Origin of the sequence: Klebsiella grimontii (genome assembly GCF_900200035.1) — a bacterium.
Classification (GTDB): Bacteria; Pseudomonadota; Gammaproteobacteria; order Enterobacterales; family Enterobacteriaceae; genus Klebsiella; species Klebsiella grimontii.
In genome coordinates this window covers 742,251-798,232 of the sequence record NZ_FZTC01000015.1, presented here as the reverse complement: position 1 = coordinate 798,232, position 55,982 = coordinate 742,251, and the positions used below count along the sequence as shown (strand labels likewise).

Annotated in this window: 57 protein-coding genes and 1 riboswitch (2 of these 58 cut by a window edge); of the genes, 29 read left to right on the top strand and 28 right to left on the bottom strand. The window is 57.3% G+C overall.

All coding sequences use genetic code 11. The features are described 5' to 3' along the window. Positions 1 to 617, top strand: the 3' portion of a protein-coding gene (locus KOSB73_RS11575; protein WP_004135232.1) for an ABC transporter permease. 517 nt of this gene lie to the left of the window's left edge; 617 of the gene's 1,134 nt are visible here — the last part of the coding sequence; its start codon lies off the left edge, out of view; it ends in the stop codon at positions 615 to 617. 121 nt (positions 618 to 738) lie between these two features. Beyond that, entirely contained in the window at positions 739 to 1,845 is a 1,107-nt protein-coding gene (locus KOSB73_RS11570) for an ABC transporter permease (RefSeq protein WP_004135234.1), read from the top strand. Here the strand turns inward: KOSB73_RS11570 and KOSB73_RS11565 are convergent. Continuing rightward, entirely contained in the window at positions 1,807 to 2,217 is a 411-nt protein-coding gene (locus KOSB73_RS11565) for a YbhQ family protein (RefSeq protein WP_004135236.1), read from the bottom strand. The two genes, KOSB73_RS11570 and KOSB73_RS11565, sit on opposite strands and share 39 nt — an antisense overlap. Positions 2,218 to 2,360: 143 nt before the next feature. Here KOSB73_RS11565 and KOSB73_RS11560 point away from each other — a divergent pair, with 143 nt between their 5' ends. Genes KOSB73_RS11560 through KOSB73_RS11550 form a run of 3 tightly spaced genes read left to right on the top strand, consistent with a single transcriptional unit; the run spans position 2,361 to position 5,319 of the window. Beyond that, positions 2,361 to 3,110, top strand: a complete 750-nt coding sequence (locus tag KOSB73_RS11560; RefSeq protein ID WP_004135238.1) for an endonuclease/exonuclease/phosphatase family protein — start codon at positions 2,361 to 2,363, stop codon at positions 3,108 to 3,110. Next, entirely contained in the window at positions 3,107 to 4,351 is a 1,245-nt protein-coding gene (gene clsB, locus KOSB73_RS11555) for a cardiolipin synthase ClsB (RefSeq protein ID WP_098140519.1), read from the top strand. Before KOSB73_RS11560 ends, clsB begins: the two co-directional genes overlap by 4 nt. After that, complete coding sequence (locus KOSB73_RS11550; RefSeq protein WP_004135242.1) at positions 4,351 to 5,319, top strand: lysylphosphatidylglycerol synthase transmembrane domain-containing protein; 969 nt, start codon at positions 4,351 to 4,353, stop codon at positions 5,317 to 5,319. Before clsB ends, KOSB73_RS11550 begins: the two co-directional genes overlap by 1 nt. Positions 5,320 to 5,507: 188 nt before the next feature. Here the strand turns inward: KOSB73_RS11550 and KOSB73_RS11545 are convergent, their stop codons facing one another. From KOSB73_RS11545 to moaA, 6 genes are all read right to left on the bottom strand, one after another. Further along, a complete protein-coding gene (locus KOSB73_RS11545; RefSeq protein ID WP_004135244.1) occupies positions 5,508 to 6,212 on the bottom strand; it encodes a Bax inhibitor-1/YccA family protein in 705 nt (234 codons plus the stop codon). A 44-nt stretch (positions 6,213 to 6,256) separates the two neighbouring features. After that, complete coding sequence (gene moaE, locus KOSB73_RS11540; protein ID WP_004135245.1) at positions 6,257 to 6,709, bottom strand: molybdopterin synthase catalytic subunit MoaE; 453 nt, start codon at positions 6,707 to 6,709, stop codon at positions 6,257 to 6,259. A gap of 1 nt (position 6,710) precedes the next feature. After that, positions 6,711 to 6,959 carry a molybdopterin synthase sulfur carrier subunit gene (gene moaD / locus KOSB73_RS11535; protein WP_004135247.1) on the bottom strand — a complete coding sequence of 83 codons (249 nt, stop codon included), beginning with the start codon at positions 6,957 to 6,959 and terminating at the stop codon, positions 6,711 to 6,713. After that, positions 6,952 to 7,440 carry a cyclic pyranopterin monophosphate synthase MoaC gene (gene moaC, locus KOSB73_RS11530; RefSeq protein WP_024360139.1) on the bottom strand — a complete coding sequence of 163 codons (489 nt, stop codon included), beginning with the start codon at positions 7,438 to 7,440 and terminating at the stop codon, positions 6,952 to 6,954. The genes moaD and moaC overlap by 8 nt, the downstream gene beginning before the upstream one ends. Positions 7,441 to 7,443: 3 nt before the next feature. After that, positions 7,444 to 7,956 carry a molybdenum cofactor biosynthesis protein B gene (gene moaB, locus KOSB73_RS11525; RefSeq protein ID WP_004135251.1) on the bottom strand — a complete coding sequence of 171 codons (513 nt, stop codon included), beginning with the start codon at positions 7,954 to 7,956 and terminating at the stop codon, positions 7,444 to 7,446. 21 nt (positions 7,957 to 7,977) lie between these two features. After that, positions 7,978 to 8,967: a GTP 3',8-cyclase MoaA gene (gene moaA, locus KOSB73_RS11520; protein WP_004135253.1), complete on the bottom strand. Its 990-nt coding sequence runs from the start codon at positions 8,965 to 8,967 to the stop codon at positions 7,978 to 7,980. After that, positions 8,955 to 9,093: riboswitch (molybdenum cofactor riboswitch) on the bottom strand. (Overlaps the previous gene by 13 nt.) A gap of 208 nt (positions 9,094 to 9,301) precedes the next feature. Here moaA and yvcK point away from each other — a divergent pair. The 4 genes from yvcK (at position 9,302) to pmrB (ending at position 13,732) form a co-directional block, all read left to right on the top strand. After that, positions 9,302 to 10,207, top strand: a complete 906-nt coding sequence (yvcK, locus tag KOSB73_RS11510; protein WP_004135255.1) for a uridine diphosphate-N-acetylglucosamine-binding protein YvcK — start codon at positions 9,302 to 9,304, stop codon at positions 10,205 to 10,207. Positions 10,208 to 10,318: 111 nt separating this feature from the next. Beyond that, complete coding sequence (gene eptA / locus KOSB73_RS11505; RefSeq protein ID WP_049130062.1) at positions 10,319 to 11,962, top strand: phosphoethanolamine transferase EptA; 1,644 nt, start codon at positions 10,319 to 10,321, stop codon at positions 11,960 to 11,962. Then, positions 11,959 to 12,630 carry a two-component system response regulator PmrA gene (gene pmrA / locus KOSB73_RS11500; protein WP_004135258.1) on the top strand — a complete coding sequence of 224 codons (672 nt, stop codon included), beginning with the start codon at positions 11,959 to 11,961 and terminating at the stop codon, positions 12,628 to 12,630. Before eptA ends, pmrA begins: the two co-directional genes overlap by 4 nt. A gap of 4 nt (positions 12,631 to 12,634) precedes the next feature. Beyond that, on the top strand, positions 12,635 to 13,732 hold the full coding sequence (gene pmrB / locus KOSB73_RS11495; RefSeq protein WP_098140518.1) for a two-component system sensor histidine kinase PmrB: 1,098 nt from the start codon (positions 12,635 to 12,637) through the stop codon (positions 13,730 to 13,732). A gap of 301 nt (positions 13,733 to 14,033) precedes the next feature. Here the strand turns inward: pmrB and uvrB are convergent, their stop codons facing one another. After that, positions 14,034 to 16,049, bottom strand: a complete 2,016-nt coding sequence (uvrB, locus tag KOSB73_RS11485) for an excinuclease ABC subunit UvrB (protein ID WP_098140517.1) — start codon at positions 16,047 to 16,049, stop codon at positions 14,034 to 14,036. A 701-nt stretch (positions 16,050 to 16,750) separates the two neighbouring features. Here uvrB and KOSB73_RS11480 point away from each other — a divergent pair. Next, positions 16,751 to 17,473, top strand: a complete 723-nt coding sequence (locus KOSB73_RS11480; protein WP_004135264.1) for an ABC transporter ATP-binding protein — start codon at positions 16,751 to 16,753, stop codon at positions 17,471 to 17,473. Here KOSB73_RS11480 and bioD read toward each other — a convergent pair. Genes bioD through bioB form a run of 4 tightly spaced genes read right to left on the bottom strand, consistent with a single transcriptional unit; the run spans position 17,415 to position 21,063 of the window. Further along, entirely contained in the window at positions 17,415 to 18,137 is a 723-nt protein-coding gene (gene bioD, locus KOSB73_RS11475) for a dethiobiotin synthase (RefSeq protein ID WP_004135266.1), read from the bottom strand. The two genes, KOSB73_RS11480 and bioD, sit on opposite strands and share 59 nt — an antisense overlap. After that, complete coding sequence (gene bioC / locus KOSB73_RS11470) at positions 18,130 to 18,885, bottom strand: malonyl-ACP O-methyltransferase BioC (protein ID WP_024360143.1); 756 nt, start codon at positions 18,883 to 18,885, stop codon at positions 18,130 to 18,132. Before bioC ends, bioD begins: the two co-directional genes overlap by 8 nt. Continuing rightward, positions 18,869 to 20,026 (bottom strand): 8-amino-7-oxononanoate synthase, encoded by a 1,158-nt coding sequence (gene bioF, locus KOSB73_RS11465; RefSeq protein WP_098140516.1) that lies wholly within the window; start codon positions 20,024 to 20,026, stop codon positions 18,869 to 18,871. Before bioF ends, bioC begins: the two co-directional genes overlap by 17 nt. Continuing rightward, entirely contained in the window at positions 20,023 to 21,063 is a 1,041-nt protein-coding gene (gene bioB / locus KOSB73_RS11460; protein ID WP_024360145.1) for a biotin synthase BioB, read from the bottom strand. The genes bioF and bioB overlap by 4 nt, the downstream gene beginning before the upstream one ends. 85 nt (positions 21,064 to 21,148) lie before the next feature. On the opposite strand from bioB, the gene bioA reads away from it, so the two are divergent. Continuing rightward, on the top strand, positions 21,149 to 22,438 hold the full coding sequence (gene bioA, locus KOSB73_RS11455; protein ID WP_049086706.1) for an adenosylmethionine--8-amino-7-oxononanoate transaminase: 1,290 nt from the start codon (positions 21,149 to 21,151) through the stop codon (positions 22,436 to 22,438). Between the two features lie 69 nt (positions 22,439 to 22,507). Beyond that, on the top strand, positions 22,508 to 22,984 hold the full coding sequence (locus tag KOSB73_RS11450) for a kinase inhibitor (protein WP_004132457.1): 477 nt from the start codon (positions 22,508 to 22,510) through the stop codon (positions 22,982 to 22,984). A gap of 104 nt (positions 22,985 to 23,088) precedes the next feature. On the opposite strand, the gene KOSB73_RS11445 is transcribed toward KOSB73_RS11450, so the two are convergent. From KOSB73_RS11445 to hutI, 6 genes are all read right to left on the bottom strand, one after another. Continuing rightward, positions 23,089 to 24,468: an amino acid permease gene (locus KOSB73_RS11445; protein ID WP_049086687.1), complete on the bottom strand. Its 1,380-nt coding sequence runs from the start codon at positions 24,466 to 24,468 to the stop codon at positions 23,089 to 23,091. A gap of 100 nt (positions 24,469 to 24,568) precedes the next feature. Beyond that, a complete protein-coding gene (gene hutH / locus KOSB73_RS11440) occupies positions 24,569 to 26,092 on the bottom strand; it encodes a histidine ammonia-lyase (protein WP_082237408.1) in 1,524 nt (507 codons plus the stop codon). Continuing rightward, positions 26,089 to 27,777 (bottom strand): urocanate hydratase, encoded by a 1,689-nt coding sequence (hutU, locus tag KOSB73_RS31145; protein ID WP_098140515.1) that lies wholly within the window; start codon positions 27,775 to 27,777, stop codon positions 26,089 to 26,091. Before hutU ends, hutH begins: the two co-directional genes overlap by 4 nt. Positions 27,778 to 27,920: 143 nt before the next feature. Beyond that, a complete protein-coding gene (locus KOSB73_RS11430; RefSeq protein WP_004134948.1) occupies positions 27,921 to 28,646 on the bottom strand; it encodes a histidine utilization repressor in 726 nt (241 codons plus the stop codon). A gap of 53 nt (positions 28,647 to 28,699) precedes the next feature. Beyond that, positions 28,700 to 29,656: a formimidoylglutamase gene (gene hutG, locus KOSB73_RS11425; RefSeq protein ID WP_064342373.1), complete on the bottom strand. Its 957-nt coding sequence runs from the start codon at positions 29,654 to 29,656 to the stop codon at positions 28,700 to 28,702. Continuing rightward, on the bottom strand, positions 29,653 to 30,870 hold the full coding sequence (hutI, locus tag KOSB73_RS11420) for an imidazolonepropionase (protein WP_004134958.1): 1,218 nt from the start codon (positions 30,868 to 30,870) through the stop codon (positions 29,653 to 29,655). Before hutI ends, hutG begins: the two co-directional genes overlap by 4 nt. Positions 30,871 to 31,100: 230 nt before the next feature. On the opposite strand from hutI, the gene KOSB73_RS11415 reads away from it, so the two are divergent. The 3 genes from KOSB73_RS11415 (at position 31,101) to KOSB73_RS11405 (ending at position 33,631) form a co-directional block, all read left to right on the top strand. Then, positions 31,101 to 32,384, top strand: coding sequence for a putative acyl-CoA thioester hydrolase (locus KOSB73_RS11415; RefSeq protein ID WP_004134959.1), 1,284 nt, complete (start codon positions 31,101 to 31,103; stop codon positions 32,382 to 32,384). Positions 32,385 to 32,799: 415 nt separating this feature from the next. After that, positions 32,800 to 33,018, top strand: a complete 219-nt coding sequence (locus KOSB73_RS11410) for a hypothetical protein (protein ID WP_004134960.1) — start codon at positions 32,800 to 32,802, stop codon at positions 33,016 to 33,018. Positions 33,019 to 33,076: 58 nt separating this feature from the next. Next, positions 33,077 to 33,631 carry a LuxR C-terminal-related transcriptional regulator gene (locus tag KOSB73_RS11405; RefSeq protein WP_004134961.1) on the top strand — a complete coding sequence of 185 codons (555 nt, stop codon included), beginning with the start codon at positions 33,077 to 33,079 and terminating at the stop codon, positions 33,629 to 33,631. A 94-nt stretch (positions 33,632 to 33,725) separates the two neighbouring features. Here the strand turns inward: KOSB73_RS11405 and KOSB73_RS11400 are convergent, their stop codons facing one another. Continuing rightward, positions 33,726 to 34,457 (bottom strand): MerR family transcriptional regulator, encoded by a 732-nt coding sequence (locus KOSB73_RS11400; RefSeq protein ID WP_004134962.1) that lies wholly within the window; start codon positions 34,455 to 34,457, stop codon positions 33,726 to 33,728. A gap of 186 nt (positions 34,458 to 34,643) precedes the next feature. Continuing rightward, positions 34,644 to 35,867: a diguanylate phosphodiesterase gene (locus KOSB73_RS11395; protein ID WP_024360154.1), complete on the bottom strand. Its 1,224-nt coding sequence runs from the start codon at positions 35,865 to 35,867 to the stop codon at positions 34,644 to 34,646. 343 nt (positions 35,868 to 36,210) lie between these two features. Between KOSB73_RS11395 and ycgZ the strand changes: the two genes are divergently transcribed. The 3 genes from ycgZ to KOSB73_RS11380 all read left to right on the top strand — a co-directional run bounded on the left by ycgZ (position 36,211) and on the right by KOSB73_RS11380 (position 37,219). Beyond that, on the top strand, positions 36,211 to 36,456 hold the full coding sequence (gene ycgZ, locus KOSB73_RS11390; protein WP_004134967.1) for a regulatory protein YcgZ: 246 nt from the start codon (positions 36,211 to 36,213) through the stop codon (positions 36,454 to 36,456). A 118-nt stretch (positions 36,457 to 36,574) separates the two neighbouring features. After that, a complete protein-coding gene (locus tag KOSB73_RS11385) occupies positions 36,575 to 36,898 on the top strand; it encodes a hypothetical protein (protein WP_029669930.1) in 324 nt (107 codons plus the stop codon). Between the two features lie 54 nt (positions 36,899 to 36,952). Then, complete coding sequence (locus tag KOSB73_RS11380; RefSeq protein ID WP_004134971.1) at positions 36,953 to 37,219, top strand: biofilm development regulator YmgB/AriR family protein; 267 nt, start codon at positions 36,953 to 36,955, stop codon at positions 37,217 to 37,219. 232 nt (positions 37,220 to 37,451) lie between these two features. Here the strand turns inward: KOSB73_RS11380 and pdxR are convergent, their stop codons facing one another. After that, positions 37,452 to 38,921 carry a MocR-like pyridoxine biosynthesis transcription factor PdxR gene (gene pdxR / locus KOSB73_RS11375; RefSeq protein ID WP_082237414.1) on the bottom strand — a complete coding sequence of 490 codons (1,470 nt, stop codon included), beginning with the start codon at positions 38,919 to 38,921 and terminating at the stop codon, positions 37,452 to 37,454. Between the two features lie 134 nt (positions 38,922 to 39,055). Between pdxR and KOSB73_RS11370 the strand changes: the two genes are divergently transcribed. Next, positions 39,056 to 39,532: a GNAT family N-acetyltransferase gene (locus tag KOSB73_RS11370; RefSeq protein WP_049130877.1), complete on the top strand. Its 477-nt coding sequence runs from the start codon at positions 39,056 to 39,058 to the stop codon at positions 39,530 to 39,532. 60 nt (positions 39,533 to 39,592) lie between these two features. Here KOSB73_RS11370 and pgl read toward each other — a convergent pair whose 3' ends face one another. Beyond that, positions 39,593 to 40,588: a 6-phosphogluconolactonase gene (pgl, locus tag KOSB73_RS11365; RefSeq protein ID WP_098140514.1), complete on the bottom strand. Its 996-nt coding sequence runs from the start codon at positions 40,586 to 40,588 to the stop codon at positions 39,593 to 39,595. 221 nt (positions 40,589 to 40,809) lie between these two features. Between pgl and KOSB73_RS11360 the strand changes: the two genes are divergently transcribed. Continuing rightward, entirely contained in the window at positions 40,810 to 41,628 is an 819-nt protein-coding gene (locus tag KOSB73_RS11360) for a pyridoxal phosphatase (protein WP_004134981.1), read from the top strand. Here the strand turns inward: KOSB73_RS11360 and modC are convergent, their stop codons facing one another. The 4 genes from modC to KOSB73_RS11340 form a co-directional block, all read right to left on the bottom strand. Beyond that, positions 41,629 to 42,687: a molybdenum ABC transporter ATP-binding protein ModC gene (modC, locus tag KOSB73_RS11355; protein WP_004134983.1), complete on the bottom strand. Its 1,059-nt coding sequence runs from the start codon at positions 42,685 to 42,687 to the stop codon at positions 41,629 to 41,631. It lies immediately after the preceding gene. A 2-nt stretch (positions 42,688 to 42,689) separates the two neighbouring features. Next, entirely contained in the window at positions 42,690 to 43,379 is a 690-nt protein-coding gene (gene modB, locus KOSB73_RS11350) for a molybdate ABC transporter permease subunit (protein WP_004134985.1), read from the bottom strand. Further along, a complete protein-coding gene (gene modA / locus KOSB73_RS11345; protein WP_024360159.1) occupies positions 43,379 to 44,152 on the bottom strand; it encodes a molybdate ABC transporter substrate-binding protein in 774 nt (257 codons plus the stop codon). Before modA ends, modB begins: the two co-directional genes overlap by 1 nt. Positions 44,153 to 44,294: 142 nt before the next feature. Continuing rightward, entirely contained in the window at positions 44,295 to 44,444 is a 150-nt protein-coding gene (locus KOSB73_RS11340; protein ID WP_004134988.1) for an AcrZ family multidrug efflux pump-associated protein, read from the bottom strand. 153 nt (positions 44,445 to 44,597) lie between these two features. On the opposite strand from KOSB73_RS11340, the gene modE reads away from it, so the two are divergent. The 7 genes from modE (at position 44,598) to gpmA (ending at position 52,476) form a co-directional block, all read left to right on the top strand. Next, a complete protein-coding gene (gene modE, locus KOSB73_RS11335) occupies positions 44,598 to 45,386 on the top strand; it encodes a molybdenum-dependent transcriptional regulator (protein ID WP_024360160.1) in 789 nt (262 codons plus the stop codon). Between the two features lie 67 nt (positions 45,387 to 45,453). Further along, a complete protein-coding gene (gene modF / locus KOSB73_RS31015; protein ID WP_098140513.1) occupies positions 45,454 to 46,929 on the top strand; it encodes a molybdate ABC transporter ATP-binding protein ModF in 1,476 nt (491 codons plus the stop codon). A 205-nt stretch (positions 46,930 to 47,134) separates the two neighbouring features. Further along, positions 47,135 to 48,151, top strand: a complete 1,017-nt coding sequence (gene galE / locus KOSB73_RS11320; RefSeq protein WP_024360162.1) for a UDP-glucose 4-epimerase GalE — start codon at positions 47,135 to 47,137, stop codon at positions 48,149 to 48,151. A 9-nt stretch (positions 48,152 to 48,160) separates the two neighbouring features. Beyond that, positions 48,161 to 49,207 (top strand): galactose-1-phosphate uridylyltransferase, encoded by a 1,047-nt coding sequence (gene galT, locus KOSB73_RS11315; protein WP_004130601.1) that lies wholly within the window; start codon positions 48,161 to 48,163, stop codon positions 49,205 to 49,207. Positions 49,208 to 49,209: 2 nt separating this feature from the next. Beyond that, a complete protein-coding gene (galK, locus tag KOSB73_RS11310) occupies positions 49,210 to 50,358 on the top strand; it encodes a galactokinase (RefSeq protein WP_024360164.1) in 1,149 nt (382 codons plus the stop codon). After that, a complete protein-coding gene (gene galM / locus KOSB73_RS11305; protein WP_004134996.1) occupies positions 50,352 to 51,395 on the top strand; it encodes a galactose-1-epimerase in 1,044 nt (347 codons plus the stop codon). The genes galK and galM overlap by 7 nt, the downstream gene beginning before the upstream one ends. 328 nt (positions 51,396 to 51,723) lie before the next feature. Beyond that, positions 51,724 to 52,476 (top strand): 2,3-diphosphoglycerate-dependent phosphoglycerate mutase, encoded by a 753-nt coding sequence (gene gpmA / locus KOSB73_RS11300; RefSeq protein ID WP_004100351.1) that lies wholly within the window; start codon positions 51,724 to 51,726, stop codon positions 52,474 to 52,476. Positions 52,477 to 52,545: 69 nt separating this feature from the next. Here gpmA and aroG read toward each other — a convergent pair whose 3' ends face one another. After that, entirely contained in the window at positions 52,546 to 53,598 is a 1,053-nt protein-coding gene (gene aroG / locus KOSB73_RS11295) for a 3-deoxy-7-phosphoheptulonate synthase AroG (RefSeq protein ID WP_004134998.1), read from the bottom strand. Positions 53,599 to 53,913: 315 nt separating this feature from the next. Between aroG and KOSB73_RS11290 the strand changes: the two genes are divergently transcribed. Next, positions 53,914 to 54,285 carry a YbgS-like family protein gene (locus KOSB73_RS11290; protein ID WP_004135000.1) on the top strand — a complete coding sequence of 124 codons (372 nt, stop codon included), beginning with the start codon at positions 53,914 to 53,916 and terminating at the stop codon, positions 54,283 to 54,285. Between the two features lie 118 nt (positions 54,286 to 54,403). Further along, on the top strand, positions 54,404 to 55,348 hold the full coding sequence (gene zitB, locus KOSB73_RS11285; protein WP_098140512.1) for a CDF family zinc transporter ZitB: 945 nt from the start codon (positions 54,404 to 54,406) through the stop codon (positions 55,346 to 55,348). Here zitB and pnuC read toward each other — a convergent pair. After that, a protein-coding gene (gene pnuC, locus KOSB73_RS11280; RefSeq protein ID WP_049086250.1) for a nicotinamide riboside transporter PnuC crosses the window boundary here: on the bottom strand, positions 55,345 to 55,982 show its 3' portion. It continues 82 nt past the right edge of the window; only the last 638 of its 720 coding nucleotides appear in the window; its start codon lies off the right edge, out of view — the gene reads right to left on this strand; it ends in the stop codon at positions 55,345 to 55,347. The genes zitB and pnuC overlap by 4 nt on opposite strands.

The following is a 55,982-nucleotide window of genomic DNA, read 5'->3' as shown; positions in this document are numbered from 1 at the left end:
TTAACCCGGCCGCCATCAGCCAGCATTTTATTATCCCCGGCGCGATTACCATCATTATGACGGTGGTCGGCGCGATCCTGACCTCGCTGGTGGTGGCCCGCGAGTGGGAGCGCGGCACCATGGAGGCGCTGCTGTCGACCGAGATTACCCGCGCCGAACTGCTGCTGTGCAAGCTGATCCCCTACTATTTCCTCGGCATGCTGGCGATGCTGCTGTGTATGCTGGTGGCGGTGTTTATTCTCGGCGTGCCGTTTCGCGGTTCGCTGGTGATTCTGTTTTTTATCACCAGCCTGTTTTTGTTGAGCACCCTGGGAATGGGGCTGCTGATTTCCACCATTACCCGCAACCAGTTTAACGCCGCGCAGGTGGCGCTGAACGCCGCGTTTCTGCCGTCAATTATGCTGTCCGGGTTTATTTTTCAGATCGACAGCATGCCGGCGATAATCCGCGCGGTGACCTACGTGATCCCGGCGCGCTATTTTGTTAGTACCCTGCAAAGCCTGTTTCTGGCGGGCAATATCCCGGTGGTGCTGCTGGTGAACGTAATGTTTTTAATCGCCTCGGCGGTAATGTTTATCGGCCTGACGTGGCTGAAAACCAAACGGCGTCTGGATTAATTTGTCTGCGCCCGCTTCCCGGGTCGCGGCGTGAACGCCTTACCCGGGCTACCGTTTCTGCCAGATTAGGTAGCCCGGATAAGCGCAGCGCAATCCGGGGATCACAAAGAGAGAATATACGATGTTTCATCGCTTATGGACGTTAATCCGCAAAGAGCTGCAGTCGCTGTTGCGCGAACCGCAGACGCGGGCGATTTTGATTATGCCGGTACTGATCCAGGTACTGCTGTTCCCCTTTGCCGCCACGCTGGAGGTAACGAACGCCACCATCGCCATCTATAACGAAGACAACGGCAAGCACGCCGTGGAGCTGACCCAGCGCTTCGCCCGCGCCAAAGCCTTCACCCACGTTCTGCTACTGAAAAGCCCGCAGGAAATACGACCCACCATCGATGAACAAAAAGCCCTGTTGGTCGTGCGTTTCCCGGCGGATTTTTCGCGCAACCTCGACACCAACCAGACCGCCCCGCTCCAGCTTTTGCTGGACGGGCGCAACTCTAACAGCGCGCAAATTGCCGCGAACTATCTCCAGCAGATCGTCAAAAGCTATCAGCAGGACCTGCTGGAAGGTAAAGCCAAACCGAACAATAGCGAGCTGGTGGTGCGCAACTGGTATAACCCGAATCTCGATTACAAATGGTTCGTGGTGCCGTCGCTGATCGCCATGATCACCACCATCGGCGTCATGATCGTCACCTCGCTCTCCGTTGCCCGCGAGCGCGAACAGGGCACGCTCGACCAGCTGCTGGTGTCGCCGCTGGCAACCTGGCAAATCTTTATCGGTAAAGCGGTCCCGGCGCTGATCGTCGCCACCCTGCAGGCAACCATCGTGCTGGGGATTGGCATCTGGGCCTATCAAATTCCGTTTGCCGGCTCATTGCTGCTGTTTTACTTCACGATGATCGTTTACGGCCTGTCGCTGGTAGGATTCGGCCTGTTGATTTCGTCGCTGTGCTCCACGCAGCAGCAGGCGTTTATCGGCGTATTCGTCTTTATGATGCCGGCGATTTTGCTCTCCGGCTACGTTTCGCCGGTGGAGAATATGCCGGTATGGCTACAGAACCTGACGTGGGTAAACCCGATTCGTCATTTCACCGATATCACCAAGCAGATCTATCTGAAGGATGCGAGTCTGGCAATCGTGTGGGGGAGTTTGTGGCCGCTACTGGTCATAGCGGCCACCACCGGCTCAGCGGCGTATGCGATGTTCCGAAGAAAGATCGCGTAGTTTTTTATCTTTCGCCAGCAGTGATACCACCGCCGGACCGGCCAGTATCGCCAGCCCGGCGAGGGCCAGCAGCAGGTTATTGTGCAGTACGCGCGACAGCAGCCACAGCACGATCACCGCGGTGCCGAAGTACCAGGTGGTGGTGAGTTCCTCAAGGAAATCACCGACGTCGCGCCAGCGCTCATCGTGATGGCGCTGCAAAAACAGCATCGACACTAACGTGACGCCGTACAGCACGCACAAACCTAATCCGACGCGCACCAGCGCGCCGCTCATCCAACCCATCACCAGTACTGCCACGACCAGTAGATGCAACATAATCTGCCAGCAACTAAGACCCGTTGCGACGCGTACACGTTGTTGCCACTTCATGGCTTCTCTCCTGAAGGATTTTTCTCTGCTACTCAGAGTACCGCACTTTACGGAAAATTCCGTATCACCGCATCTTTTTGTGACCTCTACTACACTATTTCCTACAGGAAAGTGACATTGCCCAGAGAAATAAGGACGAACAAATGCCGCGATTTTCGTTAAACGTGCTGACAATTAACACCCATAAAGGCTTTACTGCGTTCAATCGCCGCTTTATTTTGCCCGAATTACGCGAAGCGGTGCGCAGCGTCAGCGCCGACATTGTTTGCCTGCAGGAGGTGATGGGGGCGCACGAAATTCATCCGCTGCATATCGAAAACTGGCCGGATACCACCCACTATGAGTTTCTCGCCGATACCATGTGGAGCGATTACGCCTACGGCCGCAACGCCGTTTACCCGGAAGGACATCACGGCAACGCGGTGCTTTCTCGTTTTCCCATTGAACATTATCAAAATCTCGATGTTTCGGTGGGCAACAGCGAAAAGCGCGGCCTGCTCTACTGCCGCATCGTGCCGCCGGAAAGCGGAATCGCTATCCATTTATTCTGCGTGCACCTGGGGCTGCGCGCTCATCAACGCCAGGCCCAGCTGACGATGCTGGCGGAGTGGGTGAACGGTTTACCCGCGGGCGAACCGGTGGTGGTGGCCGGTGATTTTAACGACTGGCGGCAGCAGGCTAACCGGCAGCTTAAAGCCCAGGCCGGGCTGGAGGAGATTTTTACCCGCGCCAGAGGGCGTCCGGCGCGGACTTTCCCGGTCAGCTTCCCCCTGCTGCGCCTCGACCGCATCTACGTAAAAAACGCCCATGCCAGCCAGCCTAAAACGCTGGCGTTAAAACAGTGGCGTCATTTGTCCGATCATGCACCGCTTAGCGTGGAGATACATCTGTGAAATGCAGCTGGCAGGAAGGAAACCGCATTCGGCTATTAGAAAATGGCGATAACTATTATCCGGCGCTGTTTGCCGCCATTGGTCGCGCGCAGCAGCGGGTGATCCTCGAATCCTTTATCTGGTTTGAAGATGACGTCGGCAAACAGCTCCATGCCGTTCTGTTAAAAGCGGCCCAGCGCGGCGTGCGCGTCGAGGTATTACTGGACGGCTACGGCTCGCCGGATTTAAGCGAAAGCTTTGTGGGGGAGCTGACGTCGGCTGGCGTAATTTTTCGCTACTACGACCCGCGCCCGCGACTGCTCGGTATGCGCACCAATTTGTTTCGCCGCATGCATCGTAAAATCGTGGTGATCGACGACGTTACCGCCTTCGTCGGCGGAATTAACTACTCCGCCGAGCATATGACCGATTACGGCCCGGAAGCCAAACAGGATTATGCCGTGCAGGTTGAAGGGCCGGTGGTGCTCGATATCCTGCAATTTGAACTGGAAAACCTGCCTACCAATGAGGCGACCCGCCGCTGGTGGCAGCGGCGTCGGCATAAGCCTGAAATCAACCGCAGCCCCGGCGAGGCCCAGGCGCTGTTTATCTGGCGGGATAATCAGGATCATCGCGACGATATTGAGCGTCACTATCTGAAAATGCTGACCACCGCCCGCCGGGAAGTGATTATCGCCAACGCCTACTTTTTCCCCGGCTATCGCCTGCTGCACGCCATGCGCAACGCGGCCCGCCGCGGCGTGCGCGTCAAGCTTATCGTGCAGGGCGAACCGGATATTCCGATTGTCAAATTTGGCGCGCGCCTGCTTTATCACTATCTGGTGAAAGGCGGCGTGCAGATTTTCGAATACCGCCGCCGTCCGCTGCACGGCAAAGTGGCGCTGGCGGACGACCACTGGGCCACCGTCGGTTCCAGCAACCTCGACCCGCTCAGCCTGTCGCTGAACCTGGAAGCCAACCTGGTGATTCACGACCGCGAATTTAACCAGACGCTGCGCGATAATCTCAATGGCTTAATCCTTAACGACTGCCGCGAGGTCGATAAGCGCATTTTGTCGAAACGCACCTGGTGGCGGCTCGGCATTAGCGTGCTGGCGTTCCACTTCCTGCGCCACTTCCCTGCCTGGGTCGGATGGCTACCGGCCCATACGCCGCTGCTGTCGCGGGTTCAGCCCCCGGTACAGCCAGAAATTGAAACTCAGGATCGCGTAGACCCGGAAAATCAGGAGGTGAAATCCTGATGGCGAAATCTCACCCTCGCTGGCGGATGGCGAAAAAAATCCTGACGGTGCTCTTTTTTATCGCCGTCGTCGTTCTGCTGGTGGTCTACGCCCAGAAAATTGACTGGCAGGACGTGTGGAAAGTGATTCGCGATTACAACCGTACGGCGCTGCTCAGCGCCATCGGGTTGGTTATCGCCAGCTACCTGATCTATGGCTGCTACGATCTGCTGGGGCGCGCCTACTGCGGCCACAAGCTGGCTAAACGCCAGGTGATGCTGGTGTCGTTTATCTGCTACGCCTTTAACCTGACGCTCAGCACCTGGGTAGGCGGCATTGGTATGCGCTATCGGCTCTACTCGCGTCTGGGGCTGAGCGGGGCGACCATTACCCGTATCTTCTCCCTGAGCATTACCACCAACTGGCTGGGGTATATCCTGCTCGGCGGCATTATTTTTAGCTCCGGCATGGTGAAGGTTCCCGAGCGCTGGTATATCAGCCAGCCGTCGCTGCAAATTCTGGGCGTCGTTTTGCTGCTGATTTCCGCGTTTTACCTGTGGGCCTGCGCCTTTGCTAAAAAGCGCCATCTGACGATAAAAGGCCAGCGGCTGGTTCTGCCTTCCTGGCGCTTCGCGATATTGCAGATGGCGGTTTCCAGCCTGAACTGGATGGCGATGGGGGCGATTATCTGGCTACTGTTGGGGCCTCAGGTGGACTATTTTCTCGTGCTCGGGGTACTGCTGGTGAGCAGCATTGCGGGGGTTATCGTGCATATTCCGGCAGGCATTGGCGTGCTTGAGGCGGTGTTTATCGCCATGCTTTCCGGAGAAGAGATTTCGCGCGGCGCGATTATCGCCGCCCTGCTCGCCTACCGCGCGCTGTACTACTTCCTGCCGCTGCTGCTGGCGACCATCGGCTACTTAATTCTGGAGAGCCGGGCGAAGCATCTGCGGGAGAAAAACCAGCGCAAGCTGGCGGGAGAAGAGTAAAAAAAGCCCCGGTCGCGAATGCTGACCGGGGCTGCGGTTTGGTCGATATCGTGGATATCTGCCGCTATTTTATCCACTTCTCCGTTGATGAACTTTCCCGTTGGCGCTTCGCTGACTGAGCTACAGGTTCACCGCCATCTGAGATCCGGTAGCCCGGACAGATGCGCAGCATCGCCTCCGGGAACAAGTTAACGACGGTTGCCGAAAATGCGCAGCAGCATCAGGAACAGGTTGATAAAGTCCAGATACAGCGTCAGCGCCCCAAGAATCGAGTATTTGCGCAGCGTTGACGCATCTCGAACGTCAATCTGCTCGCCGATGTTTTTCAGCTTCTGGGTGTCATAGGCGGTCAGGCCGACGAATACGATCACCCCGATGTAGGTCACCGCCCACATCAGCGCTTCGCTCTTCAGCCAGAAGTTAACCAGCGACGCCAGCAGGATACCGATAAGCGCCATAAACAGCATATTGCCGAAGCCGCTCAGATCGCGTTTGGTGGTGTAGCCGTAAAGGCTCATCGCGCCAAACATCCCGCCTGCCACCACGAAGGTACTGGCAATCGACGAGTAGGTATAAACGATGAAAATGCTGGAAAGCGTGAGCCCGGTGAGCGCCGAATAGAGCATAAACAGGGTGGTCGCCATTCCTGCGCTCAGCCGCTGCACCATGCCGGAGAGCACGAATACCAGCCCCAGTTGGGCGATGATCAGGCCGAAAAAGGTTATTTTGCTGGAAAAGACGAACATCATCACCGCAGGGGTATTGGCCGCAAACCACGCGATAAACGCCGTGAGCAGCAGCCCGACCGTCATCCAGCCGTACACCTGCGCCATATAAGTTTGAAGTCCGCTGCGACCCTGTACGATCGCCCCGGAACGAGGATATCTGTCCATGACTGTCTCCTGATTAACGAAATTTATCTTCTAAGCGTACCACACTACCAGCGTTCTGCCGCCCTGCGGTCGCTATCTCGCGCATCGACCCAGCGCTCGCCTTCCGGCGTCGCTTCGCGCTTCCAGAACGGCGCGCGGGTTTTCAGGTAATCCATAATAAACTCCCCCGCCGCAAACGCGCTGCCGCGATGGACGCTGGTGACGCCGACAAAGACAATCTCTTCTCCGGGCCACATTTCGCCGATACGGTGAATCACCGTGACCCGCCCCAGCGGCCAGCGCTCGCGCGCCAGCTCAACGATTTCCGCCAGCGATTTTTCGGTCATCCCCGGATAGTGCTCAAGAGTCAGCGCTTTGACGCTGTCGCCAAGGTTGTGGTTGCGAACCTTGCCGGTAAAGGTCACCACCGCGCCGTCTTCATCGCGCTCGGCCAGCCAGGGATATTCGTCGCCGACCTTAAAGCGGTCGTGGCTAACGATAATACGCGTCTGCGTCATCTTATCCTCCGGTGACCGGCGGGAAAAACGCCACTTCATCGCCGGCCGCCAGCGGATGATCAAACGTCGTCAGCGTCTGGTTTACCGCCGCCAGTAGCTTGCCCTCCTCCAGCGCCAGCGCCCAGCGGTCGCCGCGGGCGATCAGCTGCTGGCGAACGGCTTCAACCGTGGAAAGCCCGTGCGAATCGAGCGTCAGGGAATCGGTGCCGAGCAGTTCGCGCACCTGAGCAAAAAAAAGGACCTTAATCATGGCTATCTTCCACTTTAAAATCGCCGGACTTGCCGCCGCTTTTCGCCAGCAGGCGCACCGGACCAATCACCATATCTTTCTGTACCGCTTTGCACATATCGTAAATCGTCAGCGCGGCGACGGAGGCGGCGGTCAATGCTTCCATTTCGACGCCGGTTTTCCCGGTCAGGCGGCACAGGGATTCGATGCGCACCCGGTTATGCTCGGGCTGCGCCTGCAGATGGACTTCGACTTTGCTCAGCATCAGCGGATGGCACAGCGGAATAAGCTCCCAGGTGCGTTTTGCCGCCTGGATCCCGGCGATGCGCGCGGTAGCGAAGACGTCGCCTTTATGATGGCTGCCGTCGATAATCATCGCCAGCGTCGTGGCCTGCATCTCAACATAGGCCTCGGCGCGCGCTTCGCGAACCGTCTCCGCTTTCGCCGAGACATCGACCATGTGCGCTTCGCCGGCGGCGTTAATATGGGTCAGCTGTGACATAAATTACTTCTTAAGGTGAGAGATAAAGTTGCACGGGCGCGTACGCGCATCGAGCTGCGGCGCAATAATATTGTCCCATGCGGTACGACAGGCTTTGGTTGAGCCAGGCATCGCAAAAATCAGCGTACGGTTGGCGACCCCGGCCACGGCGCGGGACTGCAGGGTCGAGGTGCCGATCTCTTCGAAGGAGAGCATGCGGAACACCTCGCCGAAGCCTTCGACCTCACGGTCAAACAGCGGCAGCAGCGCTTCCGGCGCCTGGTCGCCGTCGGTAAAGCCGGTGCCGCCGGTAATCAGCACCACCTGCGCCTCATCGCCGGCAATCCACGCCGACACCTGGGCGCGAATGGCGTAGCGGTTCTCTTTAACAATCGCCTTATCGACGATGACGTGGCCCGCCTCCTCTGCCGCATCGCGCAGCCAGTGGCCGGAGGTGTCGTCCTCTTCGCCGCGTCGGCTGGAGACGGTAAGAATAGCAATACGGGTCGGGATAAACTCAGCGCTGGCCTGGCTCATCTGATCGCTCCTTAAAATGAATTATCCGCCGATATACGACAGGTTCTGCGTAATACCGGTGTTGCCCTGATGCAGGAAATGAGTTTGCTTTTTGTGCGTTAACGCCTCGGAAATTCTCGCCTCCAGCGCCGACTGCTGCCGCTCATCGGCGAGCAGATCGCGCAGGTCGACGCCGCCTTCACCGAACAGGCACAGGTGCAATTTACCCACGGAAGAGACGCGCAGGCGGTTGCAGGTAGCGCAGAAATCTTTTTCATAAGGCATGATCAGGCCGATTTCCCCGGCATAGTCCGGATGGCAAAACACCTGCGCCGGGCCGTCGCTACGCTGGCGGATCTGATGGATCCAGCCGCGGCGCAGCAGCTCATCGCGCAGCACCATGCCCGAAATGTGATGGCGGCGAAACAGATCGCTGCCTTCGCCGGTTTCCATCAATTCAATAAAACGCAGCTGAATGCGGCGCGGCTGGATCCACGCCAGAAAGGTGTCGAGCTGGTGATGGTTAACGTCGCGCATCAGCACGGTATTGACCTTCACTTTTTCGAAGCCAGCGGCAAAGGCGGCATCGATGCCGTCCATCACCTGACGAAACTTGTCCTGGCCGGTGATGGCGTGAAACTGACGCGCATCGAGGCTGTCCACGCTGACGTTAATTGCCGTCAGCCCGGCATCGCGCCAGCTTTCAACATCCCGCGCCAGCCGGTAGCCGTTGGTGGTGACCGCAATCTGGCGAATGGAGGGATTTTCCCGCACGGCGGCGATGATGTCGGTAAAATCGCGACGCAGCGAAGGCTCACCGCCGGTCAGGCGCACCTTTTCCGTCCCCAGGGCGGAGAACGCGCGGGTGACGTGACGGACCTCATCGACGCTGAGGAAGCCTTTATTAGTGACGGCGCCGGGCTTATAGCCATCGGGCAGGCAGTAGGTGCAACGAAAGTTGCAGACGTCGGTAATTGATAAGCGCAGATAGTAAAACTTCCGCGCATATGCATCGGTAAGCTGTGAAGCCATAGACACCTTTCCAAATACGGGAGACGCGGTCATTTCTTTCCACGCCCTGGTGACAACCGAAGTTGTCACGGCCAAAGCACCATATCTTTTGACACAGGCACAGAGGCTAGAGTGTTAACGGGTTATGCCGATAGTAGCGCTTTCATAACGGTTTCGCCATTTCCGATTTCGTTATATATTCAATTACATATCGCTACGATCGCGCATTTTCGCTACAGAATAGCTAAAAACCACGCTTTTGCATTGATGTCGGTCAGGTTGTCAGGTCCCGCCCATCGTCTTTTAGGGGTAGATCGGTTACTGTGAGCCCGATTAATTGTTATAAGGGATTTTTATGCGCAATCGTACTTTCGCCGATCTTGATCGCGTTGTGGCTCTCGGCGGCGGGCACGGGCTGGGCCGGGTGATGTCATCCCTCTCTTCGCTCGGTTCACGCCTTACCGGCATCGTCACCACCACCGATAACGGCGGCTCTACGGGACGCATTCGTCGCGCGGAAGGCGGCATCGCCTGGGGCGATATGCGCAACTGTATTAATCAACTTATCGCTGAACCCAGCGTGGCGTCGGCGATGTTTGAGTACCGTTTTAGCGGCAACGGCGAACTTTCCGGGCATAACCTCGGAAATCTAATGCTTAAGGCGCTGGATCACCTGAGCGTCCGGCCGCTTGAAGCGATCAATTTGATCAGAAATCTCCTTAAGGTTGACGCGTTTCTGATCCCGATGTCGGAACAACCGGTCGATCTGATGGCCATTGACCACGAAGGGCACGAAGTCTACGGCGAAGTGAATATCGATCAGCTTGCCAGCGTGCCGCGCGAGCTTATGCTATCGCCGCCGGTCCCCACCACCCGCGAAGCGATAGAAGCCATCGCCGAAGCCGACTTAATTCTGATTGGCCCCGGCAGTTTCTATACCAGCCTGATGCCGATTCTGCTGCTCGATGAGATGGCGCAGGCGCTACGCCGCACGCCCGCGCCGATGGTGTTTATCGATAATCTGGGCAAAGAGCACAGCCCGGCAGCCAGCCTGACGCTGGCGGACAGAGTCGCCATTATGGAACAGCAGATCGGTAAACGGGTGATTGACGCGCTGGTGGTCGGCCCGAAGGCCGATATCGCAGGGATTGAAAATCGGGTCGTCATTCAGACGCCCCTTGACGCCAGCGATGTGCCCTATCGTCACGATCGGCAGCTATTACGCCGCGCGCTGGATAAAGCGATTCAGGCCTTAGGCTAATCCTCAAAGCAGGCTTATTGTCGGGACACAATCAGGCTGGCTTAAAATCTTAAGGTTGTCTTAAAAAAAAACGGGCAGCATAGCGAACATCTCTTTATGTGGACGTTCGCTATGTCGTTATTTTCTTTACGCCGGCCAATGCTTAACCGTACGGTCTATTTGATTCTTTTCGCCAGCTATATCGGTCTGGTGCTGAATATCGCTTTCTATCGCCAGGCGTTTACCCTGCTGCCGGTCAACGGTCTGCACAACTGGCTGGTGTTCCTCAGTATGCCGATTGTGGCCATCAGCGTGATGAATATCATCACCACGATAGCGTCGTTCCTGAAGCTTGACCGCCTCGTCATCAGCCTGTTTATTTTGCTTAGCGCCTCGGCCCAGTATTTTATCTGGACCTTCGGGGTGATTATCGATCGGGCGATGATCACCAATATCCTCGATACCACGCCCGCCGAAAGCTTTGCGCTTCTCTCCGGCAGAATGGTCCTGATACTGGGTCTCACCGGCGTTCTGGCGGTGGTCGCGGCCTGGTGGGTTAAAATCCGCAAACCGGCAACCCTGTGGCGCAGCGTGGCGATACGGCTGGCGAGCATCGTGGTTTCAGCGCTGCTGATTATTCTGGTCGCGGCATTTTTTTATAAGGATTACGCCTCGCTGTTTCGCAATAACAAAGAGCTGGTGAAGTCCCTGAGCCCGTCAAACAGCATTGTGGCGGTGAATTCATGGTATGCGCATAACAGAATGGACAATCTTCCGCTGGTCAAAATTGGCGAAGACGCGGTTCAGAAACCGGTGATGCGCAGCGGACCGCGGAAAAACCTGACCATCGTGGTATTAGGCGAAACCTCAAGGGCGGCCAACTTTTCCCTGAACGGCTACGCCCGCGAGACCAACCCGCGCCTGAAACAGGATAATGTTATCTATTTCCCCGATACGACCTCTTGCGGCACCGCGACTGCGGTTTCCGTACCGTGCATGTTCTCTAATATGCCACGCGCCCACTATGATGAAGAGCTGGCGCACCACCAGGAAGGCGTGCTGGATATCCTGCAGCGGGCGGGAATTCAGGTGCAGTGGAATGATAACGACGGCGGCTGCAAAGGGGCCTGTGACCGGGTGCCGCATCAGAACGTCACCGATCTCAAGCTGAGCGGCCAGTGCATCGACGGCGAGTGCTACGATGAGGTGCTATTCCATAACCTGGATAGCTATATCGACAATCTTCAGCAGGACGGAATTATCGTTCTGCACACCATCGGCAGCCACGGTCCGACCTACTACAATCGCTATCCGGCGCAGTTTAAACAGTTTACGCCGACCTGCGATACCAACGAAATTCAGAGCTGTACCCAGCAGCAGCTCACCAATACCTACGACAATACGATTTTGTATGTCGATTATGTGGTCGACAAAGCGATAAAATTACTGCAGTCAAAGCAGGATAAATTCACCACCAGCCTGGTGTATCTGTCGGATCACGGCGAGTCGCTTGGCGAGGATGGGGTATATTTGCACGGGCTGCCGTGGTCCATCGCGCCGGAGACGCAAAAACACGTCCCGATGCTGCTGTGGCTGTCCGCGGATTATCAACAGCGCTATGGCGTCTCCAGCCAGTGCTTGCAGCAGAAAGCGAAAACGCAAGCGTATTCGCAGGATAATCTCTTCTCCACCCTGCTCGGTCTGCTCGGGGTCAGCACCCGCGAATACCAGGCAACAGACGATATTTTAACGCCATGTAGAGAGGCAGGCCGATGAAAATTTTAGTCATTGAAGACGATGCGCTCCTGTTACAGGGATTAATCCTGGCGATGCAAAGCGAGGGCTACGTCTGCGACGGCGTGTCAACCGCCCACGAAGCCGCGCTCTCTCTGGCCAGCAATCACTATAGCCTGGTGGTCCTCGACCTCGGCCTGCCGGATGAGGACGGCCTGCACTTCCTGGCGCGTATGCGGCGGGAAAAATTCAGCCAGCCGGTGCTGATCCTCACCGCCCGTGATACCGTTGATGACCGCATCAGCGGTCTGGATACCGGCGCGGATGACTACCTGGTTAAGCCGTTTGCGCTGGAAGAGCTTAACGCCCGTATTCGCGCCCTGCTGCGTCGTCACAATAATCAGGGCGATAACGAACTGACCGTCGGCAATTTACGCCTGAACGTCACCCGGCGGCTGGTCTGGCTCGGCGAGCAGTCTCTGGATTTAACCCCCAAAGAGTACGCCCTGCTTTCTCGTCTGATGATGAAGGCGGGCAGCCCGGTGCATCGCGAAATTCTCTATAACGACATTTACAGCTGGGACAACGAACCGGCCACCAATACGCTGGAGGTGCATATCCATAATCTGCGCGATAAGGTCGGCAAATCACGCATCCGCACCGTCCGGGGCTTTGGCTATATGCTGGTTGATAACGCGGAGACGGAATAACGCTATGGCTTTTTTTGTCAGTGAAAACTGGACCATGCGTCATCGGCTGCTGCTGACAATTGGCGCAATCCTGGCGGTGTGCCAGTTGATCAGCGTGTTCTGGCTGTGGCATGAAAGCCAGGAACAGATACAGCTGCTGGTCGCCAGCGCCATCGAAGGGCATAACAATCAGAAGCATATTGAGCATGAGGTTCGCGAAGCGGTAGCCAGCCTGCTGATCCCGAGCCTGCTGATTATTGGCCTGGCGCTGTATATTTCCCTGCTGGCGGTTAAAAAAATCACCAGGCCGCTTTCCCGACTGCAGCTCGAGCTGGAAAGCCGTACCCCGGATAATCTGCAGCCTATCGCGCTGAAAGAATCGGTTCCTGAAGTGACCGCAGTGACCACCGCGATCAATCAGCTGGTATCCCGCCTGAATTTAACCCTCGATCGCGAGCGCCTGTTTACCGCCGACGTCGCCCATGAGCTGCGCACGCCGCTGGCCGGGCTGCGGCTGCACCTGGAGCTGCTGGCGAAAGTGCACGGCGTTAACGTGGCTCCGCTGATACAGCGTCTCGATCAAATGACCAACAGCATTACTCAACTGCTTCAGCTGGCGCGCGTCGGCCAGTCATTCTCCGCCGGTAGCTATCAGCAGGTTGCGCTAAAAGAGGATGTTTTCGAGCCGCTGCAGGACGAGCTCGAGACGATGCTGCAACAGCGCCAGCAGAAGCTGGTGTTCAGTGATAAAGAGGGTGAAGCGGTGGTTTCGGGCGACGCCACGCTGGTGCAGGTGATCCTGCGCAATCTGGTGGAAAACGCCCATCGCTATAGCCCGACGGGGTCGACGATTAAAGTGTCGATAGCGCCCGGCCCAACGCCAATTCTGGCGGTCGAAGACGAAGGCCCGGGAATCGATGAGGCGAAAAGCGGTGAATTAAGCAAAGCGTTCGTTCGCATGGACAGCCGCTACGGCGGTATTGGTCTTGGGTTAAGCATCGTCACCCGCATCGCCCAGCTGCACGACGCGCAGTTCTTTTTACATAACCGTCAGCCCGGCCCCGGCGTTCGCGCCTGGGTACTCTTCCCTAAAGCTTCGCGTCAGAACGTCAGCACCCACTGATGGAAAAAGGCAACGACGATAACAAACGCGCAGGTGACTGCCAGGTATTCGCGGAAGGTTAATTTTTGCATGGCGCTATCCTCAGTAAAGTGAGGATAGTTTCGCCAAACAAGATTAAGCCAACATTAAGCATCACGGAAAATCACGGCAGAGGGGCAATAAATAACCAAAGCGTTCTGGCCACCTCGTTTTGACGCATGTGCTCGCTTTTCTGTCGGGTGGCGGCTAACGCCTTTTCCGACCTACGAAAAACACATCCTGTCCATCACCCCGAAGACCGTAAGGCCCGGCGATAACTCCGCTACGACGCGGCGATAAACAGCTCGCGCAGCTGGTGAAGCTGGTCGCGAATTTGCGCCGCCTCTTCGAACTCCAGGTTCTGCGCGTGCTGCATCATCTGCCCTTCCAGTTCGTGAATCTTCTGCTGAAGCGCCTTCGGCGTGAGGGCGACCGTATCCGCCTCAACCGGAGAGCGGGACTTGCCGCGCCCCTTGGTTTTGGTTTTCGCGATATTCTGACCGAGCGCCAGAATATCGACCACTTTCTTGTTGAGCCCCTGCGGAACAATGCCGTGCTCTTCGTTATACGCCTGCTGCTTCTCACGGCGGCGCTCGGTTTCACCGATCGCTTTCGCCATCGACGGGGTGATTTTATCGCCGTAGAGAATCGCTTTACCGTTGATGTTGCGCGCCGCGCGGCCAATGGTCTGAATCAGCGAGCGTTCAGAGCGCAGGAAGCCTTCTTTATCGGCGTCCAGGATCGCCACCAGCGAGACTTCCGGCATATCCAAACCTTCACGCAGCAGGTTGATGCCCACCAGCACGTCAAACTCGCCGAGGCGCAGGTCGCGGATAATCTCCATGCGCTCCACGGTGTCGATGTCCGAGTGCAGGTAGCGAACCCGCTCGCCGTGCTCTTCCAGATATTCGGTTAAATCTTCCGCCATCCGTTTGGTCAGCGTCGTGACCAGCACGCGCTCGTTGATCGCGGTGCGGAGGCGAATTTCCGAGAGCAGGTCGTCGACCTGGGTGCCTACCGGACGCACCTCGATGATCGGATCCAGCAGCCCCGTCGGGCGAACAACCTGGTCCACCACCTCGTCGCCGGATTTATCCAGTTCATAGGCCCCCGGCGTCGCCGAAACGTAGATCGTTTGCGGCGCCAGGGCCTCAAACTCTTCAAACTTCATTGGCCGGTTATCGAGCGCCGACGGCAGACGGAAACCATACTCCACCAGCGTCTCTTTACGCGCCCGGTCCCCGCGGTACATGCCGCCGATTTGCGGGATCGTTACGTGGGATTCATCGATCACCAGCAGACCATCGGCCGGCAGGTAGTCAAACAGCGTCGGCGGCGGCTCGCCCGGGCCGCGGCCCGACAGGTAGCGCGAGTAGTTTTCAATCCCCGAACAGTAGCCCAGCTCGTTCATCATTTCGAGGTCGAACTGCGTACGCTGGCTTAGACGCTGCTCTTCCAGCAGCTTGTTGTTCTCCAGCAGCACCTTACGCCGCTCCGCCAGTTCCACTTTAATCTCTTCCATCGCCTGGACGATGCGCTCGCGCGGGGTGACGTAGTGGGTCTTCGGGTAGACGGTGAAGCGCGGGATCGTCGACTCGATATGACCGGTCAGCGGATCGAATAGCGACAGGCGCTCAACTTCCTCATCGAACAGCTCAACGCGCAGCGCGACGTCGTCAGATTCCGCCGGGAAGATATCAATCACTTCGCCGCGCACGCGGAAGGTACCGCGCTGGAAGGCCTGATCGTTGCGGGTATACTGCAGCTCGGCCAGGCGGCGCAAGATAGCGCGCTGGTCAATGATCATGCCCACCGTCAGGTGCAGCATCATCTTCAGATAGAGGTCCGGGTCGCCCAGGCCGTAAATAGCGGAGACCGACGCCACCACCACCACGTCGCGACGCTCCAGCAGGGCTTTGGTCGCCGACAGACGCATCTGTTCAATGTGTTCGTTCACCGACGCATCTTTCTCGATGAAGGTGTCCGAGCTTGGTACGTAGGCTTCCGGCTGGTAGTAGTCGTAGTAGGAGACGAAATACTCCACCGCGTTCTCCTGGAAGAACTCTTTCATCTCGCCGTAAAGCTGCGCCGCCAGGGTTTTGTTCGGCGCCAGCACCATCGTCGGGCGCTGCAGGTCAGCAATAACGTTGGCGATAGTAAACGTTTTACCTGAGCCGGTTACCCCGAGCAGCGTTTGATGCGCCAGGCCATCTTCCAGCCCCTCTTCCAGGCGACGAATGGCTTCCGGCTGGTCGCCGGAGGGACGGAAAGCAGAATGCAGCTTGAACGGTTTACTCATCAATCAGAACCTGAAGAAGGGTTGAATGGCAGGTGTTTAATTCTACTCGTCAGCTCAGCTTTTGCCAATAAAAAATACTGGATATAAAGCCAGTACCCTATTATCGTATCCGGGCTAATTCGCGCTTTTTACCGCCAACATGGGCAAATAAAAAGCGCTTTACGGGATAATCCGCCACTCTGTAGGGTTATCCCCAAAAAGTATTGTCATTTAACATTTGTCAAGCGAGAGGATGAATGTTTTATGGCAGCCGGTGACACTTTTCTTACAGGCATTGCTTTTATCTAATCAATTGATATTAAATATAATTTAATAAAAGACGGGTTTCGCGCCAATTCGCCCGCAGGCCGCGTACTCTCTAGCTTACCGCAAGTTTTCTAACTCTAATGCACAAGGTTATCCACAGGAATAGTGGATAACTGTCTGCAGCCCATGACCCGTGCTACCCGCACAAAACCGATCGCCTCGGCAAAAACCGTCGCGAAAAAAATTAATTGAATTTTTTTTGCTGTTTATCGACGAAGAGCAGCGAGATTTTTTGCACCACATTTCAGCGCGCGGGCACCGGGAAAGTGCAAGGTCGAACCGCTTTCGCCCGGCAGCACCTGTATAGACCAGCAAATACCGAGAGTTCTTTTTCCTGGCAAGAGATTTGCAGAATCTTCTTGTCGCCTGCTATCCCAGGAAAGGAGAAAACGTCTATGTTGAGTCTACGTGCCGTGAATCACTATTACGGAAGCCAGCACACGCTGTGGAATGTCGACCTCGAGCTCAGGCCCGGTAAATGCACCTGCGTAATGGGGCTTCAGGGGATGGGTAAAACCACGCTCGTCAACTGCATTACCGGCCATCTGCCGGTGGCCAGCGGCAGTATGACCTGGCAGGACGGCGGATCGGCGCCCTATGACCTGATGCCGCTCTCCGCGCAGTCGCGCAGCGCCATCGGCATTGGCTACGTCCCGCAGGATAAACGGATCTTTTCGCAGCTGAGCGTCGAGGAAAATCTGCATATCGCCCTCGCGGCGGGCGGCGAACCGGCGTCAGCGGTCGCCGGAGAGATTTACGATCTGTTTCCCGAGCTGTACGCTCTGCGGCAAAGTAAAGGGATTACCCTGACCGCCGACGACCAGTACCAGCTGGCGCTGGCGAGAGCGCTGATAACCCGCCCGCGCCTGCTGATCCTCGACGAGCCTTCGCGCGGCGGCGGCCAGCGTTTCCTGCACAAGCTCGGGGATTTACTGATGCGCCTGAACCGCGATATTGGCCTGACGGTGCTGATCGCCGAACAGCATCTGCCGTTTATTCGCCGGGTGGCGGATCGTTTCTGTCTACTGCACTGCGGACGCAGCGTCGCTCAGGGCGACGTTAACCAGCTGGATACTCCGCTGCTGGCGAAGTGGATGACGCCCGATCCAGCGCGCTGAGGTCGAGATACTGCCCCAGATCCTCACGCTGAACCGCATTCGCCAGCCACGGGATCTCGCCGAGCAACGGCGCGGGCAGTACGCGCTTCAGCGTCGCCAGATACTCAGAGTGGCGCCTGCCCGGCGGCTGGATATCATTGGCTATCCAACCCGCCAGCGGCAGCCCGGCCTGAAGCACCGCCTGAGCGGTAAGCATCGCATGGTTGATGCACCCCAACTTAACGCCAACCACTAAAATCACCGGCAGCCGCTCTTCCCGTACCCAATCGGCAAAGGTCAGCGTCTGCGAAAGCGGCGTAAACCAGCCCCCCGCCCCTTCCACCAGCAGCCAGTCAGACAGCGCTTCCAGACCGCGCAGGCCTGTAGAGATCGCGGCGGCGTCGATCGGCCTCCCTTCTTCAGCGCTGATAATATGCGGTGACGTCGGCTCAGCAAAGGTAAACGGGTTGACCTGCTCGTAGCGTAGCGCCACCCGGCTATTGCGCTGTAAAGCCAGCGCATCCTCGTTGCGCAGCCCCTGCGGCGTATATTCGCTGCCGGAAGCCACCGGTTTGTAGCCCGCGCTCTTAAATCCTTCGCGGTTGGCCGCCTGCAGCAGAGCGCAGCTGGCGACGGTTTTACCCACTTCGGTGTCGGTACCGGTAACGAAAAAACGTTTAATCACGTTCGATAACTCCTGTGAAAAGATGATACGTCAGCGGACACTGGCCCTGCTGCTGCGGCCAGGCGAGCTGAAGCTGCCGCAGCTTGCCGCGGCTGAGCGTAGCTGCGCCGCGCCCGTGGTGTAGATGGGTCGCGCCAATGCCTTTAAGCGAGCGCATCGCGCTGAGCGCGTCGGCAAACGGCAGCGTGATGGCGTGGACGTGGCCGCTGGCGCGGCGACCGGCCAGCGCCTGACGCACCGCCTGCTCGCTGAGAAAACGGTTGGCGTGCGGCCGCGCATCGATGGCTCGCCAGGCCTGATTGAGCTCCGGCAATGAACCAGACAGCAGCGTACTAAACGCGACGCGCCCGCCGGGGCGTACCACCCGGGACAGCTCATCAATGGCGGTAGCGAGATTGTCGCACCACTGAACCGCAAGGTTGCTCCACGCCAGGTCAACGCTGCCGTCCGCCAGCGGGAGCGCTTCGATGTCGCCCTCGACGTAGCGGTGCGCGCAGTTTCCGCGGCGGGCTTCCGCCAGCATGTCGACGGAAAGATCCAGCGCCGTCACCCGGCTCCCTGCATCGCGCCAGAAACGGCTTACGCTACCGGGGCCGCAGCCCGCGTCCAGCACTTCAGGAAAGGTCTTGATATCGAGCTGTTCCAGCAGCAGAGAGGCGCTTAGACGCTGTAATTCGTCGTGCTGGGTGTAATGCCCCGCCGCGCGGCCAAACGCCGCCGCGATGGCGCGCTTATTCACCGCCGTCATGCAGCACCTCCAGCAGGCGGGCGATATCGGCGGATTTATGCGCGGCGGTCAGCGTCAGGCGCAGCCGCGCGCTGCCGACGGGGACCGTCGGCGGGCGGATTGCCGTCGCCCAGCAGCCTTCCTCGCGCAGGCGGGCGGCCAGCCGCAGCGCGCGGGCGTTGTCGCCGACAATCAGCGGCTGAATCGCGCTGCCAGAATCGGTGAGTTCGCCGGGATAGCGGGTCATTCCCCGGCGAAAGTCGGCGATATGGCCGGCCAGCGTTTCCCGCCGCTCCTGACCCTCGTCGCCGCGAATAACCTCCAGCGCGGCGCTCAGCGCCACCGCCTGCGCCGGGGGCATGGCGGTGCTGTAAATCAGATGGCGGGCAAACTGCAGCAGATAATCCGCCAGCACCTCGCTGCACAGCACCGCCGCGCCGCTGACGCCGAACGCTTTCCCGAAGGTGACGATAAGCAGATCCGGGCGTACCTGCTGCGTATGGCAGCTGCCGCGCCCCTCTTCGCCGAGCGCGCCGATACCGTGCGCGTCGTCAACCAGCAGAAGCGCGCCCGCGGCCCGCGCCGCCTGGCACACCTCCGCCAGCGGCGCGCTATCGCCGTCCATGCTAAAAATGCCTTCGGTCACCACCAGCTGCTGGCCGGTAAGCGGTTTCGCCAGCAACTCGTCAAGATGGCGGCAGTCATTGTGCTGAAAGCGCCGCAGCTGCGCCGGACTCAGGCTGGCGGCTTCCAGCAGCGACGCGTGGCTGAGACGGTCGGCGACAATCCGATCCTCTTTGCCCGCCAGCGCGGCAATCACCGCCTGGTTCGCGGCAAAGCCGGAAATAAACAGCAGCGCGCGCGGATAGCCCAGCCAGTCGGCCAGCTGCTCCTCCAGCGCGCGGTGCGCCTCGCTATAGCCGCTGACGTGGCCGGAGCCGCCGCTGCCGACGCCGTAGCGCTCCGCGCCCTGCTGCCAGGCTTTGACAATAGCCGGATGCTGGCTGAGGCCAAGATAATCGTTGCTGGAAAAATTGAGCCAGCGCCGTCCTTCGCGGCTGAGCCAGCGTCCTGCGCCCAGCGTCACCGGCAGGCGACTGCGCAAGGCATCCGCCGCCCGCCGCTCCTCCAGCGCCAGCTCGATGCGGTGCTGCCAGCTCATAGCGCCGCCGCGTTGTAATATTCCTCGGTATCCGGATTCATCAGCGCCTGCTCCAGGCGCTGCTGCTGGGCGTTATCGCCTTCCAGCACCGCGGTCTGCTGCGGGTTAATCCCCAGCTTGCGGAACAACTGCAGGTCTTTGTCCTCTTCCGGGTTTGGCGTGGTCAGCAGCTTGCAGCCGTAGAAAATCGAGTTCGCTCCGGCCATAAAGCACAGCGCCTGGGTCTGTTCGTTCATCTGTTCGCGCCCGGCGGAGAGGCGCACGTGCGAGGTCGGCATCATGATGCGCGCAATGGCGATAGTGCGGATAAAATCAAAAGCGTCCACGTCGTCGTTGTCCGCCAGCGGCGTGCCTTTAACCTTCACCAGCATGTTGATCGGCACACTTTCCGGCGGCGTCGGCAGATTGGCCAGCTGCAGCAGCAGCCCGGCGCGGTCTTTAACCGTTTCGCCAAGCCCGACAATCCCGCCGGAGCACACTTTAATCCCGGCATCACGCACCTTGTCGAGGGTGTCCAGGCGCTCCTGGTAGGTACGGGTGGTGATGATATTGCCGTAGAATTCCGGCGAGGTATCAAGGTTGTGGTTGTAATAATCCAGACCGGCGCCGGCCAGGCGCTGCGCCTGGCTATCGTCGAGCGTACCGAGGGTCATGCAGGCTTCCAGCCCCAGCGCTTTCACCCCTTTCACCATCTGCTCAAGATACGGCATATCGCGGTCGTTAGGGTTCTTCCACGCCGCCCCCATGCAGAAGCGGGTTGAACCGGCTTGTTTCGCCTGTCGCGCCGACTCCAGCACCTGTTCAACTTCCATCAGGCGTTCGGATTCAAGGCCGGTTTTATAGCGTGCGCTTTGCGGGCAGTATTTGCAGTCTTCCGGGCAGGCACCGGTTTTAATCGACAGCAGCGTGCTGACCTGAACCTGGCGCGGGTCAAAGTGCTGACGATGGATCTGCTGCGCTTCAAACAGCAGGTCCAAAAATGGTTTATTAAATAACTCAGTGACTTGCGACATTGTCCAGCGTGGGTGGTGAGCCATTAGCCTCTCCAAAGGGTTTTGTTAATTGTCGGTTCGGTTTATACTCGTAAACCTAAATGTTTTCAAAATGGTTTACAAGTCGATTATGACAATGGACGATCTCGCTTTCGATCGGCGCCACATCTGGCACCCTTACACTTCAATGACTTCGCCGCTGCCGGTCTATCCGGTGGTGGCCGCCCACGGCTGTGAGCTGACCCTCGCCGACGGCGGGCAGCTGGTTGACGGCATGTCGTCCTGGTGGGCGGCCATTCACGGCTACAACCACCCGCGGCTGAACGCGGCGATGAAAGCGCAGATTGAGCAGATGTCGCACGTGATGTTCGGCGGGATCGTTCACCCTCCCGCGATCGCCCTGTGCCGCCAGCTGGTGGCGATGACGCCGGAAAGCCTTGAGTGCGTATTCCTCGCCGATTCCGGTTCCGTCGCCGTTGAAGTGGCGATGAAAATGGCGCTTCAGTACTGGCAGGCGAAGGGCGACCCGCGCCGGCGCTTTCTCACCTTCCGCAACGGCTATCATGGCGATACCTTCGGCGCGATGTCGGTCTGCGATCCGGCGAACTCAATGCACAGCCTGTGGCAGGGTTATTTACCCGATAATCTCTTCGCCCCGGCGCCGCAAAGCCGCTTTGACGGCGAGTGGGATGAGCGGGATATCGTGCCGTTCGCCCGACTGATGGCCGCCCATCGTCATGAAATCGCCGCGGTGATCCTCGAGCCGATTGTCCAGGGCGCGGGCGGCATGCGGATGTACCATCCCGAATGGCTCAGGCGGATCCGCAAGATGTGCGATCGCGAAGGCATTCTGCTGATTGCCGATGAGATTGCCACCGGCTTTGGCCGGACGGGTAAGCTGTTCGCCTGCGAGCACGCGGGTATCGCGGCGGATATTCTGTGCCTCGGCAAAGCGCTGACCGGCGGCACCATGACGCTCTCCGCCACCCTCACCACCCGTCAGGTGGCGGCAACCATCAGCGACGGTCAAGCCGGCTGCTTTATGCACGGCCCGACCTTTATGGGCAACCCGCTGGCCTGCGCGGTGGCGACCGAGAGCCTGCGCCTGCTGGAAAGCGGCGAATGGCTGCAGCAGGTGGCGGCCATTGAAGCGCAGCTCAACGCCGAGCTGGCGCCGGCGCGCGAATCAGAGCAGGTTGCCGACGTGCGGGTACTGGGAGCGATTGGCGTGGTCGAGACGCATCGATCGGTCAACATGGCCGCCCTGCAGCGCTTTTTCGTCGAGCAAGGCGTGTGGATCCGCCCGTTCGGTCGCCTGATCTACCTGATGCCGCCGTACATCATTACGCCGGAGCAGCTGAGCCGCCTGACGCGGGCGGTTAACATCGCTGTTCAGGATGAAACATTTTTTAGCGAATAAGAGACGGTAAAGGCGCGGCTCACGCGCTACACTTCTTTGCTAATCAGTGAATTAATGCGAGGAAAGACGATGAAATTAATCAGTCATGATTTGCAGGATGGCGAGAAGCTGCCCAATCGTCATGTCTTCAACGGCATGGGCTACGATGGCGATAATATTTCGCCGCATCTGGCGTGGGACGATGTCCCGGCCGGAACCAAAAGCTTTGTGGTGACCTGTTTCGATCCCGATGCGCCGACCGGCTCCGGCTGGTGGCACTGGGTGGTGGCCAACCTGCCGGCCGATACCCGCGTGCTACCGCAGGGGGCGGGCTCCGGACAGGCGGAACTGCCCGAAGAAGCGATTCAGACCCGCACCGATTTTGGCCAGGCCGGATACGGCGGCGCGGCGCCGCCAAAGGGCGAGACCCATCGCTATATCTTTACCGTCCACGCGCTGGACGTCGAAAAGATTGCCGTCGATGAGGGCGCAAGCGGCGCGATGGTCGGCTTTAACGTCCATTTCCACAGCCTCGGCAGCGCATCGATTACCGCCCTGTTTAGCTAACGATCCCGGATTGCGGCGTAAACGCCTTATCCAGGCTACAGGTGAGTGCGATTTGGTAGCCCGGGTAAGGCGTCAGCCGCAACCCGGGAAAACCAAAACAATAACTACTCTGTTACCGCCAGCACGGCGTTTTTGCGCACCCGCGCAAACCACACCGCCGTCAGCAGTCCAAGCCATACCAGACCGGCGATCAGCGCAATCCGCGTCTCCTCCACCATTCCCAGCACCGCGATGACCAGCCCCATAAACAGCAGCGTCAGCAGCGGGGCAACCGGCCACAACGGCACCGGGAACGCGATATTGCCGCGCTCTTCAGCGGACAGGCCGCGACGCATCGCAAAGTGAGCCAGCAGGATCATCACCCAGACCCATACCGTCGCGAAGGCCGCCAGTGAGGCAATCAGCACAAACACCTGCTCCGGCATCAGGTAGTTCAGCACCACCGCCGCCAGCAGCGCCACGCCCATCACCACCACCGTCATCCACGGCACGCCGTTGCTGGCGATACGCTGGAAGCTCTTCGGCGCCAGCCCCTCTTTCGCCATACCGTACATCATGCGCCCCGCGCCGAAAATATCGCTGTTGATCGCCGAAATACTGGCGCTGATGACGATGATATTCAGGATGGTGGCCGCCGCTGGAATACCCAGACCATCAAAAATCAGCACGAACGGACTGCCCCGCTCGCCGAAGCTGTTCCACGGGAATATCGCCATCAGAATGGCCAGGGTGCAGACATAGAACAGCACGATACGCAGCGGGATAGTGTTGATCGCCTGCGGGATCACCTTCTGCGGATTCTTCGCTTCCGCCGCGGTCACGCCGATAATCTCGACGCCGCCAAAGGCGAACATCACGATACCGAGCGAGGCAATAATCCCCTCCCAGCCGTTAGGGGCAAAGCCGCCGTGGCTCCATAGGTTCTCCAGCCCGGTTGCCGGGAAAGCGTTACCGAACCCGAAGAAAATAATGCTGCCGCCCGCCACAATCATGGCGATAATCGCCACCACTTTAATCAACGACAGCCAGAACTCCATCTCGCCAAAAACGCGCACGCTGCACAGGTTCATGGCGCCGATAAAAAAGATAATGCTCAGCACCCAGATCCAGCGCGGAACATCGGGATACCACAGCCCCATATAGATGCCGAAAGCGGTAACGTCCGCGAGGGCGACGATCACCATTTCAAAAGTGTAGGTCCAGCCGGTGATAAACCCCGCCAGCGGGCCAAGATACTGGCGCGCGTAGCTGCTGAAGGAGCCGGAAACGGGGTTACGCACCGCCATTTCCCCCAGCGCGCGCATCACGATAAACACCGCCGCGCCGCCGATCAGATAGGCCAGCAGTACCGCCGGACCCGCGGCTTTGATCGCCGATGCCGAGCCGTAAAACAGCCCGGTACCGATGGCGGAGCCGAGCGCGATAAAACGAATGTGCCGGGCGTTCAGCCCGCGCAGCAGGTGTGGCTTGTTTTGTTGTTGCATATGCAAGTGTCCTGATAGTTTTTATACGACGACAAATATGCGTGTAGGGCGGCCGGGAAGAAGCGATCCTCCCGGCGCGGGTACAGAGAACAGCGATGGTTTAGAGCACGGCGGGCAGCAGCCGCGTCAGATGACGCGCCGCCAGAAGCGCAATGGCGTTTTCGATATCCGGGGCGAAGAAACGATCCTCGGTGTAATGGGTCACCCGTTCGCGCAGCAGGTGCCGCGCCTCTTCCAGCAGAGGGCTACTGGTCAGGCCTTCGCGCATATCCAGCCCCTGTACGGAAGCCAGCCACTCAACGGCCAGCACGCCGCGGGTATTTTCCGCCATCGCCCACAGGCGACGCCCGGCGGCTGGCGCCATGGAAACGTGGTCCTCCTGGTTGGCGGAGGTCGGCAGACTGTCCACGCTGTGCGGATGCGACAGCGCTTTGTTCTCGCTGGCCAGCGCCGCCGCCGTCACCTGGGCAATCATAAAGCCGGAGTTGACGCCGCCGTTTTTCACGAGGAACGGCGGCAGCTGCGACATATGGCTGTCCATCATCAGGGCGATGCGGCGCTCGGAGAGCGAGCCGATCTCGGCAATCGCCAGCGCGATATTATCCGCCGCCATCGCCACCGGTTCGGCGTGGAAGTTACCGCCGGAAATCACGTCATTCTCGCTGGCAAATACCAGCGGGTTGTCGGATACCGCGTTGGCTTCCACCAGCAGCACCTCCGCCGCCTGGCGAAGCTGGGTCAGGCAGGCCCCCATCACCTGCGGCTGACAGCGCAGAGAATACGGGTCCTGCACCTTGGTGCAGTTATGGTGCGACTGGGAAATAGCGCTGTCGTCGGTCAGCAGATGGCGATAGAGCGCCGCGGCGTCAATCTGCCCGCGCTGGCCGCGCGCTTCATGAATGCGCGGGTCAAACGGCCGGCGCGACCCGAGCGCCGCCTCGGTGGTTAACGCCCCGCAGACCACCGCGGAAGAGAATAGATCTTCGGCTTCGAACAGGCCGCGCAGGGCAAACGCCGTCGAGGCCTGGGTGCCGTTGAGCAGCGCCAACCCCTCTTTCGCCGCCAGAGTAATCGGCTCAAGCCCCGCCTGACGCAGCGCTTCCGTCGCCGGCAGCCACTCCCCGCCGCGCACCCGCGCTTTCCCTTCGCCAAGCAGGGTTAAGGACATATGCGCCAGCGGCGCGAGATCGCCGGACGCGCCGACCGATCCCTTCGCTGGGATCCACGGCGTCACGCCCGCGTTGACCAGGCCAATCAGCGCCTGGATCACGCTCAGGCGAATCCCGGAAAAACCGCGCGACAGGCTGTTAATTTTCAGCACCATAATCAGACGCGCGAGGTCGTCATCCAGCGGATCGCCTACTCCCGCCGCGTGCGACAGCACCAGCGAGCGCTGCAGGTTTTCCAGGTCTTCGGTAGAGATGCGGGTTTGCGCCAGCAGGCCAAAACCGGTGTTGATGCCGTAGGCGGTGCGGCCTTCCGCCAGAATGGCGTTAACGCAGGCGACGCTGTCATCAATCGCCGCGAACGCGCTTTCGTCGAGGGCGAGCTTTAGTGGCTGACTGTAGACGTCGCGCAGCTGCGACAGGCTGAGTTGACCCGGAATCAGTGTTAAAGCGTTCATTTAGCGTGCCCCTGCGTTGCTGCCACCATCGGAAGATTCAAACCTTGTTCTGTCGCGCACTCAATCGCGATATCGTAACCCGCATCGGCATGGCGCATCACGCCGGTCGCCGGATCGTTGTGCAGCACCCGGGCGATACGCGCCGCCGCTTCATCGGTACCGTCGCAGACGATAACCATGCCGGAGTGCTGCGAAAAGCCCATCCCTACCCCGCCGCCGTGGTGCAGCGACACCCAGGTCGCGCCGCTGGCGGTGTTAAGCAAAGCGTTGAGCAGCGGCCAGTCGGAAACGGCGTCGGAACCATCGCGCATCGCTTCCGTTTCGCGGTTCGGGCTGGCGACGGAGCCGGAGTCAAGGTGGTCGCGGCCAATGACAATAGGCGCGGAGAGTTCGCCGCTGCGCACCATTTCGTTAAACGCCAGCCCCAGCTTCTGCCGCCACTCGAGGCCTACCCAGCAGATACGCGCCGGTAGTCCCTGGAAGCTGATACGCTCGCGCGCCATATCCAGCCAGTGGTGCAGGTGCTTATCGTCTTTAACAATCTCTTTCACTTTAGCGTCGGTTTTATAGATGTCCTGCGGGTCGCCGGACAGGGCCACCCAGCGGAACGGGCCGATGCCGCGGCAGAACAGCGGGCGGATATAGGCGGGTACAAAACCGGGGAAAGCAAACGCGTTGTCAACGCCCATCTCCTGGGCCATCTGGCGAATGTTATTCCCGTAGTCAAACGTCGGCACGCCCATGTCGTGGAAAGCCAGCATCGCCTGAACGTGGTCAGCCATTGAGCGCTTCGCCGCCAGGATAGTGCCCTGCGGGTCCGACTCGGCTTTAGCCTGGTACTCTTCCCAGCTCCAGCCTTTCGGCAAATAGCCGTGCAGCGGGTCGTGGGCGCTGGTCTGATCGGTCACCATATCCGGGCGCACGCCGCGCTTGACCATTTCCGGCACGATGTCGGCCGCGTTGCCGCACAGGGCGATTGAGATCGCCCGGCCTTCGGCGGTGTATTTTTTGATGCGCGCCAGAGCGTCATCCAGCGACGTCGCCTGTTCGTCAACGTAGCGGGTACGCAGGCGGAAATCGATACGGCTCTGCTGGCATTCAATATTCAGCGAGCAGGCGCCCGCTAAGGTCGCGGCCAGCGGCTGCGCGCCGCCCATGCCGCCCAGACCTGCTGTTAATACCCAGCGCCCCTTCAGGCTGCCCTGGTAGTGCTGGCGCCCGGCTTCAACGAAGGTTTCATAGGTGCCCTGCACGATGCCCTGGCTGCCGATATAGATCCAGCTGCCGGCGGTCATCTGACCGTACATCGCCAGCCCTTTAGCATCCAGTTCGTTAAAGTGTTCCCAGGTTGCCCAGTGCGGCACCAGGTTGGAGTTGGCGATCAGCACCCGCGGCGAATTTTCATGGGTTTTGAATACGCCCACCGGCTTACCGGACTGCACCAGCAGGGTTTCGTCGCTCTCCAGGTTTTTCAGCGCCTTCACGATGGCGTCGTAGCATTCCCAGTTGCGCGCCGCGCGCCCGATACCGCCGTACACCACCAGCTCATGCGGGTTTTCGGCGACATCCGAATCGAGGTTATTCATGAGCATACGCAGCGGAGCTTCGGTCAGCCAGCTCTTCGCATTTAGCGTCGTGCCACGCGGTGCACGGACGTCCTGCTGGCGGTATTTGCTTTGCGACATCGGGGTTTTCTCCTGACAATTAACGTTGTGTACGTAGATACATATACTTGTCTATACAAGCATGCGCAAGCCAGGATTTAACACAAATGATACATTTTTGTTATATTGCGTCAGCAATCACGTTTTGCCGACGCGCAGGAAGATCAGGAAGCAAAATGGCCCTGCAGACGGTAGCGGCTGCCGGGGAAAAGCAGACGCGCGTGGGAGACGATATGGGTAGTGGACCAGGTGCGGCGGCGGATCAGCAAACAGGGGTCGTGCGCGTGAATGTGCAACAGCGCGCACTCCTCAGCCGTTGCCTGCACCGCCTCGACAATATGCTCCCCTTCGGTCAGCGGGGCGATGAGCGACAGGTAGTCGTGGGGCGTGGTGGCGGTATAGTCCTGACGCAGATAGTCCGGCACCACGGCGGCGTTGACGCAGCGGTCCTCAATCTGTACCGGGACGTCGTTTTCAAAATGCACCATTAGCGAATGGAAAATCCGCGTACCGGCGGCCACGTTCAGCGCCGCGGCCTGAATCAGGTCGGCCTGCGTTTCCTCCAGCAGCAATACTTCACAGCGGTGCTGATGATGACGAGAGGCAATTTCTTCGGCGATGCTGCGCACTTCAAACAGCGCCGACTGCCCTTTCGGCTCTGCGACAAACGTCCCTACCCCCTGTAATCGCACCAGCAGGCCTTCATCAGTCAGTTCGCGCAGCGCCCGATTGATGGTCATCCGGCTAAAGCCAAACTGCGCCACCAGTTCCGCCTCCGAAGGAATGCGATCGTGCGGACGCCAGACGCCGCTGTGGATCTTTTCGCTGATAGCCTGTTTCACCTTTTCATAGAAAGGCGCAGGCGCGGAACGAGGTTGCGATGAGAACATGGCCGGGCTTCCTTGTGCGAATGGGCGCGAAACGTCCAGAATATACTGAATCGCTACTGCCACCAATGGGCGATTTGCCACGCCAGACGCGCTGCCGCGCGGGCTCCCTGGCTATCAATATCGTACTGCGGGTTAAACTCCACCAGATCCACCGCCTGGAGCTTACCGCTGCGGCACAGCGGCTCGACGATGCGCAGCAGCGTGGCCAACGGGATGCCGAGCGCGGCAGGCGCGGAGACGGCGGGCATTTCGCGCGCGGGCAGCACGTCGAGATCGATAGTCAGATACAGGCGATCGTAGCGGGCGATATTACGCGCGAGTTCCGGGATCGCTCGCGCTTCGAAAGCGTTAAGCACATCGAGATCTTCGATAATCGTCACCCCGCGGCGGGCGGCCTCGTCCAGCAGCGCCTGGGTATTGGCGGCGCGGCTCACGCCGATGCAGGCGTAATGAAAAGCGCGCCGCTGCGCTTCGCAGGCCAGCGCCAGCTGACGGAATGGCGTACCGGAGCTGGCCCGGTCGGCGATACGTAAATCCAGATGCGCGTCAAGATTAATAATGCCGACCTCCTCCCCGGGAAACGCGTCCAGAACCCCGGCGCCGTGGCCGAAGGCCGTCTCATGACCGCCGCCGAGGACCAGCGTACGCTTGCCCGCGCGTTGGCAGGCGGTTACCGCTTCGCGCAGCGCCTGCTGCGCTGCCTCCAGCGCGTCGTCCGCCACATAGATAGTCCCCATATCCACGCAGCGGTCATGTCCGTCATGGCTGGCCATATTGGCCAGCGCCCGGCGCAGGGTTTCCGGCCCCCTTTCAGCGCCGGTGCGCCCTTTATTGCGCCGAACCCCTTCATCACAGGCGAATCCCAGCAGGGCAATGTCGCCAGCCAGCATCTCCGGCTCAAAACGCTCGGCCCGGACGATAGTCTGAAACAGGCGCAGCGCGTTGGCCGCCTCCGCGCTGTCGTCGCGTCCCTGCCAAAGCGCGGCGGGGGTAGGTTGCCATAGCTTCATACGATTTCTCCACGAACGACGCGCTGCCAGAGCGGACTGCGCCCGGGCTCATAAACCATCTCCACCGGATGCTCCGCATCCCAGATAGCGAAATCGGCAACAAAGCCCGGCGCCAGCTGGCCGTGGCTCGCCTGGCGGCCCAGCGCCTGCGCCGCATGACGCGTCACGCCTGCCCACGCCTCCTCCGGCGTTAAGCCAAATTTCACGCAGGCCATATTCATCGCCAGATGCAGACTGGCAAAGGGGCTGGTGCCGGGATTGTAGTCCGTCGCCACCGCCATCGGGACCTGATATTCACGCAGCAGTTCAACCGGCGGCCTGCGGGTTTCGTTAAGGAAATAGAACGCGCCGGGCAGGAGCACCGCCACGGTACCGCTGCGGCTCATCGCCGCCACGCCTTCCGGCGTCAGGTATTCGATATGGTCGGCGGAAAGACCGTGATAGCGGCTCACTAATTCGGCGCCGCCCAGCGAAGAGAGCTGCTCGACGTGTCCTTTTACCGGAATACCCAATGCCTGGGCCGTGCTGTAAATCCGTTCCGTTTGCGTCGGGCTAAAGCCAACGTTTTCGCAGAAGGCATCGACGCTTTCAAATAGCCCCTCTTCCCACAGCGTGGGTAGAATGGTTTCACACACCAGATTGATATAGCCGTCCGGGTCGCCTTTATATTCCGGCGGCGTGGCGTGGGCGGAGAGCAGCGTTGGCGAAACCTCGACGGCATGCGTCGCGGCAAGCTGCTGTACGACCCGCAGCATTTTGCGCTCGTTTGCGAGATCCAGCCCGTAGCCGGATTTAATCTCGAGCGTAGTGACGCCTTCGCGCAGCAGACGAGCCAGCCGCTGCCGGGCCAGCGCCAGCAGTTCGGCTTCGCTGCTATCGCGGGTGGCGCGCACGGTCGCGTTAATGCCGCCGCCGTTGGCGCTAATGGTCTGGTAGGAGACGCCGTTGAGGCGCTGCTCCCACTCCTGCGCCCGGCTGCCGCCGAAGACCAGGTGCGTATGGCAATCAATCAGCCCCGGCGTAAGCAGTCTGCCGCCGAGGTCAATACTCTGCCCTGCGGGCGCCTCGCCTTCTGGCACAATCGCTTCGATACGTCCGTTGCGTACCAGCAGCGCATGATGATCCAGCAGCCCGTAAGGCTGAGAGGAACGGGGATCGAGTGTGGCAAGGCGGGCGTTTCGCCAGATTACGCGTTCGGAAAGGGTGTGTGTCATAGCCGTCAACTTGTCATGGGTTGTATAGACATTTATTTTGATCCCGCGCGAAATGTCAACCCGACAGCGGCGAATGTTATTTATTTGTGATCAAAAGCGATCCATTCCAGCCGCTCGCTATGTAAAGGAAACAACTTTTTTGCGCTACATCTTCCCGTTTCGTTTAAGTTGGTATAAAACAGCAGGCTTTAAAGGACTTATCCTCTTAATTTATTCTTGCCCGGAGCAATATGAACACATATTCCGTTTCCCGCCTGGCGCTGGCGCTGGCCTTTGGCGTGACGTTGTCCGCCTGTAGTTCGACGCCTGCCGATCAACAGCCCTCAACGCAGACTGCGCCGGGCACGGCCTCTCGTCCTGTTTTAACCGCCGATGAGGCGAAGAACTTTTTACCGGCGAGCTATTTCCAGTCTCTCGATCCGAACGCCGCTGCGTGGACGCCGTCCGCCATCAGCCTCCCGGCGCAGCCGGATTTTGTCGTTGGGCCTGCGGGTACCCAGGGGGTAACCCACACCACCATTCAGGCCGCGGTGGATGCAGCGATTACCCGCCATTCTAATCGTCGCCAGTTTATCGCCATTATGCCGGGCGAATATGCCGGCACCGTCTACGTGCCGGCGGCACCCGGCGCGCTGACCCTGTACGGCACCGGCGAGAAGCCGATTGACGTAAAAATTAGCGCCGCAATTGATTCAGAAATGGATCCGGTCTCCTGGCGTCATCAGGTTAATCCGGGCGGTAAATATATGCCGGGTAAACCGGCCTGGTATATGTACGACAGCTGCCAGAACAAACGTACCGCCACCATTGGTGTGATGTGCTCAGCGGTTTTCTGGTCGCAGAACAACGATCTCCAGCTGCAGAACCTGACTATCGCCAACAACCTCGGCGACAGCGTAGACGCGGGCACCCATCAGGCCGTGGCGCTGCGTAGCGATGGCGATCGGGTGCAGATTAACAACGTGAACATCCTTGGCCGCCAGAACACCTTTTTCGTGACCAACAGCGGCGTACAAAACCGCCTGCAGGATAACCGTCAGACCCGTACGCTGGTCAGTAACAGCTATATAGAAGGCGACGTCGACATCGTTTCCGGCCGTGGGGCGGTGGTGTTCGATAATACCGACTTCCGCGTGGTCAACTCACGCACCCAGAAAGAGGGTTACGTTTTTGCTCCGGCGACCCTTAAGAGCGTGACCTACGGCTTCCTCGCGGTGAACAGCCGCTTTACCGCTTCCGGCGATAACGTCGCGCAGCTGGGCCGTTCTCTGGACGTTGACGGCAACACCAACGGCCAGGTCGTGATTCGCGATAGCGTCATTAATGAAGGCTTTAATGTTGCCAAACCGTGGGCTGATGCCGTCGCTTCTAACCGTCCGTTTAGCGGCAACACCGGTACCGCGGATGCCAAAGGCAACCCGCAGCGTAACCTGAACGACGCGAACTTCAACCGCATGTGGGAATACAACAACCGCGGCGTGGGAAGCGTTGTCGTCGCAGAGCCGAAGCAGTAACGCTCAAACCGAAAGGGGGAGCCCTTCCCCCTTTGTCTTTCTGCTTTACCCTCTCCCTTCTCCATCGCCCTCACCCGCGCGCCATCATCGACACGACCGCCCGTTCGCCGCAGAACGCCGCTATGTACAAGTTTTTCACATTATCTTTACAAATAATAACTAATAAAAACAATGCTTTATTATGAGGTGTTAAAAAAACAAACTAAATGTACAAAATTAATTCGTAAAAATTGTACATCCTGAAAATCGTGACTATAGTTATTACGTAAGTTTTAAATCCTGCATTACAGCATTCTTATGATTTAAAAAAATGCGCACCATTTCCTTTGAGATGGTGAAGAACCGTATCGCAAAGATGATGGCTATCCACATCTTTGTTTGGTGATTTATTGCCTAATATGACTCGAGATATACCATGCAGACTAAAAACACCATTCCCGCAGAGTTTATTGCAAACTCGGCTTTGCTGAAAAATATCGAACATATGGTGCAGGCCCAGACGCAGAGTGAAGCCGTCAGCCACGATCGTTTAATCGTTGAGGTGCAGCGTCGCCTGAATATCGAGAAAAATGAAATTCTCGCCGACTTATATATCCAAACGCTGCATATGCTACGCGCCAAAAGTCATCACTAAGCGTGATATGTGATTTGTTAAATTAAGCCAGCATTAACATTTCTGCCTCGGAGGACAAATGAACAACGACAAGCAAGGTCACTTTTTTAATCATTACGATCTTTGGATTAACAATAACCTTCTTCGTCAAGGATTACAGCTGGTACTGGATTCGTTATCACCAGGCTGTTTTCATGGAAAATATGTCTTTTTCACCAGCGATAACTATTATGCGGTGCTCAATCATCATTATGATCGCAAAAGAGTTCGTTTTGTCCTGCTCACCGATGGCAATGATTTAAACTTTCTGAGCGAGCTGCCGATGTACAGAATTCCTGCGCGCGCCACGCCGGCTGAGATAAAATCTTTTATTCTCCGCCCTACCTTGTTCGGTAAGAAGCCTGACAGGGAATCAGAAAATATTATTTTTACTAGTCGTGAAAAAGAAGTGATTCGTCTGATGAACGATGGCGAAGCGATGGTAAATATAGGGAAGTCGCTGAATTTACATATTAAAACAATTTATCAAATTCGCCTGACCTTAATTAAAAAACTTGGCTGCTCGGGCCGGACAGATTTTTTTAATATTAGCCGCAGCGAAACATTTAAAGCCTGGACCCAGCGCAATTTCTGACAGTTTACCGAACGGCCAACCTGGTCACGCATCGGGAAGACAAGCGGCGGAATAACATCTCTAAAAATGTTCCGCTGCTAACCCCCTCTCTCGCTTACTCTCCGTGAAACTCGATAGTGTAGCCCTGGCTTTGCCAGTGGCTCAGTAATTCTGCCTGCAAAGGGGTCAGCGCGCGGCCAGTCCAGACAAAAATATGCTGTCCGGGGAATAATTCCGGGCGGGGAGAGTCAAGCGGCTCTGCCAGCACGTTGACGTGCCAGGCGCGCTGCGATAAACGCCACGCTTCCAGCCACAACCGGGTACGATCTTCGTTTCCCCAGCCAACCAGCAGGGTCTCTTTACCCACCTTTTTGCGCGACTCCGCAAGAATAAGCGCCACGCAATCAATCAGGATACCGTCCAGCATACTGATGATGGCCAGGGAGGTGTTCTGATCGAGATTGAGCTTGCTGCGCACCGGGACAAAAAGCCGGTCAATAAGTTTATCTACGGGATATTCATGGCTGAGAGACATGATGCGGGTACGTAATTTCGCGGGCTGTACAAGTCGCAGAAGAGACATCATCTCTTCCTGGAGCAGAACGGCTGCGTCGTGCGATTCAGGCTGCTGGCCTTCCAGTAGCGCCTTTACCTTGCCAACCGAAACCCCCCGATCGATCCAGCGTTTGATTTCCTCAATGCGCTGAACGTCCTCCTCGTCAAACTGGCGGTGCCCTCCCTCGCTTCTCTGCGGCTTGAGCAAACCATATCTCCGCTGCCATGCACGCAAAGTCACGGGGTTGATTCCGCAACGTTCGGCAACTTCACCGATGCTGTAATATGCCATTAGCGCCCTCTAACCTGAAAATACTTTCCCGACTAAATTAACTAATTTAGCCAGGTTGTACAATTAACTTTTCTTGTACAGTTAAAATAAACAGGTCGGACGCCAATGTACAGGTCAAAAAAGAATAATTATTTTACCGTTCACTACGTTTTTTTACGTAAACATGCACTCCACCGCAGAAAAAATTTAAAGAAGCTCCCACGCTGTTTTTTTCTCAGGCCATGCTACCGCGGGAATTCCCCCCAGACACGGTCTGGCAAATAAATTACCCTGGAAATGGATAATGCCCGCAGACTCCAGCCACATCCACTCCTCCGGCTGCTCAACGCCCACCGCTGAAATGGCGATTTCCAGCGAATTACAGCATTTAATAATGGCCTGCACGATGGCCTGTTTTGGGCCGTGCTTATGGATATCTTTGACCAATTGGCGATTAATCTTAATGCGGTCCGGCTGAAACTGGGCCAGCAGCAAAAGCCCGGCAAATCCGGCGCCAAAGTGATCGATCGCCACGCGAATTCCCGCGGACTTGAGCTTTCGTACGGAATCGGTGAATTCATCAACGCGGGAAATGGCTTCACTCTCGGTGAATTCCACGATAATTTGTTCTGGAATCAAACCATTGGATTCAATTTCCGCCAGCAGAAATTCGACAGCCCCGGGAATATTAACCAACGTCATCGGTAGCAGGTTAATCGACAGAGTGCGTCCACGCAGGCGCAGACGTCCCGCCATAGCAAAGGCAATACGCTTGCTGAGGAGGTCCGTCGAGTACATTTCCTCTCGCGACAGCCCATCAAAATAGACCGCCGGCGATTCGCCGGAAGGGGTACGCAGCAGCGCTTCCACGGAGACGATCTCTTTCGCAAACGGGTCGATAACCGGCTGGAACGCGAAACTGCATTCGGCCCGCGCCAGCGGCGTATCAGGATACGAGGCTTCCCCTTCCGTCACAAAATCCCAGCTTTCGGCCGCTGGAATCTCGTAATAGTTCTCCTTTTCCGTTGCTTCCACGAAGGTACGGAAAAAATGGAGCGCTCTGTCGTCATAGGTGAGTTGATATTTCGTGGTCCCTTTATCCAGCACAACCTGCAGCACTTCATCGCGGTCATACTCTCGTAAATCAAAGAGTTCCATACCTATTTTGCCAAAGCGCCGCGTCGGACCATGATCCCTGAGTAGTTCAACAAGATTATGGTGCCGCGGGTCTGTGCAGATACGGCGATAAATTCCCTCGACCTTCTCTTCAGGCCCTTCTAATAATTGAAAAAAATGGGTGCCGTTAAAAAGCAAAATACCCGACACCTCTTCCTGGCCATTTTTTACATTTGCTTCAGCAACCATGCTGTCAAGCGATTTAATTGACACGTTGTCGCAGATATGGCTGCGATAAATGATGGTAGTGAGCATGAAATTTCCGACAGAAGAGATAAAAACTAATGAGATATTACAGTAGCAGTTCCACCGCAATAAGTCCTGTAAAACAGCCGGTCTTATTAACAAATAATTTACATTAACCAACTCATTTCACTGCGATTCTTGCCTGCCTGTACACCTGTACACCTGTACAAGCCGTACATCTTATGCTGACGATACCCTTACGACAACAAAGATTAAAATGCATTTAAAATCAATAAGTTATAAAAAATATTAAAAAACTTAACATATTTTTTTCATTTTTTATGTACAAGTTGACGATCATTGTATAACTTTAATCGCAAGTTTACTGATGATTGAACTGACAGGAGCACATATGCAGCAGAACGGTTACATTCCTGACACGGCTAACGCTATTGCCCACTACTTCAATAAAGCGTCACTGCCTTCGCAGCAGGAAACATTAGGGCAGATTGTTATGGATATCCTTAATGAAGGACGGAACCTCAATCGCAAATCTCTGTGTACAAAACTGCTGGGTCGCCTTGAAGTCGCTTCTGGGTCTGAAGAAGAAATGCATTATCAAACGCTGATCGGCCTCCTGTTTGAGAACCAGCAATAAAAGTTCCGCCGGCTATCTGGTGATTTAAGTCGTTACTGAATGAGGAAATATAAGGGATGGGCCAGAATCTGACACGGATTACCGGCTTGCGACTAAATTCCCAGTCATGGAGATGACGATGATCAGAGATACAGTTATGAATAGCGATGATTTTGATCCATTAACAGATTTACTGATTGGAGAAGCGGTCTTATCCCTACTTAAAAGTAAGGGGCCTATAAGTCAACAGGCGCTGATCGGTAAACTCCAGGCTATGCAGGCGGGAGAAATGGATTCAAAGCGGCGGAACGCCCTGGGGCGTATTATCGATGAAATCAGTAACAGGGTAGCTCGCCGTAGTAAGAAAATAACTCTGGGTACTTCAGGCGCTAAAAATAATTGGGCTGAACTAAATGCTTTATTAGGTTCTCCCCCGCGGCCTGGTACAAATAAAATCCACTGACCCTTCGCGGTCAATCTTTTAACTAACACAGTAGAGAATATGATGAGACAGACTATGCATCAGCAACCGGATATTTACGCAGGCCTGAACGATAACGCACTCTCTGAATATTTCCGCAACGCAGGCGACAGGCTGATCGATGAATCCGCGGTCATGTCGCTGGCTATCAGCAGTATTCTTGAGTCTGAAGGACATCTCAGCAACAAGGCGATTATTCTGTGGTTAATTACCGCTCTCGAGACCACCCGCGACGTGGTAACCGCGGACGTCATCCGCAAAACTCTGGAAATCGTCGTCAGCTATACCATGGATGATATCTAATTTATTAACCGCTCCGCATTAAACAGGGAAGTCGCATATCGCGAACCGAGGGATTATTTTATTACCAAAGCGGTGGGTATATGTTAAATCCCCGCGCGGTGTCATTTTTTTAAAACTCGCCCCCGACATCAGATCAATTATCTGAACGGGGCGAGTTTTAAATCAAGATAAGTATGCTAACCCGGCACTCAACGTTATTCATCCCGAGGAAAAGACCGCCGATATCACTGCGCTACAGCACTCCGGCCAGGCGGCGAACGCCGTCGAGCAGCACCTCTGGCGGATGGTTGGCAAAACCGAATAAAACCCCCTCGCGCGACATCGGCCGCTGGCAATATCGCTCAAAACTCTGCACGCCTAAACCGATCTGGCGCGCCTTAGCGACGACCTCTTTTGCCTTTAGACCATCCGCTAACCAGCAGACGATATGCACTCCCGAATCCGTTGGATGCACCCGCATGCGCCCGGCAAAATAGCGCTCAATCGACGCCTCCAGCGCGCTTTTTCGCTCAAAACAGGCTTTACGGATACGACGAACATGGCTGGCATAGTGTCCCTCGCGGATAAAACGCGCCAGAACAGCCTGTTCCAGATATCCGCTACAGAGATCGGTGTAATATTTCGTCATGGCGAACTGTTCGCGCAAATGCTCAGGGACCACTAAAAAACCCAGACGAAACTCGGGGTACATCATCTTAGAAAAGGTACCGGAATAGATGACCCGCTGATGTTTATCCAACCCTTGCAACGCCTGTAAAGAGCGGGCGGCATAGCGGAATTCGCTGTTGTAATCATCTTCAAATATCCAGGCCCGATTGGCTTGCGCCCATTCCAGCAAAGCAAGCCTTCTTGGCAGGCTAAGCGTTCCACTGAGCGGGAACTGATGCGACGGCGCGGTATAGACCAGCTTAGCTTGCGGGTAATGACGTATTCCATCCTGAATATCCATGCCTTCACCGTCAACGCGAACGGGCCGGACCACCGCTCCCCGGGCGGCGAATGCGCCGCGCGCGCCATTATAGCCGGGATCGTCGAGCCAGACTTCATCGCCCTTTTCCAGTAAAACCTGAGCGGTAATGGCCAGCGCCTGTTGAATACCATTGACAATAATAACCCGATCTTCATGGCAATTTACGCCGCGCGTCGCCTGAATATAGTGGCTAATCGCCTGTCGTAAAGGTAGATATCCATAAGCCGTGGCGTGCGCCCCCAGTTCGCGGCGCGATTGCCGCCAGACGCGCCCCAGCAGCCGCCCCCATAACGCATGCGGGAAGAGATCGGTACAGCCGATACCGACGGCAAAAACCTGACGCATTTCACCGCTCTCTTCCCTCTCGGACCATGATGGCAGCAATGCGGCAACGTCAGGATTAAGCGGCCCTGCGGCGGCTATTGCCGTTTCCGGCTGTGGCGACGATTCATACTCGCTAATGACGCTATCCGGAATATGTTCGCAGACAAAGGTGCCCGCGCCCTTACGCGTCACCAGATACCCCTCATCCATCAGGCGGTCAAAACCAGAGATAACCGAATTCCTGGAGATCGCCATCATCTCTGCCAACGCCCGGCTGGAGGGAATTTTTGAACCCGCCGTTAAGCGCCCATCCAGAATCGCGTTACGCAGGGCGTGATACACCTGATCTTTGATAACGCCGCGCGGGAGCAACAGTTCCTGAAACAGCGGTGCAATAGGTTTTGGCATAGAGGCAATGGCGATCGTTAAGCTAAAAGTGGACCCTATAAATATACATAAAGTGTCACTTTTTAGGAACCAGAAGAGCGCCTACCATAGCGGCAGGTAAAGACCATCCCGGTTTATAAAAGTAAGGAACCGCCATGAATAGCCAAAATAGCGACGTTAATCACGGGCAAATCACCCTCCTCCCCGCAGCTGATAGCGACTTTGCCCAATGGCTGCCGCTGTGGAAAAGCTACCAGACGTTTTATCGCGTCGACATTCCGGAGGAGGTGACGCGCCTGACCTGGAGTCGGTTTTTAAATCCGGTCGAACCGATGTTTTGCGCCGTGGCAAAACGTGAGGGAAAGATAGTAGGATTCGTTCATTATCTCTTCCACCGCTCCACCTGGGCCGAAAGCGACTATTGCTATCTGGAAGATTTATTCGTTGATCCGGACGTCCGGGGTCAGCATATCGGTAAACAACTGATTGAGTACGTTCAACGGCAGGCGCGGAAACGCCATTCGGCCAGCCTGTACTGGCATACGCATGAGACCAACCTTCGGGGCCAGCGTCTGTATAACTGGGTCGCGGAAAAAAGCGGCATGATTGAGTATCGTATGCGGGTGAAGTAGCCCTTTCGTCAGGCGTAAAAAAACCTCGCCGCGGCGAGGTTTCTGTCACGCACGGCGGGTTTAGTAAGCGTTTACCACCACCCACATTGGGCCCTGGCCTACGGCATAGCGCCCTTTTTCCTCTAGCAACCCCTGCTCGCCTTCGATTTCATACACCGCGATATGATGCGACTTCTGACCGGCGGCGATCAGATATTTGCCGCTATGATCGAGGTTAAAGCCGCGCGGCTGGGTCTCGGTATTCTGATAACCTTCAATCGACAGCACGCTGCCGTCTTCCGAGACGCTGAAGATGGTGATAATGCTGGCGGTACGATCGCAGGCGTAGAGGTGACGGCCATCCGGGGTCAGATGGATATCCGCCGCCCAGCGCACGCCGGCGAAATCAGGCGGCATCATGTCCAGGGTCTGTACGCACTCGATTTTGCCGTGCGGATCTTTCAGCTCCCAGACGTCAACGGAGCTGTTCAGTTCGTTGACGCAGTAGCCGTACTGCTGGTTCGGGTGGAACACCATATGACGCGGGCCTGCGCCTTCAACGGTGGTCACTTCAGCCGGCTCCTGGGCGGCGAGGAAACCGTCGTCGCTCAGGGTAAACAGGCAGATACGATCCTGCTTCAGCGCCGGCACCCACAGGGTGCGATTGTCCGGGGAAATATTTGCCGAATGGCAGCCTTCCAGCCCTTCGACAACCGTCACCGCTTCTCGCGGCAGGCCGTCCACCAGCGGCGTGACGCTCACGCAGCCTGCATTATAGGACGCGCTAAACACAAAGCGCCCCTGATGATCGGTAGAAATATGCGTTGGGCTACCCGGCAGCGGGGCTTCGCCAGCGAAGGTCAGGGCGCCGTTATCGGGCGCAATGCGGTAGGCCAGTACGCGAAACTCCGGACGCACGCCGACGTAGAGATACTCTTTGTTCGGGCTCACCACCATCGGCTGGACCTGCCCGGGGGGATCGACAACCTGCACCAGGGTCAGTTTCCCCGCAAGATCCAGATCCCAGACGTGGATCTGCTGGCTTTCCGGGCTGGCGGTATAAACGGTTTGTTTCATGAATACTCCTTCCTCACTGCACGTGGAAATTTCATTTTTCAGACTAACGGCACCCTGAAAAACACAATATGCATACACCATGCTATTCAGGTTGCCTCCTCGCAGCCTGAAAGATCAAGTGTATCGGCTCTTTAGCGGTAGATGCTGAAAAGTTTGCCCGAATGGCGCAGCGGTGTACCATCATAGCCTGCTAACTTTTCATCATTAACCGGAAACAACACATGACCTCACGCGTGATTGCCCTGGACTTAGACGGCACCCTACTCACCGGCAAAAAAACCATTCTCCCCGCCTCGCTCGACGCGCTGGCACGCGCCAAAGACGCGGGATATCAGATCATCGTCGTCACCGGTCGACATCACGTCGCTATCCATCCTTTTTATCAGGCGCTGGCTCTGGATACACCTGCAATTTGCTGTAACGGCACTTATTTGTATGATTATCATGCAAAAAAGGTTCTGGAGTCCGATCCTATGCCGGTAGACAAAGCCCTGAGCCTGACCGAAATGCTTAACGAGCACGCTATTCACGGTCTAATGTACGTCGATGACGCCATGCTGTATGAGCAGCCGACCGGGCACGTTATCCGCACCGCCAACTGGGCGCAGTCGCTGCCCGTCGAGCAGCGTCCGGTGTTCACTCAGGTCGATTCTCTGGCGCAGGCGGCCCGTGAAGTCAAGGCCGTGTGGAAATTCGCCCTGACCGATGAAGACACCGCAAAACTGCAGCGCTTTGCCCAACATGTTGGCCAGACGCTGGGTCTGGAATGCGAATGGTCGTGGCACGATCAGGTGGATATTGCCAGGGAAGGCAACAGCAAAGGCAAACGCCTGGCCCAGTGGGTCGCGTCGCAGGGGCTGTCGATGCAGGATGTTATCGCTTTCGGCGACAATTATAACGACCTCAGCATGCTGGAAGCCGCCGGTACCGGCGTGGCGATGGGCAACGCGGTGGAGGACGTCAAAGCGCGCGCCAACGTCGTGATCGGCGAAAACGAGACCACCAGCATCGCCGACTACATCTATCGCCACCTGTTGTAATCAGGCGGCTATCGACACGCTTTTTATCTGCGCATACAGCCGCTGGCCTGGGACAACCCCCAACTCATCGCGAGCCCAGGGGCTGATGCGCGCCCATAGCGTACGGCCGCTAATCTCCAGCCTGACCTCAACCTGGCCATGGCTTTCAATACACTGCATGACCTGCGCGGGCAAAATGTTGCGGATACTGGTTTGCTGAGCGGGCTGCAGCACCAGAGAAACGTCCGAGGCCTGAATGCGGATCCGCGCGCTTTCGCCCTGCGGCCTGTCGAGCCGGTTGACCCATATCTGCCGATCGCCCAGCGCCAGCGCGGTCATGGCATACCGCGGATGCTGAGCGGCGACGGTTACGTTCAGGATAGTGCTTTGCTGATCCTGGGGAAGCCAGGGGTGCATTACGCTACTGCTCCACACCTCTTCCAGGCAACCAAAGGCTTTGACTTTCCCCGCTTCCAGCACCAGGACGTTATCCGCCAGATGCTGAATCTCATCCAGAGAGTGGCTGACGTACAGCATCGGGATATTGATTTCGCGCGCCAGACGCTGCAAATAGGGCAATAGTTCGCGCTTGCGCGGGATATCCAGCGACGCCAGCGGCTCATCCAGCAGCAGCAGTTCCGGGGCGGTAAGCAGCGCCCGGCCAATCGCCACCCGCTGTTTTTCTCCGCCGGAGAGACCGCCCGGCAGGCGGTCAAGCAGCGGCGCAATGCCAAGCAGCGCCACCAGCTTGTCAAACTGCGCCGCCATATTCTTCGCCATGCCATATTGCAGATTGCCGCGCACCTTATAGTGCGGGAACAGGCGAGCGTCCTGAAAAACGTAGCCAATACGGCGTCTTTCCGGCGCCAGGCAGATACGTTTTTCAACATCATTAAGCACTCTGCCGTTAAGCACGATGCGCCCCTGCTGCGGGCGCGTCAGGCCGCTAATGGCGTTAATCAGCGAGGTTTTACCCGCGCCTGAGACGCCGAAAACCGCGGTGATGCCGCTGGCGGGAAGCGTCTCGCGAATTTGCAGGCAGTGGGTGCCCAGCGTCTGGCTAAAGTCGAGTTCGAGCATGATTATTTCCCCATCCGCTGACGGCTAAGGCGGGCCAGCCATTCGGAAATCAGCAGCGATACCAGCGCCAGCGCAATCGAAATCAGGCATAAACGCGCGGCCGCGCCTTCGCCGCCGGGAGTCTGAATCAGGGTATACATTGCCGAAGGGATGGTGCGCGTTTCCCCAGGAATATTGGCAACAAACGTGATGGTGGCGCCAAACTCGCCCAGCGAGCGGGCGAAAGCCAGCACGGTGCCGACGATAATGCCGGGTAGCGTCAACGGTAGCGTAATCGTGAAAAACACCCGCCAGCGGCCGGCGCCGAGGGTACGCGCCGCCTGCTCAAGCTTGATGTCGACCCCTTCCAGCGCGAGGCGAATGGCCCGCACCATCAGCGGAAAGGACATCACCGCCGCCGCCAGTACCGCGCCGCGCCAGCTAAACGCAAAGCTCAGACCAAACCAGTCGTACAGCCAGCTGCCGATAAAACCCCGTCTTCCCATCGCGATCAGCAACAGATACCCCACCACCACCGGCGGTAATACCAGCGGCAGGTGGAGAAGGCTATCGAGCAGCGCTTTACCGGGAAAATCCCGGCGAACCAGCAGCCAGGAAAAAAAGATGCCAAAAGGCAAGCTCAGTAACACCGCCAGGGATGAGACTTTCAGGCTCAGCAGTACCGCCTGCCATTCAGGATCGCTTAAGAACATTAGTGGGTAGAAAATCCGTAACGTTTAAAGATGGCGGAAGCTTCCGGCCCTTTAAGATAGTCATAAAACGCGCTGACCGTGGCATTTTTATGCCCGTCGACGATGGCCAGCGGATATTCCACTTTCTTATGGGAATCTTCCGGGAAGGTACCGACAACTTTTACGCCCTTGCTGGCGACCGCATCAGAGCCGTACACGATCCCCAACGGCGCTTCGCTGCGCTCAACCAGAGCCAGCGCGCCGCGCACGTCTTCCGCCGGAGCCAGCTTCGGCGACAGCGTCTCCCAGGCACCCAGCTTTTGCAGCGCTTCTTTCGCATAGATGCCGGCCGGCACGTGCTCCGGGTCGCCAACGGCCAGACGACCGCCTTTCAGCAGGCTGGTCCAGTCGGTTTTATCATTAATACTGATATCGCCCTGAGCGCTGGCCTTCGGCGCCACGACCACCAGGCTATTGCCGAGCAGCGTCGCGCGTGATGCGGTATCAATGCTTTTTTTCTCGACCGCGTAATCCATCCATTTCTGGTCGGCGGAGATAAACAGATCCGCCGGCGCGCCCGCTTCAATCTGTCGCGCCAGGGTCGATGAAGACGCAAAAGAAGAGACAACATCAACGTTCTTCTCTTTCTTATACTCTTTAGCGATATCCTGCATGGCGTTGGTGAGCGATGCCGCGGCAAAAACCGTCACCTTGCCCTCTTCCGCCAGCGCGTGACCCGCAACGGAAAACGTTAACGTTGCCCCAGCGATAAAGCGTAACCATTGACCTGTCATCTGAAACTCCCGTCGGTTCGTTATGTAGTAGACAATATAACGATAGCGCTAAGATTTTCCCAGCGAAAATTAGGGGTAATCAGTAACGGCTCAATGGAGGGGGGACAAATAAAAACGCCCGGGAGAACCGGGCGCGGGGAAATCAGTGGTTTTGCGGTCTGCTGTCTTTATGACCGGCTCCGGAGAAGAGGTTAAACACTTCGCCCAGCCCGTAAATCAAGCCCAGGATGATAGCCATCACCACAGGGACCATGACTACGGCAAAAACCAGACTTTTCAATAGCTCTAACATGGTTGGCTCCAGAAAGTACGGATAGTTTATTGTAACTAATTCAGCCGGAAAAACACGCCCCATTTGTGCGGTGCCTCACTGGCCACCGTGAGAGATGCATCTTGCAAGATGACCGCTATCGGTCACAATACTCTTTTTCATCAGGATATGATTATGCAGGCTGAAATCCTTCTTACCCTCAAATTACAGCAGCGCCTGTTCGCCGATCCCCGCCGTATTGCCCTGCTGAAACAGATTGACCAGACCGGCTCGATTAGCCAGGGGGCAAAAAACGCCGGCATCAGCTATAAAAGCGCATGGGATGCGATTAATGACATGAATCAGCTCAGCGAGCAGCCACTGGTCGACCGTGCGACCGGCGGCAAAGGCGGCGGCGGCGCGGTCCTCACCCGCTACGGGCAGCGGCTGATTCAGCTTTACGACCTGCTGGCGCAGATTCAGCAGAAAGCGTTCGATGTCCTGAGCGATGATGATGCCCTTCCCCTCGACAGCCTGCTGGCCGCCATTTCGCGATTCTCTCTGCAGACCAGCGCGCGCAACCAGTGGTTCGGCACCATTACCGGCCGCGACCATCAGCAGGTCCAGCAGCACGTTGAAGTCCTGCTGGCCGATGGGCAAACCCGCTTTAAAGTCGCCATTACCGCCCAAAGCGCCGATCGTCTGGGCCTTGCTGAAGGCCAGGAAGTATTAGTGCTGCTCAAAGCGCCGTGGGTCGGCATGACCCAGGATGCGGCCCTGGCGCAACAGGCCGACAACCAGCTGGCCGGACGCATCACCCACATCGAACGCGGGCCGGAGCAGTGCGAAGTGCTCATGGCGCTCCCGGATGGGCAGAGCCTCTGCGCCACCCTGCCGCTGGAACAGACGCGCGATCTGGCGGAAGGGGCGGAGGCGATAGCATATTTTAACGCCGATCGCATCATTCTTGCCACGTTGTGCTAACGGCATTGACATTGCGCTCGCGAAGACGTATCCCTGAAGTACATCGCTGCAAAAAGTGGGATACACAATGTCATTGTTGCAAATTTCGCAAGGCACGTTTCGTCTTAGCGATACCAAAACGTTAAATATTGAACACCTCAGCGTGCGGGCTGGCGAAAGCTGGGCTTTCGTCGGCGGCAACGGTAGCGGGAAGTCGGCGCTTGCGCGGGCGTTATCCGGCGAGCTGACCCTGCTAAGCGGGCAGCGCGAGTGCACCTTCTCGCGCATCACCCGTCTCTCTTTTGAGCAGCTGCAAAAGCTGGTCAGCGATGAGTGGCAGCGTAACAACACCGATTTGCTCAGCCCGGGAGAAGAAGATACCGGGCGCACGACGGCGGAAATTATCCAGGATGAGTTTAAAGACGCCACCCGCTGCGCTCGCCTTGCTGAACAATTTGCCATTAGCCACCTGCTCGAGCGCCGCTTTAAATACCTCTCTACCGGTGAAACGCGCAAGACCCTGCTGTGCCAGGCGCTGATGGGCGATCCCGACCTGCTTATCCTTGATGAGCCGTTCGACGGCCTCGATGTCGCCTCGCGCCAGCAGCTCGCCGAGATGTTGGCCAGGCTGAACGACGAAGGTATCGCCCTTGTTCTGGTTCTCAATCGTTTCGACGAGATCCCGGCGTTCGTGCAGTATGCCGGGGTGCTGGCGGACTGCGTGCTGAGCGAAACCGGCGAAAAGCAGGCTCTGCTGCAGCAGGCGCTGATTGCCCAGCTCGCGCATAGCGAAAAGCTTGACGGCATGACGCTGCCAGAACCCGACGCCCCCGCCGCGCGCCTTGCGCTAGACAGCAAAGCGCCGCTCATCGTGCTAAACGACGGTCTGGTTTCTTACAACGACCGCCCGATCATTAATCGCCTCAGTTGGACGGTCAATCCCGGCGAGCACTGGCAGATCGTCGGCCCTAACGGCGCCGGTAAATCGACGCTACTCAGTCTGGTCACCGGCGACCATCCCCAGGGATACAGTAACGATCTGACCCTGTTTGGCCGCCGCCGCGGCAGCGGTGAAACCATCTGGGATATCAAAAAACATATTGGTTACGTCAGCAGCAGCCTGCACCTTGAATACCGCGTCAGCACCAACGTGCGTAACGTGATTCTCTCGGGCTACTTCGACTCGATCGGCATCTACCAGGCCGTTTCCGATAAGCAGCACAAGCTGGTGCAAAACTGGCTGGATATTCTGGGTATCGACCAACGCACCGCCGACGCGCCGTTCCACAGCCTCTCCTGGGGGCAGCAGCGGCTGGCGCTGATCGTCCGCGCCCTGGTCAAACACCCGACCCTGCTGATTCTTGATGAACCGCTACAGGGGCTGGACCCGCTCAACCGTCAGCTGGTGCGTCGCTTCGTTGATGTGCTGATTAGCGAAGGGGCGACGCAGCTGCTGTTTGTCTCCCATCACGCCGAAGACGCCCCGGACTGCATTACCCACCGTCTGGCCTTTGTGAGGAGTGGAGACGGTTACACTTACCAGCAGGGTCCGCTGCAAAATTAAGCCTGTACAGGGGTCTGCGGATCCCTGATTTTTTCAGAATAATAGCTATCACACACCCCATCACTCTGTTTTTACAATGAAAAAACCAAAATGGCCCGATTGGAAATTTTAGTGTAAACGATTCCACCAATTTGGCCTGTGTCACACTTTTGGCTTCTTTGGTATGCTATCTTCTTCTCACACGATAAGCCTATTGGAGCGAATCATGAAAGTACTGGTTACAGGTGGTAGCGGTTACATTGGAAGTCACACCTGCGTTCAACTGCTACTGCAGGGACACGAAGTGATTATTCTCGACAATCTCTGCAACAGTAAACGCAGCGTACTGCCAATCATTGAACGTCTCGGCGGGAAAAGCGCCACCTTTGTCGAAGGCGACATTCGTAACGAAGCGCTGATGACGGAAATCCTTCACGATCACGCTATTGAAGCGGTGATCCATTTCGCCGGCCTGAAAGCCGTCGGCGAATCCGTCGCCAAGCCGCTGGAATACTACGACAACAACGTGACCGGCACACTGAAACTCGTTTCCGCCATGCGCGCCGCGGGCGTGAAAAACTTTATTTTCAGCTCCTCCGCCACCGTGTACGGCGACCAGCCAAAAATCCCTTATGTCGAAAGCTTCCCGACCGGGACTCCGCAGAGCCCGTACGGTAAAAGCAAGCTGATGGTCGAGCAGATCCTCACTGACCTGCAAAAAGCGCAGCCGGAGTGGAGCATCGCACTGCTGCGCTACTTCAACCCGGTCGGCGCGCATCCGTCGGGCGATATGGGTGAAGATCCGCAGGGCATCCCGAACAACCTGATGCCGTATATCGCGCAGGTCGCGGTCGGCCGTCGTGAATCGCTGGCGGTATTCGGCAACGACTACCCAACCGAAGATGGCACCGGCGTGCGCGACTACATTCACGTGATGGACCTGGCCGACGGCCACGTCGCGGCGATGGAAAAACTGGCTGATAAAGCCGGCGTGCATATCTATAACCTTGGCGCAGGCGTCGGCAGCAGCGTGCTCGACGTGGTCAACGCTTTTAGCAAAGCCTGCGGCAAACCGATTAACTACCACTTCGCGCCGCGCCGCGAAGGCGACCTCCCGGCCTACTGGGCGGACGCTGAAAAGGCCGATCGCGAGCTGAACTGGCGCGTGACGCGCAACCTTGACGAAATGGCGCAGGACACCTGGCACTGGCAGTCCCGTCATCCGCAGGGTTATCCAGACTAAGGAACCTTCATGAGCGTATTTAACCCCGTCGACCATCCACATCGTCGTTATAACCCGTTAACCGGGCAGTGGATTCTGGTTTCTCCGCATCGCGCCAAGCGCCCCTGGCAGGGGGCGCAGGAAACGCCGGCAAAACAGAGCTTGCCCGCGCACGATCCGGACTGTTTCCTGTGCCCGGGTAATACCCGCGTCACCGGCGACAAAAACCCGAACTACACCGGTACGTTTGTTTTTACCAATGACTTTGCGGCTTTGATGACCGATACCCCAGACGCCCCGGAAAGCGACGACCCGCTAATGCGCTGTCAGAGCGCCCGCGGCACCAGCCGGGTCATCTGCTTCTCGCCAGACCACAGCAAAACGCTGCCGGAACTGAGCGTAGAGGCGCTGGAAGGCGTGGTTAAAACGTGGCAGGAGCAGACCGCCGACCTTGGAAAAACCTACCCGTGGGTGCAGGTTTTTGAAAATAAAGGCGCGGCAATGGGCTGCTCCAACCCGCACCCGCATGGCCAGGTGTGGGCAAACAGCTTTCTGCCTAACGAGGCGGAACGCGAAGATCGTCTGCAAAAAGCGTACTTCACCGAGCACGGCGCGCCGATGCTGGTGGATTACGCGCAGCGCGAATTAGCCGACGGTAGCCGCACCGTCGTCGAGACCGAACACTGGCTCGCGGTGGTCCCTTACTGGGCGGCGTGGCCCTTTGAGACGCTGCTGCTGCCGAAAGCGCACGTACAGCGCCTGACTGATTTAACCGACGACCAGCGCAGCGACCTCGCGCTGGCGCTGAAAAAACTGACCAGCCGTTACGACAACCTGTTCCAGTGCTCATTCCCCTACTCGATGGGCTGGCACGGTGCGCCGTTTAACGATGAAGAGAATAATCACTGGCAGCTGCACGCGCATTTTTATCCGCCGCTGCTGCGCTCCGCGACGGTGCGCAAATTTATGGTCGGCTATGAAATGCTGGCCGAAACCCAGCGTGATCTGACGGCCGAGCAGGCCGCCGAACGTCTGCGCGCTGTGAGCGACGTCCATTTTCGCGAATCCGGAGTATAACCATGAGTCTGAAAGAGAACACCCAAGCCCTGTTTGCTGAGAAATTTGGCTATCCGGCCAGCCATGTTATCCAGGCCCCAGGCCGCGTTAACCTGATCGGCGAGCATACCGACTATAACGACGGGTTCGTACTGCCCTGCGCCATTGATTACCAGACGGTCATCGCCTGCGCGCCGCGCGACGATCGTACCGTGCGGGTGATTGCCGCCGATTACGCCAATCAGACCGATGAATTCTCTCTCGACTCGCCGATTACCAGCCACGATACCCAGCAGTGGTCGAACTATGTTCGCGGCGTGGTTAAGCACCTGCAGCAGCGGAATAACGCTTTCGGCGGCGCAGATCTGGTGATCAGCGGCAACGTGCCGCAGGGCGCCGGATTAAGCTCCTCGGCTTCGCTGGAAGTCGCCGTCGGCACCGTGTTCCAGCAGCTGTACCATCTGCCGCTCGACGGCGCGCAGATCGCGCTGAACGGCCAGGAAGCGGAAAACCAGTTCGTCGGCTGCAACTGCGGCATTATGGACCAGCTGATCTCCGCGCTCGGTAAAAAAGATCATGCCCTGCTAATCGACTGCCGCACCTTAGGAACGAAAGCGGTGTCGATGCCGAAAGGCGTGGCGGTAGTGATTATCAACAGTAACTTTAAGCGCACCCTGGTCGGCAGCGAGTACAACACCCGCCGCGAGCAGTGTGAGACCGGCGCGCGTTTCTTCCAGCAGCCCGCCCTGCGCGATGTGACTCTACAAGAATTCAATGCCGTCGCCCACGAGCTTGACCCGGTGGTCGCCAAACGCGTTCGCCACGTGCTGACCGAGAACGCGCGCACCGTAGAAGCCGCCGCCGCGCTGGAAAAAGGCGACCTGCAGCGGATGGGCGAACTGATGGCGGAATCTCACGCTTCCATGCGCGATGATTTTGAAATCACCGTCCCACAGATTGATACCCTGGTGGACATCGTCAAGGCGACCATCGGCGATAAAGGCGGCGTACGCATGACCGGCGGCGGTTTCGGCGGCTGTATCGTTGCGCTGGTGCCGGAAGATTTGGTCGATACCGTACAGCAGGCCGTTGCCAAAGAGTATGAAGCGAAAACCGGTATCAAAGAGACCTTCTACGTCTGCAAACCGTCTCAGGGAGCTGGACAATGCTAAACCCAACAACGGAGCTGGCGCCGGACGGCCAGCCGTGGAATCTTCTCACCCTGCGTAACGACGCAGGCATGACGGTCACGGTGATGGACTGGGGCGCGACGCTGCTCTCCGCGCGCGTGACGCTGGCTGACGGCAGCGTACGCGAAGCGCTGCTCGGCTGCGCGAACCCTGGCGACTATACCCGACAGGCCGCCTATCTCGGCGCCTCCGTCGGCCGTTACGCTAACCGTATTGCCAACAGCCGCTTTACCCTTGATGGCCGCACCGTCAATCTGACGCCTTCCAACGAGGCGGGGCATCAGCTGCACGGCGGTCCGGAAGGTTTTGACAAGCGCCGCTGGCAGATTGTCAGCGCCGACGATCGTCACGCGCTGTTTTCACTCTCATCCCGCGATGGCGATCAGGGGTTCCCCGGTAATCTGACGGCAACGGCGCGCTACCGCCTGACCGACGATAACCGGATAGCCATCGAATATCGCGCCACCGTTGACCAGCCGTGCCCGGTGAACCTGACCAACCACGTCTATTTTAACCTCGATGGCGTGCAGAGCGACGTGCGTAGCCATAAGCTGCAAATCTTTGCTGATGCGTATCTGCCCGTTGAGAGCGATGGTATTCCGGGAGGCGATTTGCAAAACGTCACCCTGACCAGCTTCGATTTCCGCACGCCGAAGGTGCTGGCGGACGACTTCCTGCGCGATGAAGACCAGCAGAAAGTGAAAGGTTACGACCACGCCTTTCTGCTCCAGGCGCTGGGCGATGCCAAAAGCCCGGCGGCCCACGTCTGGTCGCAGGATGAAAAGCTGCAGATGACGGTCTATACCTCCGCGCCGGCCCTGCAGTTCTACTCCGGCAACTATCTCGCCGGTACGCCGTCGCGCACGGCGCAGCCGTACGACGACTGGCAAGGCCTGGCCCTGGAGAGCGAGTTTCTGCCGGATTCGCCAAACCATCCGGAATGGCCGCAGCCGGATTGCGTGCTGCGCCCCGGCGAAGAGTACGTCAGCCTGACGGAATATCAGTTTATTGCGCAATAATCCCCCGCCCTCCCGATGGAGGGCTTTTTTTATCCTTTCGCTGAAAATTACGCCACTTACAGACAAAAACATAACCTCTGTTTTACAAGCACCTTACACTGAGCGACTATTTTCGCTATGGTTAGGGATAAGCATTGCCGTGAGGTAAATCACGGCAATATAATGAGAATAGTTATCAATCAATAAATATATACACTACCGCATTCGGGTCGCATCAAGGCGGCACATGAGCGAATCCTGGCAGCATAGTCAACTATGTCGCCAGGGTGAGTAAAAGTAGCCAACGAGGAAGCGGCGCGAAGGATGACGTGTATTGAGGAGTAAGTGTATGGCTGTAACTAAGCTGGTACTCGTTCGTCACGGCGAAAGCCAATGGAACAACGAAAACCGTTTCACCGGTTGGTATGACGTTGACCTGTCTGAAAAAGGCGTGGGTGAAGCAAAAGCGGCCGGTAAGCTGCTGAAAGAAGAAGGCTTCAGCTTCGACTTTGCTTATACCTCTGTGCTGAAACGCGCCATCCACACCTTGTGGAACGTGCTGGACGAACTGGATCAGGCCTGGCTACCGGTTGAGAAATCCTGGAAACTGAACGAGCGTCACTACGGTGCGCTGCAGGGTCTGAACAAAGCGGAAACCGCTGAAAAATATGGTGATGAGCAGGTTAAGCAGTGGCGTCGCGGCTTCGCGGTAACGCCGCCGGAGTTGACTAAAGACGACGAGCGCTATCCGGGCCACGATCCGCGCTACGCAAAACTGACCGACGCAGAACTGCCGACGACCGAGAGCCTGGCGCTGACCATCGACCGCGTCGTACCGTACTGGAACGAAACGATTCTGCCGCGTCTGAAAAGCGGTGAGCGCGTGATTATCGCCGCTCACGGCAACTCCCTGCGCGCGCTGGTGAAATACCTCGACAATATGGGCGAAGCAGAGATCCTCGAACTGAACATCCCGACCGGCGTACCGCTGGTGTATGAGTTCGACGAGAACTTCAAGCCTATCAAACATTACTATCTGGGCAACGCCGACGAGATCGCCGCGAAAGCCGCGGCCGTAGCCAACCAGGGTAAAGCGAAGTAATTTTCGCGGGATGTAAAAAAAGCGTGGAGCTATCCACGCTTTTTTTTATTTTGAGACTCGGCGTAAAGCTTAGCCGCGACGCGCTTTTACCGCATTCGCCAGCTGACGAAGAAGCGTATCGGTATCTTCCCAGCCAATACAGGCATCGGTAATGCTTTTGCCGTAGGCCAGCGGCTCGCCGCTGTCGAGACTCTGATTGCCTTCCACCAGATGGCTTTCGATCATCACGCCCATAATCGACCGCTCGCCGCCGGCAACCTGCTGGCATACGTCTGCGCCGACCTCCATCTGCTTTTTAAACTGCTTGCTGGAGTTGGCGTGGCTGAAATCGATCATGATCTGAGCGGGCAGGCCTGCTTTCGCCAGACCGACCTTCACTTCGGCCACGTGCTGCGCGCTGTAGTTCGGCTCTTTACCGCCGCGCAGGATAATATGGCAATCGCTATTACCGCTGGTATTCACAATCGCCGAATGCCCCCATTTGGTCACCGACAGGAAACAGTGCGGCGCGCCGGCGGCGTTGATAGCGTCAATCGCGACTTTGATGGTTCCATCAGTGCCATTTTTAAAACCTACCGGACAGGAGAGGCCGGAAGAGAGCTCGCGATGCACCTGTGACTCAGTGGTACGCGCGCCAATCGCGCCCCAGCTCATCAGGTCGGCAAGATACTGCGGGGTGATCATATCGAGGAACTCCCCGGCCGCAGGCAGACCGCTGTCGTTAATGTCCAGCAGCAGCTTACGCGCGATCCGCAGGCCATCGTTGATGCGGAAACTATTATCCATATGCGGATCGTTGATCAGCCCTTTCCAGCCCACGGTGGTGCGCGGTTTTTCAAAATAAACGCGCATCACGATTTCCAGCTCCCCTTTAAGCTCCTCGCGAAGCTTAAGCAGGCGTTCGGCATACTCTTTCGCCGCCGCCGGATCGTGGATGGAGCACGGGCCAATCACCACCAGCAGCCGATCGTCGTTACCTTTCAGGATCTGGTGGATCGCTTTGCGCGCATGCGCAACGGTATTGGCGGCATTTTCGGTAGCAGGGAATTTTTCCAGGAGCGCAACGGGAGGTAATAATTCGTTGATCTCTTTAATGCGTAAATCGTCGTTCTGATAATTCATCTTATTTCCAGCGTTGCCATACTTATCTAGTTAATTGCAATCCCTCCAATCTATCTCTTCGGTCAAAAAGTGTAAACATGATTTTACAGTAGCGGCAGAATATTCCTGGAAATGGGCTAAAAAACGCCATAAAGTCGCGGAATAATGGCCACAAGCTATAATTTTTAACTGTTAGAACTTAATTTTCTTTAGCATTCAGCATTATATATTAATGCCGTTCGCTAATACCGAAGCTTAAACCACAACGAGTAGAACCTCCGGCAAATGCACTGTTGGAAGAGGTAATGCGATAAATCGACATAACAGGAGCATCCAATGAAAATGAACAAGCTAACCAGTCTTCTCCTCGCAGCAACCCTGGGTCTGGCCAGCGGCGCGGCGCTGGCTGCCGATACCGGCGCGCAGTCGAATAACGGGCAGGCCAATTCAGCGGCAGACGCGGGTCAGGTCGCCCCCGACGCGCGTGAAAACGTGGCGCCCAACAACGTCGATAACGGCAAGATCAACTCCGGTTCCACTGATACCGGCGGCACAATGCTCCACCCTAACGGCTCGACCATGAACCATGACGGGATGTCGAGCGATGAAGTGCACAAGAACTCAATGTGTAAGGATGGCCGCTGCCCGGATACCGATAAAAAAGTCGGCCAGGAAGACGCGACAAAAACCGATGGTACCACGCAGTAATCAAGGTGGGATGCCAGCGTTAAGGAGAGCTAAGGCTCTCCTTTTTTCATTTTATTCACCCCAAAACGCGAATCATGTCATAAAGTAATCATCAAAATAATAATGTAGGGATGTCACCATGGGGCAATCGCACTCGCATCGTTCTCCACCATCCGCCGAAGATAAGAATGCCCGTCGGCTGCTGCTGGCGTTCTGCGTCACGGCCGGATTCATGTTGATTGAGGTCGCAGGCGGGCTCATTTCAGGTTCGCTGGCGCTGCTGGCCGATGCCGGACATATGCTGACGGACGCCGCGGCGCTGCTGTTCGCCTTTCTGGCCGTGCGTTTCGCCAGTCGCCCGCCCAACGCCCAACACACCTTTGGCTGGCTGCGCCTGACTACCCTTGCGGCCTTCCTCAACGCCATCGCCTTAGTGGTCATTACTATTTTGATCGTCTGGGAGGCCATTCAGCGCTTTCACCATCCGCAGCCGGTTGCCGGTAAAACCATGGTGATCATCGCCGTTGCCGGGCTGCTGGCCAATATTCTGGCCTTCTGGATCCTGCATCGCGGCAGCGAGGAGCGCAACCTCAACGTGCGCGCCGCCGCGCTGCACGTGCTGGGGGATTTGCTCGGTTCGGTTGGCGCCATTATTGCCGCGATAGTGATCCTCACCACCGGCTGGACGCCTATCGATCCTATTCTGTCCGTGCTGGTGTCGTGCCTGGTTCTGCGCAGCGCCTGGCGTCTGCTGCAGGAGAGCGTCAATGAACTGCTGGAGGGCGCGCCGCGTTCGCTTAACGTCGACGCATTAAAACGCGATTTGCGCCGCTCGATACCGGAAGTTCGCGACGTACACCACGTTCATGCCTGGCTGGTAGGAGAAAAAACGGTGATGACGCTGCACGTGCAGGTGGTACCGCCGCACGATCACGACGGTCTTCTGGACCGGATCCTCGACTTCCTGGAGCATAAGTATGAGATTGAACATATTACGGTGCAGATGGAGTATCAGCCCTGTAGCGGCCCGGAGTGCCGTCTGAACATGACGCACGCCGGGCATGGACATCATCACCACCATTAACGGGAAAACGCGTGAGAGCCGCGCTCACGCGCGCTGTTAATCCACATACGGCTGCCGTTGAGCGCGATAAATGTCAGCAGCAGGTATTCGAGCGACATCGCATAGACGCCCTGCAGGGCGAAAATCACCACGCTAATGACGTTTATAATCACCCACAGCAGCCAGTTTTCGACATATTTGCGCGTCATCAGAATCATCGCTACGACGGAGAGCACCATCATGCAGGAGTCCCAGAACGGGAAGGCGTCCGGCTGCAGCTCCGGCATGGCGACCTGCAGGCCCAGGGTTTGCATCAGCGCCACGGCAATCCGCGTCAAAAACGCGAACACCGGGTTAATAAATATCGTCATCAGGCCAATCGCCACCACGCAGGCCGCCAGCCAGCCTAACGCTTTCGGCAGCGGTAGCCAGCGGATTTGCAGTTCCGCCTGATTATCACTGGTTTGCCGCGACCAGGCGTACCAGCCGTAGACGTTGGCCGCGAAGAAAAAGATCTGCAGCAGAAGGCTGGCGTAGAGCTGGATCTGAAAGAAGATAATGGCAAACAGCGTGACGTTGATCAGCCCGAAGGCATAGTTAGCGATCTTCTCCAGGCTCGCCAGCCAGATGCACAGCAGGCCAGCGACGGTGCCGA

Coding starts and splice junctions, on each gene's coding strand:
- KOSB73_RS11570 (WP_004135234.1), top strand. CDS start 739: ATGTTTCATCGCTTATGGACGTTAATCCGCAAAGAGCTGCAGTCGCTG.
- KOSB73_RS11565 (WP_004135236.1), bottom strand. CDS start 2,217: ATGAAGTGGCAACAACGTGTACGCGTCGCAACGGGTCTTAGTTGCTGG.
- KOSB73_RS11560 (WP_004135238.1), top strand. CDS start 2,361: ATGCCGCGATTTTCGTTAAACGTGCTGACAATTAACACCCATAAAGGC.
- KOSB73_RS11550 (WP_004135242.1), top strand. CDS start 4,351: ATGGCGAAATCTCACCCTCGCTGGCGGATGGCGAAAAAAATCCTGACG.
- KOSB73_RS11545 (WP_004135244.1), bottom strand. CDS start 6,212: ATGGACAGATATCCTCGTTCCGGGGCGATCGTACAGGGTCGCAGCGGA.
- moaE (WP_004135245.1), bottom strand. CDS start 6,709: ATGACGCAGACGCGTATTATCGTTAGCCACGACCGCTTTAAGGTCGGC.
- moaD (WP_004135247.1), bottom strand. CDS start 6,959: ATGATTAAGGTCCTTTTTTTTGCTCAGGTGCGCGAACTGCTCGGCACC.
- moaC (WP_024360139.1), bottom strand. CDS start 7,440: ATGTCACAGCTGACCCATATTAACGCCGCCGGCGAAGCGCACATGGTC.
- moaB (WP_004135251.1), bottom strand. CDS start 7,956: ATGAGCCAGGCCAGCGCTGAGTTTATCCCGACCCGTATTGCTATTCTT.
- moaA (WP_004135253.1), bottom strand. CDS start 8,967: ATGGCTTCACAGCTTACCGATGCATATGCGCGGAAGTTTTACTATCTG.
- yvcK (WP_004135255.1), top strand. CDS start 9,302: ATGCGCAATCGTACTTTCGCCGATCTTGATCGCGTTGTGGCTCTCGGC.
- eptA (WP_049130062.1), top strand. CDS start 10,319: ATGTCGTTATTTTCTTTACGCCGGCCAATGCTTAACCGTACGGTCTAT.
- pmrA (WP_004135258.1), top strand. CDS start 11,959: ATGAAAATTTTAGTCATTGAAGACGATGCGCTCCTGTTACAGGGATTA.
- pmrB (WP_098140518.1), top strand. CDS start 12,635: ATGGCTTTTTTTGTCAGTGAAAACTGGACCATGCGTCATCGGCTGCTG.
- uvrB (WP_098140517.1), bottom strand. CDS start 16,049: ATGAGTAAACCGTTCAAGCTGCATTCTGCTTTCCGTCCCTCCGGCGAC.
- KOSB73_RS11480 (WP_004135264.1), top strand. CDS start 16,751: ATGTTGAGTCTACGTGCCGTGAATCACTATTACGGAAGCCAGCACACG.
- bioC (WP_024360143.1), bottom strand. CDS start 18,885: ATGACGGCGGTGAATAAGCGCGCCATCGCGGCGGCGTTTGGCCGCGCG.
- bioF (WP_098140516.1), bottom strand. CDS start 20,026: ATGAGCTGGCAGCACCGCATCGAGCTGGCGCTGGAGGAGCGGCGGGCG.
- bioB (WP_024360145.1), bottom strand. CDS start 21,063: ATGGCTCACCACCCACGCTGGACAATGTCGCAAGTCACTGAGTTATTT.
- bioA (WP_049086706.1), top strand. CDS start 21,149: ATGACAATGGACGATCTCGCTTTCGATCGGCGCCACATCTGGCACCCT.
- KOSB73_RS11450 (WP_004132457.1), top strand. CDS start 22,508: ATGAAATTAATCAGTCATGATTTGCAGGATGGCGAGAAGCTGCCCAAT.
- KOSB73_RS11445 (WP_049086687.1), bottom strand. CDS start 24,468: ATGCAACAACAAAACAAGCCACACCTGCTGCGCGGGCTGAACGCCCGG.
- hutH (WP_082237408.1), bottom strand. CDS start 26,092: ATGAACGCTTTAACACTGATTCCGGGTCAACTCAGCCTGTCGCAGCTG.
- hutU (WP_098140515.1), bottom strand. CDS start 27,777: ATGTCGCAAAGCAAATACCGCCAGCAGGACGTCCGTGCACCGCGTGGC.
- KOSB73_RS11430 (WP_004134948.1), bottom strand. CDS start 28,646: ATGTTCTCATCGCAACCTCGTTCCGCGCCTGCGCCTTTCTATGAAAAG.
- hutG (WP_064342373.1), bottom strand. CDS start 29,656: ATGAAGCTATGGCAACCTACCCCCGCCGCGCTTTGGCAGGGACGCGAC.
- hutI (WP_004134958.1), bottom strand. CDS start 30,870: ATGACACACACCCTTTCCGAACGCGTAATCTGGCGAAACGCCCGCCTT.
- KOSB73_RS11415 (WP_004134959.1), top strand. CDS start 31,101: ATGAACACATATTCCGTTTCCCGCCTGGCGCTGGCGCTGGCCTTTGGC.
- KOSB73_RS11410 (WP_004134960.1), top strand. CDS start 32,800: ATGCAGACTAAAAACACCATTCCCGCAGAGTTTATTGCAAACTCGGCT.
- KOSB73_RS11405 (WP_004134961.1), top strand. CDS start 33,077: ATGAACAACGACAAGCAAGGTCACTTTTTTAATCATTACGATCTTTGG.
- KOSB73_RS11400 (WP_004134962.1), bottom strand. CDS start 34,457: ATGGCATATTACAGCATCGGTGAAGTTGCCGAACGTTGCGGAATCAAC.
- KOSB73_RS11395 (WP_024360154.1), bottom strand. CDS start 35,867: ATGCTCACTACCATCATTTATCGCAGCCATATCTGCGACAACGTGTCA.
- ycgZ (WP_004134967.1), top strand. CDS start 36,211: ATGCAGCAGAACGGTTACATTCCTGACACGGCTAACGCTATTGCCCAC.
- KOSB73_RS11385 (WP_029669930.1), top strand. CDS start 36,575: ATGATCAGAGATACAGTTATGAATAGCGATGATTTTGATCCATTAACA.
- KOSB73_RS11380 (WP_004134971.1), top strand. CDS start 36,953: ATGCATCAGCAACCGGATATTTACGCAGGCCTGAACGATAACGCACTC.
- pdxR (WP_082237414.1), bottom strand. CDS start 38,921: ATGCCAAAACCTATTGCACCGCTGTTTCAGGAACTGTTGCTCCCGCGC.
- KOSB73_RS11370 (WP_049130877.1), top strand. CDS start 39,056: ATGAATAGCCAAAATAGCGACGTTAATCACGGGCAAATCACCCTCCTC.
- pgl (WP_098140514.1), bottom strand. CDS start 40,588: ATGAAACAAACCGTTTATACCGCCAGCCCGGAAAGCCAGCAGATCCAC.
- KOSB73_RS11360 (WP_004134981.1), top strand. CDS start 40,810: ATGACCTCACGCGTGATTGCCCTGGACTTAGACGGCACCCTACTCACC.
- modC (WP_004134983.1), bottom strand. CDS start 42,687: ATGCTCGAACTCGACTTTAGCCAGACGCTGGGCACCCACTGCCTGCAA.
- modB (WP_004134985.1), bottom strand. CDS start 43,379: ATGTTCTTAAGCGATCCTGAATGGCAGGCGGTACTGCTGAGCCTGAAA.
- modA (WP_024360159.1), bottom strand. CDS start 44,152: ATGACAGGTCAATGGTTACGCTTTATCGCTGGGGCAACGTTAACGTTT.
- KOSB73_RS11340 (WP_004134988.1), bottom strand. CDS start 44,444: ATGTTAGAGCTATTGAAAAGTCTGGTTTTTGCCGTAGTCATGGTCCCT.
- modE (WP_024360160.1), top strand. CDS start 44,598: ATGCAGGCTGAAATCCTTCTTACCCTCAAATTACAGCAGCGCCTGTTC.
- modF (WP_098140513.1), top strand. CDS start 45,454: ATGTCATTGTTGCAAATTTCGCAAGGCACGTTTCGTCTTAGCGATACC.
- galE (WP_024360162.1), top strand. CDS start 47,135: ATGAAAGTACTGGTTACAGGTGGTAGCGGTTACATTGGAAGTCACACC.
- galT (WP_004130601.1), top strand. CDS start 48,161: ATGAGCGTATTTAACCCCGTCGACCATCCACATCGTCGTTATAACCCG.
- galK (WP_024360164.1), top strand. CDS start 49,210: ATGAGTCTGAAAGAGAACACCCAAGCCCTGTTTGCTGAGAAATTTGGC.
- galM (WP_004134996.1), top strand. CDS start 50,352: ATGCTAAACCCAACAACGGAGCTGGCGCCGGACGGCCAGCCGTGGAAT.
- gpmA (WP_004100351.1), top strand. CDS start 51,724: ATGGCTGTAACTAAGCTGGTACTCGTTCGTCACGGCGAAAGCCAATGG.
- aroG (WP_004134998.1), bottom strand. CDS start 53,598: ATGAATTATCAGAACGACGATTTACGCATTAAAGAGATCAACGAATTA.
- KOSB73_RS11290 (WP_004135000.1), top strand. CDS start 53,914: ATGAAAATGAACAAGCTAACCAGTCTTCTCCTCGCAGCAACCCTGGGT.
- zitB (WP_098140512.1), top strand. CDS start 54,404: ATGGGGCAATCGCACTCGCATCGTTCTCCACCATCCGCCGAAGATAAG.